The sequence below is a fragment of the Fodinicola feengrottensis genome (assembly GCF_039530045.1).
Classification (GTDB): Bacteria; Actinomycetota; Actinomycetes; order Mycobacteriales; family HKI-0501; genus Fodinicola; species Fodinicola feengrottensis.
Genome location: NZ_BAAANY010000022.1, coordinates 1 through 57,470, shown reverse-complemented (window position 1 = coordinate 57,470; position 57,470 = coordinate 1). Strand labels below are relative to the sequence as shown.

General features: G+C 67.7%; 53 protein-coding genes and 1 tRNA gene. 24 read left to right on the top strand and 30 right to left on the bottom strand.

From position 1 onward, the window contains the following. Positions 1-12: 12 nt before the first annotated feature. Together ABD301_RS27980 and eccCa are read right to left on the bottom strand one after the other, a co-directional pair. Complete coding sequence (locus tag ABD301_RS27980) at positions 13-330, bottom strand: WXG100 family type VII secretion target (RefSeq protein WP_163572070.1); 318 nt, start codon at positions 328-330, stop codon at positions 13-15. A gap of 131 nt (positions 331-461) precedes the next feature. Beyond that, a complete protein-coding gene (gene eccCa, locus ABD301_RS27975; protein WP_344313380.1) occupies positions 462-4,364 on the bottom strand; it encodes a type VII secretion protein EccCa in 3,903 nt (1,300 codons plus the stop codon). Between the two features lie 146 nt (positions 4,365-4,510). On the opposite strand from eccCa, the gene eccD reads away from it, so the two are divergent. Then, positions 4,511-5,902 carry a type VII secretion integral membrane protein EccD gene (gene eccD, locus ABD301_RS27970; RefSeq protein WP_344313379.1) on the top strand — a complete coding sequence of 464 codons (1,392 nt, stop codon included), beginning with the start codon at positions 4,511-4,513 and terminating at the stop codon, positions 5,900-5,902. 9 nt (positions 5,903-5,911) lie between these two features. On the opposite strand, the gene ABD301_RS27965 is transcribed toward eccD, so the two are convergent. The 4 genes from ABD301_RS27965 to eccE form a co-directional block, all read right to left on the bottom strand. Continuing rightward, a complete protein-coding gene (locus ABD301_RS27965; RefSeq protein ID WP_344313378.1) occupies positions 5,912-7,384 on the bottom strand; it encodes an MFS transporter in 1,473 nt (490 codons plus the stop codon). Positions 7,385-7,424: 40 nt separating this feature from the next. Then, entirely contained in the window at positions 7,425-8,150 is a 726-nt protein-coding gene (locus ABD301_RS27960; RefSeq protein ID WP_344313377.1) for an SDR family NAD(P)-dependent oxidoreductase, read from the bottom strand. A 733-nt stretch (positions 8,151-8,883) separates the two neighbouring features. Next, positions 8,884-9,846: a hypothetical protein gene (locus ABD301_RS27955; protein WP_344313376.1), complete on the bottom strand. Its 963-nt coding sequence runs from the start codon at positions 9,844-9,846 to the stop codon at positions 8,884-8,886. 497 nt (positions 9,847-10,343) lie between these two features. Beyond that, complete coding sequence (gene eccE / locus ABD301_RS27950) at positions 10,344-11,597, bottom strand: type VII secretion protein EccE (RefSeq protein ID WP_344313375.1); 1,254 nt, start codon at positions 11,595-11,597, stop codon at positions 10,344-10,346. A 92-nt stretch (positions 11,598-11,689) separates the two neighbouring features. Between eccE and eccB the strand changes: the two genes are divergently transcribed. The 4 genes from eccB to nhaA all read left to right on the top strand — a co-directional run bounded on the left by eccB (position 11,690) and on the right by nhaA (position 16,061). Further along, positions 11,690-13,123, top strand: coding sequence for a type VII secretion protein EccB (gene eccB / locus ABD301_RS27945; RefSeq protein WP_279582213.1), 1,434 nt, complete (start codon positions 11,690-11,692; stop codon positions 13,121-13,123). 121 nt (positions 13,124-13,244) lie between these two features. Next, positions 13,245-13,601 carry a hypothetical protein gene (locus ABD301_RS27940; RefSeq protein ID WP_163572076.1) on the top strand — a complete coding sequence of 119 codons (357 nt, stop codon included), beginning with the start codon at positions 13,245-13,247 and terminating at the stop codon, positions 13,599-13,601. Position 13,602: 1 nt separating this feature from the next. Continuing rightward, a complete protein-coding gene (locus ABD301_RS27935) occupies positions 13,603-14,721 on the top strand; it encodes a hypothetical protein (RefSeq protein WP_344313374.1) in 1,119 nt (372 codons plus the stop codon). Between the two features lie 77 nt (positions 14,722-14,798). Further along, the gene (gene nhaA, locus ABD301_RS27930) at positions 14,799-16,061 is read left to right on the top strand and encodes a Na+/H+ antiporter NhaA (protein ID WP_344313373.1); all 1,263 of its coding nucleotides are present in this window, start codon (positions 14,799-14,801) and stop codon (positions 16,059-16,061) included. Between the two features lie 42 nt (positions 16,062-16,103). Here nhaA and ABD301_RS27925 read toward each other — a convergent pair whose 3' ends face one another. After that, positions 16,104-16,502: a universal stress protein gene (locus tag ABD301_RS27925; protein WP_344313372.1), complete on the bottom strand. Its 399-nt coding sequence runs from the start codon at positions 16,500-16,502 to the stop codon at positions 16,104-16,106. 106 nt (positions 16,503-16,608) lie between these two features. Further along, positions 16,609-17,160 (bottom strand): MarR family winged helix-turn-helix transcriptional regulator, encoded by a 552-nt coding sequence (locus ABD301_RS27920; RefSeq protein WP_344313371.1) that lies wholly within the window; start codon positions 17,158-17,160, stop codon positions 16,609-16,611. 77 nt (positions 17,161-17,237) lie between these two features. Here ABD301_RS27920 and ABD301_RS27915 point away from each other — a divergent pair, with 77 nt between their 5' ends. Continuing rightward, positions 17,238-18,155, top strand: coding sequence for an alpha/beta fold hydrolase (locus ABD301_RS27915; RefSeq protein ID WP_344313370.1), 918 nt, complete (start codon positions 17,238-17,240; stop codon positions 18,153-18,155). On the opposite strand, the gene ABD301_RS27910 is transcribed toward ABD301_RS27915, so the two are convergent. Genes ABD301_RS27910 through nth form a run of 4 tightly spaced genes read right to left on the bottom strand, consistent with a single transcriptional unit; the run spans position 18,156 to position 21,332 of the window. Continuing rightward, positions 18,156-19,349 carry a MarP family serine protease gene (locus ABD301_RS27910; RefSeq protein WP_344313368.1) on the bottom strand — a complete coding sequence of 398 codons (1,194 nt, stop codon included), beginning with the start codon at positions 19,347-19,349 and terminating at the stop codon, positions 18,156-18,158. It abuts the gene before it with no gap. Beyond that, positions 19,346-20,035: an NUDIX hydrolase gene (locus ABD301_RS27905; protein WP_344313399.1), complete on the bottom strand. Its 690-nt coding sequence runs from the start codon at positions 20,033-20,035 to the stop codon at positions 19,346-19,348. Before ABD301_RS27905 ends, ABD301_RS27910 begins: the two co-directional genes overlap by 4 nt. Positions 20,036-20,037: 2 nt before the next feature. Next, positions 20,038-20,655 carry a TlpA family protein disulfide reductase gene (locus ABD301_RS27900; RefSeq protein ID WP_344313367.1) on the bottom strand — a complete coding sequence of 206 codons (618 nt, stop codon included), beginning with the start codon at positions 20,653-20,655 and terminating at the stop codon, positions 20,038-20,040. Beyond that, a complete protein-coding gene (nth, locus tag ABD301_RS27895; protein WP_163572106.1) occupies positions 20,652-21,332 on the bottom strand; it encodes an endonuclease III in 681 nt (226 codons plus the stop codon). Before nth ends, ABD301_RS27900 begins: the two co-directional genes overlap by 4 nt. 345 nt (positions 21,333-21,677) lie before the next feature. Here nth and ABD301_RS27890 point away from each other — a divergent pair, with 345 nt between their 5' ends. Further along, complete coding sequence (locus ABD301_RS27890) at positions 21,678-22,352, top strand: Crp/Fnr family transcriptional regulator (protein ID WP_163572085.1); 675 nt, start codon at positions 21,678-21,680, stop codon at positions 22,350-22,352. 109 nt (positions 22,353-22,461) lie between these two features. Here the strand turns inward: ABD301_RS27890 and ABD301_RS27885 are convergent, their stop codons facing one another. Both ABD301_RS27885 and ABD301_RS27880 read right to left on the bottom strand, forming a co-directional pair. Beyond that, positions 22,462-24,033, bottom strand: a complete 1,572-nt coding sequence (locus ABD301_RS27885; RefSeq protein WP_344313366.1) for a serine/threonine-protein kinase — start codon at positions 24,031-24,033, stop codon at positions 22,462-22,464. After that, on the bottom strand, positions 24,030-24,734 hold the full coding sequence (locus ABD301_RS27880; RefSeq protein WP_163572087.1) for a TetR/AcrR family transcriptional regulator: 705 nt from the start codon (positions 24,732-24,734) through the stop codon (positions 24,030-24,032). The genes ABD301_RS27885 and ABD301_RS27880 overlap by 4 nt, the downstream gene beginning before the upstream one ends. Positions 24,735-24,808: 74 nt before the next feature. On the opposite strand from ABD301_RS27880, the gene ABD301_RS27875 reads away from it, so the two are divergent. From ABD301_RS27875 to ABD301_RS27845, 7 genes are all read left to right on the top strand, one after another. Next, entirely contained in the window at positions 24,809-26,401 is a 1,593-nt protein-coding gene (locus ABD301_RS27875; RefSeq protein WP_344313365.1) for a glycoside hydrolase family 3 protein, read from the top strand. Continuing rightward, positions 26,401-27,558, top strand: coding sequence for an exo-beta-N-acetylmuramidase NamZ family protein (locus ABD301_RS27870; RefSeq protein ID WP_344313364.1), 1,158 nt, complete (start codon positions 26,401-26,403; stop codon positions 27,556-27,558). The genes ABD301_RS27875 and ABD301_RS27870 overlap by 1 nt, the downstream gene beginning before the upstream one ends. A 353-nt stretch (positions 27,559-27,911) precedes the next feature. Further along, complete coding sequence (locus ABD301_RS27865) at positions 27,912-28,892, top strand: GNAT family N-acetyltransferase (protein WP_344313363.1); 981 nt, start codon at positions 27,912-27,914, stop codon at positions 28,890-28,892. Positions 28,893-28,902: 10 nt separating this feature from the next. Further along, positions 28,903-30,549 carry an ABC transporter substrate-binding protein gene (locus ABD301_RS27860; RefSeq protein WP_344313362.1) on the top strand — a complete coding sequence of 549 codons (1,647 nt, stop codon included), beginning with the start codon at positions 28,903-28,905 and terminating at the stop codon, positions 30,547-30,549. After that, the gene (locus ABD301_RS27855; protein WP_344313361.1) at positions 30,546-31,535 is read left to right on the top strand and encodes an ABC transporter permease; all 990 of its coding nucleotides are present in this window, start codon (positions 30,546-30,548) and stop codon (positions 31,533-31,535) included. Before ABD301_RS27860 ends, ABD301_RS27855 begins: the two co-directional genes overlap by 4 nt. Then, positions 31,532-33,247: a dipeptide/oligopeptide/nickel ABC transporter permease/ATP-binding protein gene (locus ABD301_RS27850; RefSeq protein WP_344313360.1), complete on the top strand. Its 1,716-nt coding sequence runs from the start codon at positions 31,532-31,534 to the stop codon at positions 33,245-33,247. Before ABD301_RS27855 ends, ABD301_RS27850 begins: the two co-directional genes overlap by 4 nt. A 1-nt stretch (position 33,248) precedes the next feature. After that, positions 33,249-34,049: an ABC transporter ATP-binding protein gene (locus ABD301_RS27845; RefSeq protein ID WP_344313359.1), complete on the top strand. Its 801-nt coding sequence runs from the start codon at positions 33,249-33,251 to the stop codon at positions 34,047-34,049. 25 nt (positions 34,050-34,074) lie between these two features. Here ABD301_RS27845 and ABD301_RS27840 read toward each other — a convergent pair whose 3' ends face one another. Together ABD301_RS27840 and ABD301_RS27835 are read right to left on the bottom strand one after the other, a co-directional pair. Then, the gene (locus ABD301_RS27840; RefSeq protein ID WP_344313358.1) at positions 34,075-34,887 is read right to left on the bottom strand and encodes an alpha/beta fold hydrolase; all 813 of its coding nucleotides are present in this window, start codon (positions 34,885-34,887) and stop codon (positions 34,075-34,077) included. 35 nt (positions 34,888-34,922) lie between these two features. Next, positions 34,923-35,822 carry an AurF N-oxygenase family protein gene (locus tag ABD301_RS27835; RefSeq protein WP_344313357.1) on the bottom strand — a complete coding sequence of 300 codons (900 nt, stop codon included), beginning with the start codon at positions 35,820-35,822 and terminating at the stop codon, positions 34,923-34,925. 116 nt (positions 35,823-35,938) lie between these two features. On the opposite strand from ABD301_RS27835, the gene ABD301_RS27830 reads away from it, so the two are divergent. Both ABD301_RS27830 and ABD301_RS27825 read left to right on the top strand, forming a co-directional pair. Continuing rightward, the gene (locus ABD301_RS27830; RefSeq protein ID WP_344313356.1) at positions 35,939-36,250 is read left to right on the top strand and encodes a DUF4873 domain-containing protein; all 312 of its coding nucleotides are present in this window, start codon (positions 35,939-35,941) and stop codon (positions 36,248-36,250) included. Between the two features lie 165 nt (positions 36,251-36,415). Continuing rightward, a complete protein-coding gene (locus ABD301_RS27825) occupies positions 36,416-37,372 on the top strand; it encodes a small ribosomal subunit Rsm22 family protein (RefSeq protein WP_344313355.1) in 957 nt (318 codons plus the stop codon). Positions 37,373-37,379: 7 nt separating this feature from the next. On the opposite strand, the gene ABD301_RS27820 is transcribed toward ABD301_RS27825, so the two are convergent. The 5 genes from ABD301_RS27820 to sp36 all read right to left on the bottom strand — a co-directional run bounded on the left by ABD301_RS27820 (position 37,380) and on the right by sp36 (position 43,416). Then, on the bottom strand, positions 37,380-40,916 hold the full coding sequence (locus ABD301_RS27820) for an AAA family ATPase (RefSeq protein ID WP_344313354.1): 3,537 nt from the start codon (positions 40,914-40,916) through the stop codon (positions 37,380-37,382). Next, positions 40,913-41,602 carry an MBL fold metallo-hydrolase gene (locus ABD301_RS27815; RefSeq protein ID WP_344313353.1) on the bottom strand — a complete coding sequence of 230 codons (690 nt, stop codon included), beginning with the start codon at positions 41,600-41,602 and terminating at the stop codon, positions 40,913-40,915. The genes ABD301_RS27820 and ABD301_RS27815 overlap by 4 nt, the downstream gene beginning before the upstream one ends. After that, positions 41,602-42,471, bottom strand: coding sequence for an NUDIX hydrolase (locus tag ABD301_RS27810; RefSeq protein WP_344313352.1), 870 nt, complete (start codon positions 42,469-42,471; stop codon positions 41,602-41,604). The genes ABD301_RS27815 and ABD301_RS27810 overlap by 1 nt, the downstream gene beginning before the upstream one ends. Positions 42,472-42,801: 330 nt before the next feature. Beyond that, entirely contained in the window at positions 42,802-43,257 is a 456-nt protein-coding gene (locus tag ABD301_RS27805) for a RidA family protein (RefSeq protein ID WP_163572096.1), read from the bottom strand. Positions 43,258-43,260: 3 nt separating this feature from the next. Next, positions 43,261-43,416, bottom strand: coding sequence for a Sp36 family protein (gene sp36 / locus ABD301_RS27800; RefSeq protein WP_344313351.1), 156 nt, complete (start codon positions 43,414-43,416; stop codon positions 43,261-43,263). A gap of 102 nt (positions 43,417-43,518) precedes the next feature. Between sp36 and ABD301_RS27795 the strand changes: the two genes are divergently transcribed. The 5 genes from ABD301_RS27795 (at position 43,519) to ABD301_RS27775 (ending at position 47,763) form a co-directional block, all read left to right on the top strand. Then, a complete protein-coding gene (locus tag ABD301_RS27795; RefSeq protein WP_163572057.1) occupies positions 43,519-44,175 on the top strand; it encodes a hypothetical protein in 657 nt (218 codons plus the stop codon). Between the two features lie 96 nt (positions 44,176-44,271). Beyond that, a complete protein-coding gene (locus ABD301_RS27790) occupies positions 44,272-44,979 on the top strand; it encodes an Rv0361 family membrane protein (RefSeq protein WP_344313350.1) in 708 nt (235 codons plus the stop codon). 122 nt (positions 44,980-45,101) lie between these two features. Further along, positions 45,102-46,076 carry an ATPase BagA gene (gene bagA, locus ABD301_RS27785; RefSeq protein ID WP_163572097.1) on the top strand — a complete coding sequence of 325 codons (975 nt, stop codon included), beginning with the start codon at positions 45,102-45,104 and terminating at the stop codon, positions 46,074-46,076. Positions 46,077-46,085: 9 nt separating this feature from the next. Then, entirely contained in the window at positions 46,086-47,237 is a 1,152-nt protein-coding gene (gene bagB, locus ABD301_RS27780; RefSeq protein WP_344313349.1) for an ArsA family ATPase, read from the top strand. A 49-nt stretch (positions 47,238-47,286) separates the two neighbouring features. Next, positions 47,287-47,763 carry a MarR family transcriptional regulator gene (locus ABD301_RS27775; RefSeq protein WP_163572108.1) on the top strand — a complete coding sequence of 159 codons (477 nt, stop codon included), beginning with the start codon at positions 47,287-47,289 and terminating at the stop codon, positions 47,761-47,763. A 26-nt stretch (positions 47,764-47,789) separates the two neighbouring features. Here the strand turns inward: ABD301_RS27775 and ABD301_RS27770 are convergent, their stop codons facing one another. Then, complete coding sequence (locus ABD301_RS27770; RefSeq protein WP_163572098.1) at positions 47,790-48,083, bottom strand: WhiB family transcriptional regulator; 294 nt, start codon at positions 48,081-48,083, stop codon at positions 47,790-47,792. A gap of 244 nt (positions 48,084-48,327) precedes the next feature. Here ABD301_RS27770 and ABD301_RS27765 point away from each other — a divergent pair, with 244 nt between their 5' ends. Beyond that, complete coding sequence (locus ABD301_RS27765; protein WP_344313348.1) at positions 48,328-50,676, top strand: transglycosylase domain-containing protein; 2,349 nt, start codon at positions 48,328-48,330, stop codon at positions 50,674-50,676. Positions 50,677-50,723: 47 nt separating this feature from the next. Here ABD301_RS27765 and ABD301_RS27760 read toward each other — a convergent pair whose 3' ends face one another. Further along, the gene (locus ABD301_RS27760; RefSeq protein WP_163572101.1) at positions 50,724-51,170 is read right to left on the bottom strand and encodes a GNAT family N-acetyltransferase; all 447 of its coding nucleotides are present in this window, start codon (positions 51,168-51,170) and stop codon (positions 50,724-50,726) included. Positions 51,171-51,175: 5 nt separating this feature from the next. Further along, positions 51,176-51,631 carry a GatB/YqeY domain-containing protein gene (locus ABD301_RS27755; protein WP_344313347.1) on the bottom strand — a complete coding sequence of 152 codons (456 nt, stop codon included), beginning with the start codon at positions 51,629-51,631 and terminating at the stop codon, positions 51,176-51,178. 25 nt (positions 51,632-51,656) lie between these two features. Between ABD301_RS27755 and ABD301_RS27750 the strand changes: the two genes are divergently transcribed. Further along, positions 51,657-52,544 (top strand): metallophosphoesterase, encoded by an 888-nt coding sequence (locus ABD301_RS27750; protein WP_344313346.1) that lies wholly within the window; start codon positions 51,657-51,659, stop codon positions 52,542-52,544. 52 nt (positions 52,545-52,596) lie between these two features. Continuing rightward, a tRNA-Pro gene (locus tag ABD301_RS27745) sits at positions 52,597-52,670 on the top strand. Between the two features lie 90 nt (positions 52,671-52,760). Here ABD301_RS27745 and ABD301_RS27740 read toward each other — a convergent pair. From ABD301_RS27740 to ABD301_RS27715, 6 genes are all read right to left on the bottom strand, one after another. Further along, entirely contained in the window at positions 52,761-53,939 is a 1,179-nt protein-coding gene (locus tag ABD301_RS27740) for a site-specific integrase (RefSeq protein WP_279582228.1), read from the bottom strand. Between the two features lies 1 nt (position 53,940). Beyond that, a complete protein-coding gene (locus tag ABD301_RS27735) occupies positions 53,941-54,141 on the bottom strand; it encodes a helix-turn-helix domain-containing protein (protein WP_163572104.1) in 201 nt (66 codons plus the stop codon). A gap of 150 nt (positions 54,142-54,291) precedes the next feature. Continuing rightward, complete coding sequence (locus tag ABD301_RS27730; RefSeq protein ID WP_344313345.1) at positions 54,292-55,467, bottom strand: DUF3631 domain-containing protein; 1,176 nt, start codon at positions 55,465-55,467, stop codon at positions 54,292-54,294. Between the two features lie 181 nt (positions 55,468-55,648). After that, positions 55,649-56,521, bottom strand: coding sequence for a bifunctional DNA primase/polymerase (locus ABD301_RS27725; protein WP_344313344.1), 873 nt, complete (start codon positions 56,519-56,521; stop codon positions 55,649-55,651). Positions 56,522-56,627: 106 nt separating this feature from the next. Then, positions 56,628-57,095 (bottom strand): single-stranded DNA-binding protein, encoded by a 468-nt coding sequence (locus ABD301_RS27720; RefSeq protein ID WP_163572105.1) that lies wholly within the window; start codon positions 57,093-57,095, stop codon positions 56,628-56,630. 47 nt (positions 57,096-57,142) lie between these two features. Then, on the bottom strand, positions 57,143-57,470 hold a 328-nt coding region (locus ABD301_RS27715), incomplete at its 5' end, for a hypothetical protein (protein WP_344313343.1).

Genomic DNA, 57,470 nt, shown 5'->3' with positions numbered 1-57,470 from the left:
GGGAATCAGGGGTCAGGACGCGCCCAGCGAGCCCATGATCTTGTTGAAGGTCGAGTGCTCCTGGTCTTCGGCCGCGTTGTACGTCGAACCGGCCTGGTCCAGCAGTTGGGCGATGTTTTCCAGCGCGGTGTTCAGCTTCTGCTGATCGGCGGTCCAGGTGGCGTGCAGGTTGTGGAACGCTGCCGCCGCCTTTCCGGCCCACTGGCCCTGCAGGCCCTCGAGCTTGTTCCCCAATGTGGTGATCTCGGTTTGCAGGTCTTGCGACACCTGCCGGACGTGGGCTGACGCTTGTGCGTGGGCGCCCTCGGTATAACCGTAGCCACCTGACATCTTTCACCCCGTTCTGAGTTCCTGACTGGCCGGGCATATGCCGGCCCGAACGCGGATAACCTTACACGAGGTGGACAACCGATTGCAGTCGTTTGTCCACACCAAGCGGCCTCATCAGCGGATTCATGCGGCTAACTCGGCGGTGTGTACGCGAGCTGAACCAACTGAACACCGTCTTTACGGCGCACCATCGTGCCGCGACCCGGCGGTTGCTGCGAAGGCCGTACGTTGCCTAGAAGAGCGCCTTCGTCGCGTTGTCCGGCCATCACGATTCCAGGGCTGCCAATCTCCTTTATTCGCTGCATCACTGGCTCGTAGATCGATCTGCCGGCACCGCCGCTGCGGCGCGCGATGATCAGGTGCAGGCCGATGTCCTGCGCCTGCGGAATGAACTCCAGCAATGCCGAGATCGGGTTTCCGGACGGGGTGACCACCAGGTCGTAATCGTCGACAACGACGTAAAGATCTGGTCCAGACCACCAACTCCGGTTCCGCAACTGCTCGGCGGTGAGATCTGGCCCCGGAAGCCGCTGGGTCATGGCCGCTTTTACGTCTTTGATCATCGATTGCAGTGACGTGCTTGAGGCCGCGTAGCCGATCACGTGATCGGTTTCGACCGTGCCCAGCAGACTGCGACGATAGTCGGCTATCAGAATGCGGGCCTCGTCTGGCCTGTGCCGCGCGACCAATCCGGTCAGCACGTGGCGTAGGAAAGACGATTTCCCGCATTCGGAGTCGCCGAACACCACGAAATGCGAATCGCTCCTGAAATCCAGGAAAACCGGCCGCAGCTGCGACTCGTTGATCCCGATGGGCAACCCACCGGGGTCGGTGAGCGGTGGCAGTTCCGCGGCCGAAAGCAGGGTGGGAAGCAGTCGTACGCGCGGTGCGGCCTCGTGTTTCCATGCCTGGCGTACGCGTGCGACCAGGTCAGTGACGCCCTCGCTGAGATCGTCGGCCGAACGGCTGCTGTCGATACGCGGCAGCGCGGCGAGGAAATGCAGTTTCTCGCGGGAAAGTCCACGGCCCGGGTTACCGGCCGGTACGTTCACCGCGACCCGCCGGTCGATCGCCGAATCGGACGGATCGCCGAGCCGCAGCTCCAATCGAGTCCCCAGCAGGTCGCTCAGCGCCGGACGCATCTCCATCCAGCGCGCCACCGAAATGACCACGTGTACGCCGTACCCGAGACCACGTGCGGCGATTTGAGTAATGGCCTGCTCAAGATCCTCGTACTCCTGCCGAACCGTGCCCCATCCGTCCACGATCAGGAAAACATCACCGAACGGATCATCGGTGATTTCGCCAGCGGCTCGCCGCCGGCGGTACGTGGACATCGAGTCCACACCCAGTTCGGCGAACCGCTTTTCCCGATCGTCCAGAACGGTGCTCACCTCGGCGACAACCCGCCGGATCACCTCAGCGTCGGTACGACTCGCCACCCCGCCAACATGCGGGAGGTCGCGCAGGCCGGCGAAAGTGCCGCCACCGAAGTCGAGGACGAAGAACTGCGCCTCGCGCGGCGTGTGGCTGAGCGCCAGCGAGCAGAGCAGCGAGCGAAGCAGGGTGCTCTTGCCACTGCGCGGGCCGCCGGCCACCACCACGTGTCCCTCAGCGCCTTCCAGCCGCGCCCAGAGCACGTCACGGCGCTGCTCGAACGGCCGGTCAATGATGCCAACCGGCACGGTGAGCCGGCCGAGCCCCGCCCAACCGGCCGGACACAGCCCGCGGTCCGGATCCTCCTGCAGGTCCGGCATCAGCTGGTCCAGCGCGGGAGGTTCGCCGAGCGGCGGGAGCCAGACCTGGTGGGCCGGCGGGCCCTGGCCGGCCAGCCGACGGACGATGACATCGAGCAGGCTGTCGCCGATGGCGTCCTCGTCGCGGGTCGGCATCGGCATCGGTGTGCTGTCGTCGGCGCTGCCCTGCACCGGTGCCAGCGTGTACGGGACAACCTGACGCGCGGCGGCGGCCACCCGGCCAGCCGACGGCGCCTCGCCGGGATCGCGATAGAGCCCGGAAACGTATGCGGCCCGGAACCGGATCATCGTCTGGGTGTCGATTTTCAGATAACCGTGCCCAGGCGCGGACGGCAGTTCGTACGCGTCCGGAACACCCAGGACGATCCGCGACTCGACCGCAGAAAAGGTGCGCAGCCCGATCCGGTACGACAAATGGGTGTCCAGACCTCGGAGTTTCCCTTCCTCCAACCGCTGGGATGCCAGCAACAAATGCACGGCCAGCGATCGACCCAACCGTCCGATCTGCACGAACAGGTCGATGAAATCGGGTTTTGCCGACAACAGCTCAGAAAATTCGTCGCACACGATCAGCAGGCTGGGCAGCGGGGCGAGGTCGGCACCGGCGAGGCGGGCACGTTCATAGTCGCGTACGGACGAATAGTTCCCGGCGGACCGCAGAAGTTCCTGGCGGCGGACCAACTCGCCATTCAACGCGTCCTGCATCCGGTCAACCAGGTGCAACTCCTCGGCGAGGTTGGTGATGACCGCGGAAGTGTGCGGCAGGTTCACCAAAGGCGCGAAGGTCGCGCCGCCTTTGAAGTCGACAAGGACAAAATTCAGGGTCTCGGACGAATGGGTGATGGCCAGTCCGGAAACGAGCGTACGCAGCAGTTCGGACTTCCCGGAACCGGTGGCGCCGATCAGCAGGCCGTGCGGGCCCATGCCCTCCTGCGCCGACTCCTTGAAATCCAGGTCGACCGCGATGCCGTCCGGGTTCAGGCCGATCGGGATCCGCAACCGGTCCCGGTTCGGCCGCGGCCGCCAGGTGAGGGTCGGATCGATGGCGCCGGCGTCACCGATGGCCAGCAGGTCGGGCAGCTCGGTGGCGACCGACAGCGGCTCGTCGGCGTTCGCGGTCTGGCTGATCCGGTACGGCGCGAGTTGTCGCGCCAGGCCGTCCGCCTGCGATTTCGACAGCAGGTCGGGAGCCCCGATGGAGGAGGAGCCGTTTCGGCTGACGATCGAGATGGCGTCGTCGTCGATGCGCAGCACCAAAGTGGAGCGGGTGACATCGCGCGGGACGACGCCGGAGAGGTCGATGACCGTACTGCCCTGCAATCCCGCGCCCAGCAGCTGACAGTCGCCGCTCACCTCGCCACCGTCGAGGATGACCAGCAGATGCGGCTGGTCCTTGACCGGCGGGTTGTTTGGCGAGTGCCGCGACCGGCCGGCGAGCAGTTCGTCGAACTCGGTCTCCAGCTCCTCCAACGTCTCGGCGACCCGGCGGCTCGGGCCGGCGTTGTCCGGCCGGCCGGACCGCAACGCGTGCGGCAGCCACTTGATCCAGTCCCAGTCGCCCCACCGGTCGTACGGCGCGCAGACCGAAACCCACAGGTCGTCCGGCGAGTGGAACGAGGCCGCCTGGCCGAGCAGCGAGCGTACGAGCGCCAACGCCCGCGCGCGATCACCTTGTACGACAATGCGGCCGAACGCGCGCAGGGACAGCGCGACCGGCAGTTCTGGAACCGTCGTATAGCTGCGAACAAAACGCCTCAGCGCAATCGCCGCCATCGGCTCCAAGTCCTCGACCGGCTTGGTTTCCGGCGTGACCAACTGGATCGCGAGGCGCTGCGGCCCGACCGCGATCCGAAGCTCGCCGAAGTCGTCGTCACCGACCCGGCGCTCCCAAAGCCGCCGGCCGGCGACCACCGACCACAGCGCATCCGGCGACGGATGGCGCCAGGTCAGCGACTCGCGCTGCTGCTTGGCGGCACGGCGTACCTGCCGGCGAATTTGGGCCAGATAACGCATGTAGTCGCGGCGCTCGGCATTCAACTCCGCCTTTTCCTGCGCGCCACCGCCGCCGGCGCCGCCGAGGAAGGCACCGATCATCGACACGCCCAGCAACCCGCCGGCGATGTACGTGACTGGACCACCTCCGCGGCCGGCGTAGAGAAACGCCACCGCGCCGACCCCGGCGATCGCCGGCAGGATCATCAGCAGCCGGCCGAGCCCCTTGGGCAACACCTCCGGCAGCTCCGGCGGTGATTCCAACAGGATTTCACCGCGCGGCATCGGTGGACCGTGCCGGCGCGGAGGGCGCCGAAACAGAACAGTCGCCACTGCAAAGCCTCCCCGTGTGCGGCCGTGGACTCAACCGCAATCCGCGCCATCGTATGTAGTCTGCCTACGATTCGGGAGACACGGGGAGGAACCAAATCATGGCGGTGGCGGCTTCCGGGCTCTGCAGGGTGACTGTGGTGGCCCCTCGTACCCGCATCGACCTGGCACTTCCCGAGGAAGTGCCGCTGGCCGAGCTGGTGCCCACCTTGCTGCGATATGCCGGCGAGGACATGATCGACGCCGGCTCGGCACACGGCGGGTGGGCGCTGTCCCGGCTCGGCGCGCCGCCGTTGGACACCGGGCGCAGTTGCGTGCAACTGGAAATTCGGGACGGCGAGCAGCTGCATTTCACCCCGCGGTCGGCGGCACCGCCGGAGGCGGTTTTCGACGACGTGGTGGACGCGATCGCCACCGCCACGAACAGTCGCAGCGGCCGCTGGAATGCCCGCGCGAGCCGTGTCGTCGGGTTGGTCGCTGGTACGGCCGGATTGCTGCTCGCCGCCGCGGTGATCGCCACCGCCGGTCCGCCGGAATTCCTCGGCGCGTCCGTGGCGGGGTTAATCGCACTCGTGCTTTTTGGTGCGGGCGCAGCGTTTTCCCGCGCACTTTCAGACGCTCGTACGGGCGCGATTCTGGGCGGGCTGGCCATTGTTTACGCATTCCTGGCCGGTCTGCTGGCCCTGGGCGGCGGCCGTACGATCAGCCAACTCGGGGCGCCCCACGCGCTGGTCGGCTTCACGCTGATGACAGTGATGACCGTGCTGGTCGCGCTCACGGTGGCCGACCATGTACCAACCTTCGTGACGCTGGCGATCGCCGGCCTCTTTGGCGTGGTCGGGTCCACGATGGTGGTGCTGACGCCGGCCACCGGAGCCGGGGTGGCGGCGGTCGCCGCCGCCGTGGCGTTGGCCGCCGCGCCCGCGCTGCCGTTGCTCTCGTTCCGGCTGGCCCGGCTGCCGATGCCGGCGATTCCGACCGGTCCGGAAGACCTGAAAACGGACACCGACTCGGTGCCCGGCCAGCAGGTGCTGCGCCGCAGCGAACTGGCCGACCGCTATTTCGTCGGCCTCCTGGTCGCCACCGCGTTGATCACCGGGCTCGCCGAGATTTTGCTGGTGCTGGAAGGAAGTGTCTTCGGCTGGTCTCTTTGTGCGGTGATGGCGCTGGTGTTGCTGATGCGTACGCGCGTGCTTATGAGCGTTCGTCAACGACTCCCGCTGCTGATCGCCAGCCTCGGCGGACTCGTGCTGCTGGCCGTCGGCTTCGCGGCCGCCGGCGGCCTGGTCATCCGGCTGGCGGCCGTTGTCGGCGGAGTTCTCGCCGTCGTCGTGATCGCGCTGCTGTCCGGCCTGGTGATCCCGGGCCGCCGATTCTCGCCGTTCTGGGGACGCGCCCTGGACATCATCGAGGTGCTGCTGGTGGTCGCGATCGTGCCGCTCGCGATCGGAGTTCTGGGCCTCTATTCGTACGTCCGCGGCCTCACCGGCTAACAATCACCGTCACAGCGCGACAGGGACAGCGGGATGCGGGTCGGGGTCGGCGGTTTCGGGTTTGCCGGCCGGCAGAATGACACCGCAAATGAGGGCTCCGACGGCGAAGATCGCGCTGCAGCACCAAAACGCGAAGGTGTAGCTGTGGATCGCGCCAGCGGTTTGGACGAGCGGACTGCTGGTGTCCTTGCCGGCCAAATAGCGGGTGAGGGCGGAGGCGGCCAGGGAGTTGAGCAGGGCGATGCCGATGGAACCGCCGATCTGCTGCGCGGTGTTGAGGGTCGCTGAGGCAATGCCAGAATCGGTTTCGGCCAGGCCGGTGGTTCCGGCGTTCATCGCCGGAGCCATGGTGGCGCCGACCCCGAAACCGAAGAGCATCAGCGGGCCGAGGAGGCCTCCGACGTACGAGCTGCCCGGGCCGATGCCGGTGAGCCAGGCCATGCCGGCAGCCGCGATGAGCATGCCCGCCGGCACCGGGACCTTCGCGCCAAAGCGTGGGTAGAGCTGGGTGGTGCAGAGGCCGCCGGCGAGGACCAGGGTGGCGACCATCGGCAGGAACGCGACACCGGTCATGACCGGCGAAAACCGCAGGATCTCCTGCATGTAGTAGTTCAGGAACAGGAAGGCGCCGAACAGACCGATCCCGCCGATGAAGATCGCCAGGTTGGAGCCGCCGCGGGCGCGGTCCAGGAGTACGCGCAGCGGCAACAGTGGCTGCTTTGCGCGGGTCTGCCACCAGGCAAACAGGGCGAGCAGTAGTACGCCCGCGGCCAGGAATCCCCAGGTGTTCGGGTCGCTCCAGGAGTGGGATTCGACGTTGGCGAAGCCGTACACGATGCCGAACATGCCCGCCGAGGCGATGAGTGCTCCGGGGATGTCGAGCGTGGGCCGGTCGGTGATCTTGGCCTGGCGGGGCACCAGAATGGCGACGCCGACCAGCGCCACGGCACTGATGCCGACGTTGACGTAGAGCGTGAAGCGCCAGTTGAGGAACTGGGTGAGCAGGCCGCCGAGCAGCATGCCAACGGCCGCGCCAGAACCCGCGACACCGCCGAACACGGCGAAGGCGGTGGCGCGTTCCTTGGCCTCGGTGAAGGTCGTCGAGAGCAGCGAGAGCGCGGCGGGAGCGAGCATCGCGCCGGCCAGTCCCTGCAGCGCGCGGGCGGTGACTAGAACCCCGAAAGAGGGCGCGGCGCCACCGAGAGCGGACGCCGCGGCGAAGCCCACCAGTCCGATCAAGAGCATCGTCCGGCGCCCGACCAGGTCGCTGACCCGGCCGAACAGCAGCAGCATGCTGCCGAAGGCGAGCGAGTACGCGGTGACGATCCACTGCCGGTCGCCGAGCGAGAAGCCAAGATCGTGTTGGGCGTTGGGCAGGGCGATGTTGACGATGGTGACGTCGAGTACGTCCATCAACTGAGCCAGGCAGATGACCACCAGGATCCACCAGCGTACAGAGCTTGTCGTTCGCACTTCAGTCATTTCTTTCTCACTTTGTTTACGCGAGGGCAGTGTGAGCTGGTCAGAGCACCGGCTTGCGGTCGACGAAGAGCTGTCCGGTCGGTCCGTCGGCACCGAGAGTCGCGGCCCAGACGATGTCGTTGGCGCTGTCCACGGCCGGCCGATCAGTCTCGTCGACGCGTTCGGGGTGAGTGGCGGTGTTGCCCGGGTCGACGGCATTGACCAGGATCGGAGTGTCTTTCAACGCGCGGCCGAGCACGCCGGTCAGGGCGTTGAGCAGGTATTTGGCCATCGCGTACGCCGGGGAGCGCATCGGCTCGCCGAGGTCGAGGCCGACAGCGACCTGCTGCGCGGCCAGGCTGGAGACGTTCACGATCCGGGCCGCCGGGGCCGCGGTCAGCAGCGGGAGCAGCGCCTGGGTCAGGGCCCACGGGCCGATCACCGAAACTTCCAGCGCGGAGCGTACGACGTCCATGTCGGCGTCCAGCGCGGAAAGGACCCGGTAGTCGGGCATCCCGCTGGCGTTGTTGACCAGTGCGTCGAGGTGGCCGAAGGTCTGAGTGACGTAACTGCCGGCCTCGTCCATGCTGGCCTGGTCGGCCAGGTCCAGGCGCAGGGCGGTCGCCGCGTACCCGTCTTCGCGCAGCCGCTCGGCCAGCGGTTCGGCCGCTGCGAGGTCGCGTGCGGCGAGGATGACATGAAAATCGAGTTCAGCGAATCGCCGGGCGACAGCGAAGCCTAGTCCGGCCTCGCGGCTAACTCCGGTGATCAGAGCGGTCTTGGTCATGGGGGTCCTTCTACGGTTGCGAACATCGTTACGAACTAAGTTCTACTCAACGAACTAAGTTCGTGTCAATGTGTAGTGAGCCAGCTGACCTTTACTCTCCAGCAACACTGGGCGTTGTACGCGACCGCACGTTCGTAGACTGTTGACCGTTCGTAGAATTAACAGCCCGACAGTTTTCGTGCCATTGGACAGCCCCTCGGCTCATCGACCGCGGAACAATGTCCCGCACTCGACACCGAGTGCGGGGTTTTGTGCCGCACTCAACGACCAAGACCACAGCAAACCCAGGTGCGGCGCAAAACTGTCGTACCCACCCCCAAAAATCACCCCCACCCAGTGACGGGTGGGGGGCGGGTTCGAGGACCAATGTTCAACCAAAAATTAAGGTCCACCTCTCAACCCACCCCCCGCCCGTTCAAAGGGAGGGGGAAAGAAAAACAGACACCTACGACAATTTCGCGCCGCTACGGCTTGTCGCGGCTAAACCAGCCACACAGGTTTCCATCCACACCCCGCCCGCGCGGCGCACGTAGGCCGCCCACGTTCGCGCGGCGACCGGAGGTCGCCCAGGTTCGTGGCGGTGGGGTGCCCGGTTTTTGGGCGCACCGGCGACGCTAACCGGACGCGCCGCCGCAGGAACTGCGGCCAGAGCCACTGCGGTGGGGTGCCCGCCCTTTGGGCACCCCGGCGACGCGAACACCTTCGCGCCGCGGCAGGAACTGCCGCCATAAACTCAACCGCGGCGGGGTGGGCCGAAGGCTTCGCGTTCGATGGGGGTCGCGTTGACCCAGAGGTAGCGGTCGGCGCCGCCGCCGAGCAGGGCCAGCATGTCGTCGTGCATGGCCTGCATCAGGCCGGCGGTTTGGCTGGTCAGGCGCAGGACAGCGCCGGCGGCGGATGACTCGGCCGGCGAGAGGCGTTGCATCAGGACCAGGTCCGAGTCGGCGACCGCGCCGAAGCCGAAGGCGGACAGTTCTGGCAGCACGGTCAGCCGGGTCTGCCAGGGGCCGAGGCCGGAGGCGAGGGGGGCCGGCGACGGGCCGGAGTCGTTGACGACGAGTACGGGGGCCGAGGCCGAGCCAGGTGCGACGGCCATTGGCGCGGTCTGGACCACCTCGACGCGGTCGTCGAAGCCGGTGGCCCATTTTCCCCAGCCCTGCCACGCGCCGGGGCGCTGAGTCTGGATGACGATCCGGGCGCCGACGCCGAGTGCGCGCAGCAGCATCAGGCGAGTCACCCACAGGCCACCGATCAGCGTGAGCCGGGTGGACTGCTCCCGGAACAACCGGATGGCCACCGGCCGCGACTCGACATCAGCACCGAGGATCACCCCGGACGGGTCGACGGGCAGTTCAAGACGATCCAGCTCAGCGGTGGCCAGCCCGTGAGCAGGCAGATCGGCACCGGCTGGTGGTCCGAGGTCGACGCTCGGCTCGGTCTCCGGGCCGCCGACGGGCCGCACACCCCGCCCATAGACCGTCCCGCGAGAGGACGGCACGCCCGAGACGACACCAGCCGAGACCGGGCCGGTCGAGACCAGCGTCCCCGAGCCCGGCCGGTTGCTGACCCCGAGGCCGGACGCTGGACCAAAGCCGCCGGACACCGACCCGACACCGGAAACTGGCGCCGCGCCTGACGAAACCGCACCAGACGCGGACGTACGCACCGGACCTGAGGTCGGTGCCGTGCCTGACACTGGAGCCAGCGCAGGGCCACGGCTGGAAGAGACCGGGGCGACAGCAGGCGGCGCTCCAGGACCTACGGCACCAGAACGTGCCGGACCTGGGGGTACCGGCGGCCGACCGGACTGCGGCCCGGAAGCGGGACCAGCCGGCTGACCAGAGTGCGGGCCGGCCGGTGGGAGCGGAGGTGGACCGGAAGCGGGACCAGACGCCCCTGAGGGGACCGGGGGCGGACCCGCCGCGGCGGACGGCGGCGGCGCGCCCCACCGACTCGGGTGACCAGGCGGAGCAGTTGACGGCCACGGCGGTGACCCCGGCGCCGAACCGGTCGGTCCCAACGGACTGGACGTACCCGACTGCGGCCCAGCAGAACCGACTGGCTCGTACGGACCGCCAACACCGGACGAACCAGTCGGCCGGTACGGACCGACAGGACGGCCAGGGCCCGCAGGGATGGGAGGGACCGGCGGTGGCCCCACGGCCCCCTGATCGGCTCCCCCGTGTGGTCCGGTCATCGCACTCCACCCCCGGTTGGTGCGGCCGCGTACATGGCGGCCGCTTGTTGCCCTTGCAGCAGCCGGAGCCGGCAACCGGCCTGCCCGGCGGCACTCTTCGCGGCCGCGACAGCGGCCGGCAAGGCAGCCGGCAGCGCAGCCACCCGCAACAGCGTACGAAGCGACACCGTGCCGTCGTCGGAGTCGTCCAACGACACCGACAGCGTGGTCATCGCCGCTGGTACGCGCGCTAGTACGGACAACAGGCCGGGCACCCCGGGGCGCTGCTCGGGCCACCGGGTGACGGCCAGTGACGCGTACGCCACGCCGTCCGCCAACAACCGGTCCCAGCCTTCGTCGATCCTTGCGTCCTGGGTGGTCGGCGCGGCGTCCAGGCCGGTGCAGCGGGCCAACGCCTCGGTCAGCCCCACGGTGTCCAGGATCCGGTACTCGATGCCGGCGCTGGCCAGCACCTTCGCGACCCGCCCGACGATGGCGGCCAGTGCCTTGCCGACGCCGTTCGGGCCGCCGCCACGGCTCGCGGCGGCGTCCGCGGCGGCCGGCGCGGGCAGCCGGACGGCGACCCAGGTGTGCCGCTGGGCGGCGACCGCGGCGGCGCCGGGCAAGTCCTGATACGACACGAAAGCCGGGCAACCAGCGGGCAGTGACGTGGTCGGCGCTGGTACGGCATGAGTGACGACCTGCAGGCGGGCGCCGCGCAGGCCGCCTTCCGAGAGCACCGCGGTCAGCTCGGCGATCGGCAGCATCCCGGCACCCAGCCCGTTGAGGCCGCCGGTGTTGACGACCGCGACCGCGGCGAACCAGCCGTCCGCATCCGACGCGATGCCAACCCGCTGCATCCGGTCGGCCACATCTCGTACGACCAGCGCCGGGGCCAGCTCGGTCAACGCCCGCAGCCGGTGGTCGGCGATGTTCGGCCGGGACCGGCGCCGGCGGCGGGTGGCCAGCCGCCAACGCAGCACCACGGTCTCGAACAGCCAACGGCCACCGACCGGGGTGAAGGTGGCAACCAGCACCAGCAGCGCGACCACCGCACCGACGGCCAGTCCGATGAGCCCGAAGCCCATCCCGACCAGGACTGCGGCGGCGGCGATCTGGAGCGCGACGACCTGGCCAACCAGGACCGCGCCGAGGCGGCCGCGGCGGGCTCGTACGACCGGGCGCATCGCAGCGCCGGCGACCGGCCCCGGCGGTGCTCCCACCCGGGCCGCGCCCCGGGCCGCCGGCTGCGGGGTGGGAATGAGTGACATGAGGCCGTATTGTAGGGGCGCTCGCTCGGCTGATGGAGCGGGAAGACACCGGAAGACATAATTCAACTGCCGGCACGGGGGTGCGGGAAAACGTGCGTTCACGCCGAGAACAGCTGCAGGCGTACAGGTTCGTCACCCGGCGGATTGGCTCCGCCCTGCTTTGCGGTGAACCGGAAAGCAATGACCTGCCGATGCGCCGGTTGGGATTGTCCGTCTTCGGCTCGGTGATGATCGCGGTGTTGGCGGTGGCCGCCGTTGGCGTCATCGGTTTCCTCAACCCGTCCGGCAACACCAGCTGGAAGAACGAACAGTCGATCACCATCGAGAAGGAAACCGGCAGCCGGCTCGTCTACCAGCAGGGCAAACTCCATCCAGCGCTGAATTTCACCTCCGCGCTGTTGGCCGTCGGCCAGCCGAATCCGACGATCAACACGGTTTCCCGCAATTCCCTCGCCGGCGTACCGCGCGGCGATTCTTTCGGCATCCCGGGCGCGCCGGATTCGCTGCCCAGCAGCGAACAACTCGTCAACGCGCCATGGACAGTCTGCACCGGCAACGACGTGTCTGACGTCGACTCGCAGTTGTACGTCGGAGTGGCGATTGGCCTGTCGGCCGGCGGCAAGCCGCTGGGCGACTCCGGGGTGTTGGTCTCACCGCAGGGCAGTCAGGAGCTTTACCTGCTCTGGCACGGCGAACGGTTGCGGGTGCCAAACGCATATGGCGAGCGCGCCGCGCTGGGCTGGGCGAGCGCCGAAGTCGTGCAGGTCGGCGCAGCTTTCCTGAATGCCGTGCCAGCCGGCCCCGACCTGGTGGAACCGACCATCGCGAACAACGGCCAGCCGGGACCGGCGATTGAGGGGACACCGACCAAGATCGGTCAGGTCTTTCAGATCGGTACGACCGCCCAGTATTTGACGGTCCTCCCGGACGGCCTCGCGCCGCTCGGGGAAACCGCGGCCAAACTCCTGCTCGGCGGCCGAACCCCGACTTCCCTTGATCCCAGTACGTACGCGCAACACCATTCCAGCACCGCCGAGCAGGTCCCCACCGGCTATCCGGACGCCGTGCCGCGGCTGGAAGCGATGATGAACGGCCCGACCGCGAGCGTTTGCGCGATGCTGCCAAAATCCGGGCTGCCAAAATCCGGACTGTCCACCTCCGGCGGCAATACCGTTCAGTTGTTCGCTGTCAGCTCCACACCGGCCGGCTTCAGCAGCCAGAATTCGACCGCATCGGCGACAAACTCGGCCGAGCCGACCGCGAATCGGATCGTTGTCCCAGGCGGTCGCGGCGCGATCGTACGCGACTTGCCCGCCACTGGTGTCACCACCGGCACGCTTTATTTGATCACCGACACCGGAATGCGCTTTCCGATCGGTTCGCCGGCGGATCTGGCCGCGCTGGGATACACCGGGGTGGATCCGCAACTGGTACCGACCAATGTGCTCAGCCTGTTGCCGACCGGTCCGACGCTGTCCGCCGCGGCCGCCCGGAATCCCGCTACCACCAGTGCGAATAACCGGTAGCCGTTGTTTTTCCGCTGGTTGACCAGCGAATGTGGATAACCACGGCCACAAACTCGGGCAGAACGGCTAAGCTGTGTGCAGGCGGGTGGACTCACTGCCAGATCTACACGGGGAGTAAGACATGGATGTCGAGTTCGATATCGACTCGTTGCAGGATTTCCGGAAAGCGCTCGAGACGCGACTTTCCCAGGCCCAGACGATTCTGTCCGCGGTGCGGAAAATCCCGCCCAGCGGGCCACCGGTGGGAAACATGGCGGACGGTGAGGTTTACACGTCCGCCGTGCGGACCCGCAACAATGCGTATGTCGAGCGGCTGACCCGGTTGCACGAGTCGATCAAGGTGGCGATTGCCGGCACCGACCAGATCATTCACAACTATTCCACGGTCGAGGCGCTCAACCACGCCAACGCCCAGGACGTGGCCGGCCGGATCGCCCCGGTTGGCGCCACCTTGGCCCAGCCCGGCGAGGTGGTCTGACATGTCCGCCGACCTCTACCTCACCACCGACTACAGCCAGTTCAGCCATGACCAGCTTTACCAGCAGTTGATGTCCGGTGAGCCAGACGCTGTGAACGAGTTGGCGGATACGTACGATGTCCAGCGTTATAGCGTCCACACCCTGGCGCACGACATCGGTTCAGACCTGCGCAAACTGGCCGGCGTCTGGCACGGTGACGCCTTCGAGGCGTACGGCACCGCGGTGACCGCAATCTCGACCTTCGCGGACGCATTGGGCAATGACCTGAGCGCCAGCTACGACTCGATGAGCGCGGTTCGACCGGCGCTGCTCAACGCCAAGCGGGAAATGCCCAACCCGAAGGACACCGCCGACGCGCCCACCCAGGACGCCGGCGCGGGCCTGCTGATCAGTCCGGCCGCGGCTGCCGCTGGTCTCATTCATGGCAAACAGCAGCAAAGTCAGGCGCGGGACAAGGCCGTCGACGTGATGAACAGCTACGCCGACGCGCTCGCCACGCATGGCACTGCGATCGCCGGCCCACCGACGGCAGCGCCAGCTCACCTCCCGTCGCAGTACAACAGCGCCGGCCCAGCGCTTTCCACCGCCAACGGCGGTGCCGCGGTGTCCGCCGGCCCAGCGGTACGAGCGGCCAGCACCGCGCACTTGTCCCATTCCGACGGCAGCGCACCTGGCCAGGTCACCACCGGCGTGAACGGGTTGCCAGGCACCAGCCATGGCACTCCGATCGGCGTCACCACCCCGGCCGGCACCGGACTGGCCGGCAGTGCGCTCTCGGGCTTGTCCGGAGCCAGTGGTACGACCGGCGCCGGACTCACCAGCCCGGGCCTCGCCGGCGCTGGTTCGGGCGCGGCGGCGGGCCTCGGTACGGGTGGCGCGGCCGCGTTTCCCAGTGGCGCCGGGCTCGCCAACTCCGGCCCCGCCACCAGCGGTCCAGCACCCGCTGCGCCGTCATCGGCGACAACCGCCGGCCAAGGCGGCGGTGGGATGGCTGCCACTGGCCGACGGGCCACCGACGAGCACGACGAGGAATACCAGACCTGGCTGACCGAGGACGAGATGGTGTGGGGCAACGACACCGACGCCCCACCGCCGGTGCTGGGCGAGACTTCTCGCTGACAGCTCAACAAAAACGGCCGGAGCGCGACAGCGTCCCGGCCGTTTTTGCGCGGTCAACCGGCGAGACGTCAGGATCTGTGCTGTATTGGAGAAACGTACCGAGTCCTGGAGCCGCCGTTATCGCCGCCCGTCACAAAGCCGGCAAAGCCGCCGCACTGGCCGCCGTCGAGGTGGCGAGACTGCTGCGTACCGAAACGGTCGGCGGCATGCTGTTGCTGATCGCGGCGGCGCTGGCCGTGCTGATCGCGAACACGCCATTAGCCGGTGCGTACGAGACAATAAAGGCATTCACCGTTGGGCCGGACGTGCTGCATCTGCGGCTGAGCCTGGACAGTTGGGCAAAGGACGGGTTGCTCGCGGTTTTCTTTTTCGTGGCTGGATGTGAACTCAAACGTGAGTTGGTGGTCGGCGAGCTGTCGTCCGTACGCCGGGCGGCGCTGCCGGCGATCGCCGCGATAGCCGGCATGGTGGTGCCGGCGGTGGTTTGTCTGGCGGTCGGATTCGGGGCTCACGGAATTTCGTCGGCTTGGCCGGTGCCAGTGGCCACCGACATCGCTTTCGCTTTGGCGGTGTTGGCGATCAGCGCTCCTGGACTGCCCAGCGGCGTACGCATTTTCCTGCTTTCCCTCGCGGTTGTGGACGATCTCGGCGCGATCCTGTTGATTGCCGTGCTGTTCAGCGAAAAGTTGTCGCTCATCGCGTTGGGGGTGTCCATTGTCCTGCTGGCGGTTTACTGGCTGCTGCAGTACGGCCGGATTCGTACGCCATGGATTTACGTGCCACTCGCGATCGCGGTCTGGGTGGCCGTGCATGCCGCCGGCCTGCACCCGACGCTGGCCGGTATCGCGCTCGGATTGCTCACCAGGGTAAAGAAAGACGAGGTGGAGGAACTGCCGCCGGCGGTCCGGATGGAACATTTACTGAGCCCGGTGTCGGCCGGTGTCTGCGTGCCGCTCTTCGCGTTCTTTGCCGCCGGCGTGCCGGTAAATGCTGGCGCGTTGGCTGGCGTGTTCACCGATCGCGTCGCGATCGCGGTCATTTTCGGTCTGGTGGTAGGGAAACTCGTGGGCGTAGCGGGCGGGGCACTGGCCGCCGTACGGCTGCGCCTCGGCCAGTTGCCGGACGGAATGCAAGTCCCGGACTTGATCGCGGTGGCCCTGCTGGCGGGCTGCGGATTCACCGTGAGCCTACTGATTACCGAACTGTCTTTCACGGACAGCGCACACAGTCAACGCATCACGTTGGCGGTCATGATCGGATCGGTGCTGGCCGCGGTGCTCGCCAGCATTTTACTCCGCGTACGAACAAAAGCTCGCCAGAAAGATTCTGCAACGATGTAAAGGAAATCGCTGCTACCAGAGCGTCTGTCGTTACAACAACGACTAGGGAACGACGACGACTGGTTGGTCGCAGCGCCGGACGATCCGGCCGGCCACCGAGCCCACCAGCCGATGCAGCCGGGAGGCCGAGCGACCGACCACCACCGCGTCCGCGCGCAGCTCGTCGGCGACCGCGAGCAGCTCCCGGTCCGGCGATCCCATCCGCTCCACCAGCTCCCACTGCACCACGCAACACGACAGCACGTCCCCGACCTGATGGATCAGATCGGAGTCGGCGATGTCGTCGGGCAGCACGTCCAGGGCGCCGAAGCCGGTCGGCATCACGGTGCCGGTCGAACGTACGTAGACGACCACCAGCCGGGTGCCGAGCCGCCGCGCCAGGCCGGCCGCATATGCCAGTGCGTGTTCACTCGACGGCGAGCCGTCGAAGCCGGCAATCACCGGTTGAGGAGAGGGGGAAAACGATTCCTGGCCTTCTGATGATCCAGCGGGGTCCCGTACTGGTTCATATCCCACCGCTGTCGCCTCCTCGGCTGTGTGTGTCGAGTCAGGCGCCCGGCACCGGGCCGGACACGTGCTTTGTATCACTTCTCGGGTCCACCGGCCGACCGGAAAGCCCTAAAAGTGTCTGAATTTCGGTCACAGCCTCGCCGAGTCTGCGCTGTTCGTCTGCCGATAAGTCATCGAAGATCATCATAATTCGGGCACTGAGCGCACGCCGAGACTCCGCCAGTCGCGCCAGCCCGAAATCGGTGATGGAGACCAGCACCGCTCGCCGGTCCGACTCGTCCGCGTCTCGGCGCACCAACCCCTGCACTTCCAAGCGGGCGACCAGCGCGGTGATCGCCGGCTGCGAACAGTGCTCGTACTCGGCCAGCCGGGTGATCCGGGTCGAGCCGAGATCGTCCAACAGCGCGAGCAACAGGACCTGCGAACTGGGCAACGTGCCAGCGCCGGCCCGCTCTCGGGCCACCATCCGGATCAGCCGACTGGTGGTGTCCACCAGGCTGTCGGCGATCGCGCGCAGCGGCTCGTCCGCCACCGGGAGCAACTCCGGCGAGCGGTCAACACGGCCCATGGCATGGACGTCCGCGGTCACGTGACCCAGAATACATAGCACTGTTATATATTGGCAACCGTACGAGCCGTCGAATCGCGGTGTGACACGCTGGATCGATGCGGAGGGCGGACGAGTCGGTGGTCCTCATCGACGGCCCGTGGAGACACCGCGGGGTGTACGCCAACGGCAGCCGCTTCCACGTCGTCGAGGCCGGCCAGGGTCCGCTCGTGCTGCTATTGCACGGCTTCCCGGAGTTCTGGTGGACCTGGCGACACCAGATCGAACCGCTGGTGGCGGCCGGCTACCGGGCCGTCGCGGTGGACCTGCGCGGATACGGCGCCAGTGACAAACCGCCGCGCGGCTACGACGGCTACACGCTCGCCAGCGATGTGGCGGGGCTGGTCCGCGCACTGGGCGAGCGGGACGCCGCGTTGGTGGGCCACGACCTCGGCGGCTACCTGGCGTGGACGACCGCCTGTTTGTACCCGCGTACGGTCCGGCGGGTCGCGATGATCGGCAGCGCGCACCCGCGCCGGCTGCGGTCCGCGCTCGCCGCGGACCCGGCGCAGCAGCGCGCCAGCCGCCGGCTCGGGCTCTACCAACTGCCCCGGTACGAGCACCGGCTCACCCGCGACGACAGTGCGCAGGTCGGCCGGATGCTCCGCGAGTGGTCCGCTCCACAGTGGACGACGACCGCGGATTTCGCCGACTACGAAACGGTTTGCCGGCAGGCCTTCGCGATCAGCCAGGCGGCTTTCTGCGCGTTGGAGTATTTCCGCTGGGCGGTCCGGTCACTGACCAGACCGAGCGGCTGGCGGTTCGCCGAGTTGCTCGCGCAGCCGATCGACGGCCCGGTGCTGCAGGTGCATGGCGCTCTGGACACCAACATCCTCGCGTCCACCGCGCACGGCTCGGGGCGCTACGCCACCGGCCCGTACGACTGGCGGCTGCTTCCCCAGATCGGTCACTTCCCGCACGCCGAAGCAGCCGACGAGGTCAACGACCTCCTGCTGCACTGGTTGAAGCAGGGGTAGTTATTCGGGGTTGCAGGTGCCGGTGCTGACCGGGTTCGACAGGTTGCGGCCGGCGGACACGTCCGGCGCGACCTCCTTGGCGGTCAGCGCGTAACCGGTGTCCGCGTCGTCCAGCGACGCGGCGAACACCACCCCGTAGACCTGGCCGTCGGTGCTCAGCAGCGGGCCGCCGGAGTTGCCGCTGTGCACCTGCGTACGCAGCGAGAAAATCTCCCGGTGCACCGTTTGCTGCTTGTAGATGTCCGGGCCGATCAGCTCCCGGGTGTCCCGGATCCGAGCCGGGGTGGCCGTGTACGGACCGTCGCCCGGATAGCCGAGCACAATCGCGTCCGCGTCGTTGTTCGCGGACGAGTCAAATGACAGCACTGGAGCATTCAGGCCCGGCACGTCCAGAATGGCAACGTCGTGCTCGGGGTTGTAGAGGACGACCGTCGCCGGCAACGTGGTGCCGTCGTTCATCACGATATGCAGGTCCTCGGTGACGCCCGCGACGACGTGCGCGTTGGTGAGCACGTGGTGCGGCGAGATCACGAAGCTAGACCCCTCCAGCCGCCGACTGCAGCTGGGCGCGTCGCCGATGACCTTCAGGATCGACGGGTGCGCCGCCCGCACGACGGCGGAGTTCGCCAGCGCCGAGTTCGGCGCGGCCACCGACGGCACCTTGGTCGGCGTCAGCGGGTCGAAGATGTCCGGGAAGTCACCGGTGTCGATGGTGCTGGCAAAGGACGCGTACAGCCGCTGCACAGGCGTCGGCACGACCCTGTTGATCGCCGGGATGATCGCCGAGTGGTTCACCTGGTACGACAGCGCCGGGAACGGTGCCCGGGCCAGCGGCACCGCGACCATCCAGCCCACCAGCAGCACGGCGATGATGGACAGGCCCGAGCCGCCCAGGCTGTCGACCGTACGCGCGCCGCGGTTCTTCAGGCGGTCCCGGACGGCCGAACCGAGGATCACCGCCAGCGCCTGCCCGGCGCTGGCCACCAGGAACACGATCACCAGCGCGACCACCAGCCGCCACAGCGGGTCCTCGATCCGCTCGGCGATCAACGGAGCCAGCTGCAGACCGAGCAGGGCGCCGCCAATGAAGCCCACGAAGGACAGCAGGCCGACCACGAACCCCTGCCGGTATCCGTTGATGGCGAACAGGATCACCACGACGACCAGCACGATGTCGACAACGCTGCCGGTCACCGCTCCTCCTCCGATAGGCCAAGATCACTGCTCGTAGAAGGAACGTCCAAAACGCGCTCAGGGTGCCAGGGCACCGTCCAGCCGCCGATATCCAGCAACCCGGACACCAGCGCGGCGGTGAACCCCCACACCACCATGCCCCGGACGGCGAAACCCGGGCTCGCATAACCGGCCGGGTGTCTGACTGTCACCCTGTTCGCCGGGTCGACCAGCTCGGACACCGGCACCCGGGTGACCGAGGCCACTTCCTCGCGGTGCAACGGGGCGACCGGGTGCGGCCGCTCCCACCAGGCCAGCACCGGCGTGACCAGGAAACGGGAAACCGGCACCGGCAGCGGCGGGAGGCTCGCGACGACACGTACGGACGACGGGTCAAGCCCGGTCTCCTCGTTCGCCTCCCGCAGCGCGGTCTGCTCCACGCCGGTGTCCTCCGGATCGACCGCACCGCCAGGAAAGGCCGGCTGGCCAGCGTGATTGCGCAGGGTGGCGGCCCGTTCCAGCAACAGGATGTCCGGTCCGGGCACGACCCCGTCACCGGTCACGTTCGGCGCGTTCTGGCCGAAAAGCATCAGCACCGCGGCCGGCCGCCCGATCGGCTCGATGTCCCGCCGGTAGCGGTCCAGCGGCGACTCGAAGCCGCCGCTGACCGCGTCGACGAGCTTGTCCATCCAGTCCGGCAGCGGCATCGTCACCGGACCGGCACCCCCAGATACTGCTGGACCAGCTGTGCCAGCGCCGCGTCGGTCAGCACCGGCCCCGCGTACACGTGCCGGATGACACCGTCCGGGCCGATCAGCAGGGTGATGGGCAGGTTGGTACGACCGAGGCTGCGCTCGACCGCCACGTCAGGGTCGAACACGTTGGCGAACCGGACACCGACATCGCGGCCGGCGGCCACCGCACGGCCCGGATCGTCTTTGGTCGACACGCCCAGCACAACCAGAGTCTGCCCCGCCGAAGCGGCCAGCCGGGCGAAGGCCGGCAACTCCTGACCGCACGGCTGACACCAGGAAGCCCACAGGTTGACCACCATCGGCCTCCCGGTCAGCTGGTCCAGTCGCACGCTCCGACCGGAGCCGTCCATGCAGGTCAGCGGCACTGCCGGCAGCCGTTGCCCGGCGCTCTTGGCAGCGTTACCAGCGGCGGTCCGAGCGGCCGGTGGGCACGCGGCGAAGCCGGACCCGTGGAACTGTCCAGCGTTGCTCGTCTGGGCAGCCTCGGTGCCCCCGCTGGGCGTCCCAGCGCAGCTCACCAGCGCGATCGCGGCCGCCACGGCGAGCACCAGGATCGCCCACCGCCTCCTCATGGCTTGACCATCGCCGCCAGTTCGTCGACTCGCGGGCCCTTGAGCAGCTTGACCGCGTCGGCATAGTCAGTGGGACCTGTCCCGTACGACGGGCAGAGCGAGGCCAACGTGCAGGCACCGCAGGCCGGCTTGCGGGCGTGACACACCCGGCGGCCATGGAAGATCACCCGGTGCGACAGCATCGTCCAGTCCTTCTTCGGGATCAGGTCCCCGACAATGAACTCGACCTTGACCGGGTCCTCCTCGGCGGTCCAGCCGAACCGCCGGACCAACCGACCGAAATGCGTGTCCACGGTGATGCCCGGCACGTCGAAAGCGTTGCCGAGCACCACGTTCGCGGTCTTGCGACCGATGCCCGGCAGGGTGACCAGGTCCTCCAACCGGCCCGGCACCTCGCCGTCGTACTTCTCCACCAACATCTGCCCGAGCTTGATCAGCGAGGACGTCTTGTTCCGGTAGAAGCCGGTGGACCGGATCATCTCCTCCAGCTCGATCCGGTCGGCGCCGGCGTAGTCGGCGGCGGACCGATAGCGCTGGAACAGCGCCGGGGTCGTCTCGTTCACCCGCTTGTCGGTGCACTGCGCGGACAGGATGGTGGCCACCGCCAGCTCCAGCGGACTGCGGAAATCCAGCTCGCAATGCGCGTCCGGGTGGGTGTCGGCGAGGATCTTGTGCATCTTGCGGGCCCGCCTGGTCAGCGACAGCGGCGACTCGGCCGCTTTCGGCTTGGCAGAAGAGGCTGCAGGACTCACCGCGGCGGCACCGGTCACCTCGCAAAGACTACGGCGGCAAGACGACACAAACGCGCTCCGGGTGCCGCCGCATTGCCGCGGCGGGCAGGTGCCGGCGTACGGTCACAGTGGGCTGATCAGGGGTGGATCACCGTTCGCAACCCGATGATCACCGCCGAAAAGGCAGTTTCTGCACCGCAGGCCGTGCCTAACCGCACATCCGACGGCAAAGAGCCCTAGACTCACGGCGCGGTCCTGATGATCGTGTTCTCAGTACGCGGAGGTGCGGACATGGATGAAGTGCTCGCGCGGGCAGGTCTGTTCCAAGGAGTGGACCCGGACGCCGCCGAGTCGCTGGCTGCCCAGTTGGAGCATCTCGACGCCCCACGCGGCCAGGTCATCTTCTCCGAGGGCGACCCCGGCGACAGTCTCTACATCGTCGAGGCCGGCAAGGTGAAGATTGGCCGCCGGGCCGCCGACGGTCGGGAGAACATGATCGCGGTGTTCGGCCCCAGCGACATGTTCGGCGAGTTGTCGCTGTTCGACCCGGGGCCGCGGACCGGCACCGCGGTCGCGGTGACCGACGCGCGGATCGCCCGACTGCGCCAACAGGCGTTGCGGCCGTGGATCACCAATCGCCCGGAGATCGCTGAGCAGCTGCTCCGCGTGCTGGCGAGGCGACTGCGTCGTACCAACGACGCCCTCGCCGACCTGATCTTCACCGACGTGCCCGGACGAGTGGCCAAGAACCTGCTCCAGATGGCCGCCCGCTTCGGCTCTCGCGAAGGCAACACCCTGCGGGTCACCCACGACCTGACGCAGGAGGAGCTGGCCCAACTGGTCGGCGCCTCCCGCGAGACGGTCAACAAGGCCCTCGCTGACTTCGCTTCCCGCGGCTGGCTCCGCCTGGAGGGCAAGAGCGTCGTCCTCCTGGACCACGAGCGCCTGGCCCGCCGCGCCCGCTAGCAGAACCCGTCGCGAGCTTGACGTTTCGGTCGTCGACACGCCCGATGGTGGCGACCAAACGTCAAGCTCGTGGTGGCGCCAGCGACTCGGGATTCAGTAACCCAGCAGTTCAGTGGTTCAGGATGAGGACCACCGCGACCACGGCCGCGATGACGATGCCGGCGGCGACCACCACGCCAGCGGTGATCAGGACGAGCTGGCCGTTGGAGAAGCGCGACAGGAACGTGGTCTCGGCCTGGCCGGCCGGTTGCTGCCCAGCGGACGGCCGCGCGGTCACCACGTACGGCCCAGTGGGGCGTCCGACCTGAGGCGGCGGCACCGGATACCCCTGTCCACCGCCGTACGGACCACCGCCCGAGACACCCGGCTGGACAATGCCCGGCTGAGCGATCCCGGGCTGGCCACTGTACGAACCGCCGCCTGGTGGCAGTGGCACCGGCGGTACGGCTGGCGGACGGGCAGGTGGCTGTCCCGGTCCGGGCGATGGGACAAAAAGTCCAGGCTGGCCTGACTGTCCACCGGGCCGAAAAGACGGCGCCTGCCCCGCTGGCGGCGGATAGCCGGGCGAGCGTACGAGCGGCCCCGGGATCGGCATCCGGCCGGTCGCCGCCGACTGCGGTACCGGACCTGCCGCAGGCGAAGGAGGGCCGCTGGACGGCGGACCGCTGGAGGGGGAACCACCGGTCGGCGGACCGGAAGGACTGCCCCAACTCGGGGAACCGGACGTGTGACCAGGCGAAAGAGACGGCGACCCGGTGGACGAGAGACCGGCCGGGTGCCCGCCTTCCGGCAGATATTCGCCTTCCGGGATGTACTTGTGCAGCGAGGTGGTCGAGCCAGGCGGTGGCAGGGACAGCGACTCCAACGCGTACTGGAAGGCGTCCGCGGTGTCGTAGCGCTCGTCGACGTCGCTCGCCATCGAATGCCGGAGCACCTCGACGAACTCGGCGGACACCTCCGCGATGTCCGGGATCGGGCGTTCCTGCAGCATGACGACGGTCGCCAGGGACGGCGTCCCGCTGGCCGGCCAGCGCGGCGGCCGACCGGTCAGCAGCGCGTAGAGGGTGGCGCCAAGCGAGTAGACGTCCGCGGCCGTGGTCGGGCGCCGCTCGGCCTTGAAGACCTCCGGCGCCGAGTACGCCGGAGTCAGCGCGTCCAACGCCAGCGAGGTGTAACGCTGCGAGTGCAGCATCGACGCCAGCCCGAAGTCGGCCAGCCCTGGCTCACCGAAGGCCCTGATCAGGATGTTGCCGGGCTTCACGTCCCGGTGCAGGATGCCGGCGCTGTGCGCGGCCGACAGCGCGCCGGCGATCTTCACCCCGATGTCCCGGACCCGGCGCTCCTCCAGCGGCCCGTTGCGCTTCAGCAGCGCCGCGTACGAGCCGCCGGTGCAGAGCTCCATGATCAGGTACGGGTGGCTGTCGCCGGTCACGCCGGCGTCGTACACCGGCACGATGTTCGGGTGCGCGGACAGCCGGCCGGCCGCCTGCGCCTCCCGCAGGAATCGCCGCCGGTCACGCTCGTCCTCCACGGACCGCGTGTCGATCTTGAGCGCGACTTCACGCCCAATCGAGGTCTGGGTGGCCACGTACACAGTGGCGTAGCCGCCGCGAGCCAGCACCCGGAGGTTGCTGTAGCCGGGAACCGGCGAGATGGGCACCCGCCCGGTCGGTCCGGTCACTCCTGCAACCAGGGCAACGGCTCGTCCGGGTCCAGATCCAGGCCACGGTCCTTCAGCGCGCCGCGAATGCTGCGCAGGATGCTGCCGCAGAGCATCTCCGACACCGGCGCGCGGTCCATCGCGGACCGGTTCTCCAGCCACCAGTTGCCGACCGACTCGACGAAGCCGATCACCCCGAAGGCCATCGCGTCGACCAGCACGTCGTCCTTGCCCGAGCGCTGCAGGAAGCGGTGGAACAGCGTGCCGACATGCGCGGCGAGGGCGCCTTTCACGTCCGCCACCACATCGGCGCCGGTACGGGTGAAGGCCGCGTACTGCACAACGAAACGATACAGATGCGGGTGTTTTTCCAGGAACTGCAGGTATGTGTCGACGGTCTGGGTGATCAGCTCGCGGGCCGACCCGACCTCGCTGAGCCGCCCGGTGAGCTGCTCGACCAGCATCGCGACGGCCCGCTGGGCGATCGCCCGGTGCAGGTCGTCCTTATCCTTGAAGTGCCGGTAGAGGATCGGCCGGGCGACGCCGGCCAGATCGGCGATCTGCGCCGTCGACGTACTCGGCCCATATTCCTCCACCGCGCTGGTCGCCACCTCGACGAACTCCGCGCGGCGCTGAGCCCGGTGGTTGTCCCACCGGGACCGGCGGCCATCCACAGCTGCGCCGGTGCCGCCACCGGCCTTGCGTCCGACCGCACCTGCCATCAGCCCACCTTAACGAAGCCGCACGATGTGTCGTACGGCAATCTCGCACCGCAATGGCGACTAGTCTCAAACCGATGTCATCTTCGACTTCCGGGCGCCGCGAGCTGTCCCAAATGACTGTCTCCGACAAGGTCGGCCAACTCTTCGTCATCCCGGTGGGAAGGCATTCGCCGAACGCGCTGCGGCTGCCGCCCGACCAGCGTGCCGGCGCTGTTCAGCTGGATTCGGTGGCCCAGACCTGTGAGCTGGTGGACCGCTATCGGGTCGGCGGAGTGTGCTACTTCCCTGGTCAGGCAGGTGGCGACGACCCGGCGACGGTGGCCGAGCTGACCGCGGCCGTGCAACGCGCCACCCATTCCTCTGGAGTGCCACTCCTGGTCGCTACCGACCAGGAAGGCGGCACCGTCGCGCGGCTGCGTACGCCCGCGTTCGCGGTGCCCGGCGCGATGGCGTTGGCGGCGACCGGCGACCCGGGCGCGGCCCGCGAGGCGGCCCGGATCATCGGCGCCGAATTGCGCGCGCTCGGCATCAACCAGAACTACGCGCCGGTCGCGGACGTCAACGTCAACCCGGCGAACCCGGTGATCGGCGTACGGTCCTTCGGCTCCGACCCGGCGCAGGTCGCCGAGTATGTGACCGCGCAGGTCCAGGGCATGCAGGACAGCGGAGTCGCGGCCACGGTGAAGCACTTTCCCGGCCATGGCGACACCGCCACCGACAGCCACCTCGGCCTGCCGGTCATCGAGCATGACCAGCAGACCTGGCGCAAGATCGACGCGCCGCCGTTCCGGGCCGCCATCGCGGCCGGTGTGGATGCGGTCATGAGCGCCCACCTCGCGATGCCCGCGCTGGATCCGTCCGGCGAGCCGGCCACCATGTCCGAGCCGATCCTGACCGGCCTGCTGCGCACCGAACTGGGCTTCGACGGTGTCGTCGTCACGGACGCGCTGGACATGGCCGGCGCGCGGGAGCGGCACGGGGCCGAGGAGGCGGCCGTACGAGCCCTGCTCGCCGGCGCCGACCAGCTGCTGATGCCGGCCGACGTGGAGGCCGCGATCGCCGCTGTCGTACGCGCGGTGGATTCCGGCCGGGTGCCGATGGAACGCCTCGACCAAGCCGTGGGGCGAGTGCTGCGGCTCAAGCGCCGGCTCGGCTTGTTCGACGGCCTGCACCTGGAGGTCGACAACCCGTCGCATCCAGGGGGCGCCCTTGCGCTGGCGCTCGCCGGCATCACCGTGCTCGGCTCGCCGCTGCGCCCGGTGACCAGCGGATCGGTGGCCCTGGTCGGCTGCCTCGCGACCGGCGCGGACGCGCTGGCCGCCGCCTTGAGCGCGGCCGGTGCGCAGGTGATCGCCGTCGACACCGGCAGCGATCCGGACCAGGCCGCGGTCGTACGAGCCGCCGAAGTCGCCGGGGCGGCCGACCGGACCGTTCTGGTCACCCGGTCGGCCTGGCGCTGGCCTGGCCAGCAGGCGCTGCTCGACGCTGTCGACACCGGATTCACCGCAGTAGCGATTCGCGAGCCGTACGACGCGGGCCTTGGTGCCGGCGACACCTGGGTGCTCAGCTACGGCGACGACGCACTCGCCCTCGAGGCTGTCGGCCAGGTGCTGACTGGCCGCAGCCGGGCCGGTGGCCGGCTGCCGGTGGACGTGCCGGGGCGGTGATGACCGTACGGATCGGGATCCAGCGGCTGTGCTCGGATCCGTCGTTGCTGGACGGCCCGGTCGGGCTGCTGACCAACCACACTGGCGTACTGGCCGATCTGCGGCCGTCCGCTCTCGCCGCTGTGGACGCGGGCGTAAGGCTGACGGCGCTTTTCGGTCCGGAGCATGGATTGACCGGCACCGCGCAGGCCGGCGAAAGCGAGGCGGCGGACCGCGATCCGGTCACCGGACTGCCGGTTTTTGACACGTACAAACACAAAGGCGCCGAGCTGGACGCCATGTTGATGGCGTCCCGCATCAAAACGCTCGCCGTCGACCTGCAGGACGTGGGCACGCGGTTCTACACGTACGTCTGGTCCATGTACGACCTGATGGCGGCGGCCGCTCGTACCGGCATCACCCTCGCCGTGCTGGATCGCCCCAATCCCCTCGGGGGTCTACGTGCCGAGGGCCCGATCCGGCAGCCCGGATTCAGCAGTTTCGTGGGCAGGGCCGCGATTCCGATCCGGCATGGGCTCACGTACGGTGAATTGGCCCGTTGGCTGAACACCGACGCGATCCCTGCCGACGCCGGCCGTCCCGCGGACTTGCGGGTCATCGAGATGACCGGTTGGGATCGGCGGATGCTGGCGGCCGACACCGGCCAGCCGTGGGTTTTCCCGTCCCCGAACATGCCGACCGCGGACACCGCGCTGGTCTATCCGGGTACCGGTTTGTTTGAGGGCACCAATCTTTCCGAGGGCCGCGGCACCACCCGGCCGTTCGAGATCATCGGCGCGCCTTACGTCGACAACCGGTTGGCGCCGGCGCTGAACGATCGGGAGCTTCCTGGCGTACGTTTTCGGGCGCTGTCGTACGTTCCGACTTTCGGGAAATTCGCTGGGGAACTGGTGCACGGCGTGCAGTTGCACCTCACCGACCCGGCGCAATTGCGGCCAGTACGCACCGCGATCGCGATGCTGACCGAGATCCGCCAGCGTTATCCGGCCGACTTTGACTGGCGGCCGGCCGCATCCGGCCGTCGGTTCATGATCGATCTGCTCTGGGGCAGTTCCGCTCTTCGGGAGTCGGCACCGACCGACGAGGTGCTGGGGGCGATCGACTCGCCGCTTTCCTGGGTGGATCCGGGGATCTTGTCGTACCCGTATCCAGCCTGAGCTGACATTCGGTCCAGTCAGTTTTTCCTCAGGCAGCCGAGCCGACACGTACGGCTTCCACTCCACCAACTACCTCGGCATCAACCCCACCTCGATCGATGGCGCGGTGTTACTGCCGAATTTCTTTACAACGATTACCCCGCAGCTCAACCGCGATTCGACTCACCGTCGCGAACGGTTCCTGGCCGGCTCTGACGACCGTTGGACACCGTCCCATTCGGTGGACATTTACGAACCTGTCGCAGCGTACGGGCCCGCTGCGGCCCGCCGGCGTACTCGTTAATCATTGACATTGATCTTGCCTCCTCCGTAACCTGCCCACAGCCACGCACTCTGTCCGGAAAGGCCGCGGAATGACCGAGATCTGTTACCGGCCTTTTCGGTCCACCGACGTGGACCGGATCGTCGCGGGCTGGAACGACAGCATCCGGTTCGACCCGGTCGATCGGGACTGGTTCTTCGAATACGTTCTGCTGGACCAGAATTTCGACCCGGCCGGGTTGTTGGTGGCCGAGGCGGACGGCGAGTTGGTGGGTTGTGCGTACGCCGTTCGGCGGCTCACCCCCGCCAGCGGCACCGACCTGCAGCCCGACCTCGGCTGGATTCCGTTTCTGTTCGTCACGCCGGCCGCGAGGCACAGTGGGGTCGGGCAACAGTTGTTGCGGTCCACTGTGGACTTTCTACTGGATGCGGGTCGTACGATCGTGGACTTCGGTTGCTACACCCCGAACTATTTCGTCCCCGGCCTGGAGGCCGCCGCCTATCCGGACGGCGACCTGTTCCTGCGCAGGGCCGGATTCGAGGTGCGCGGCGAGCCAGTGGCGATGGACCGAACGCTGGTCGGGTATGCGATGCCCGCCGATGTCGTCCACCTGCGAGATCGCCGTACGACCGAGGGCTACCGCTTCGACATCCCCACCGAGGGCGAAATCCCGGCACTGCTTTCCTTCGCTGCCAACGGTTTCGCGCCGGACTGGGCGGACGCTATCCGGGAATCCCTGCGACACGGCCATGGGCTGGGCCGGATTCGAGTGGCCTGGCGGCACGACCAGGTGGTCGGCTTCGCGATGTACGCGGCCTACCGCGGCATTGCGGAGCGCTTTGGTCCGTTCGGCGTGGACGGCGAGTTGCGCGGAGCGGGGCTGGGAAAAATACTGCTGCACCAGACGCTGTCCGCGATGCGGGCCGAGGGACTGCACACCGCGTGGTTCCTCTGGACCGGTGAGGTCAGTCCCGCCGGCCACCTTTACCGACAGGCCGGCTTCTCGGTCACCCGGCGGTTCCAGCTGATGCGCGCCGACCTCGCCGCGATCACGACTTCCCTTTCGCAATAAGGAGCATCCCATGCGACGCCCGCTCATCGCGGCTCTCTCGGCGACTGTGCTGGCCACCGCCGGCCTCGCAGGATGTGGTGCCGGCGCCGGTCAGGCGGCCGCAGCGAAGGACACTTTGGTGGTGATGGCCGACTCCGCGGCCAGCTACCAGCGCAATTTCAACCCCTTCTCGACCGCGGTGAACGCCGGCGCGCGCGGCCTGATCTACGAGCCGCTGACCATTTACACGCCGATGAAACCCGACCAGGCGACGCCGTGGCTGGCCACTTCGTCGCAGTGGTCCGACGGCGGCCACAAACTCACCATCGACATCCGCACCGGAGTTCGCTGGTCGGACGGCAAACCCTTCTCCAGCAAGGATGTCGCCTTCACCTTCGACCTGCTGCGCAAGAATCCCGCACTGAACATCACGAACGTCACCGACACGTCAGCCACCGCGCCGGACGCCAAAACCGTCGTGCTCAGCTTCGACCAGCCCGGCTATGCCCAGACGCTCAAGATCGGCGCCATCACCCCGGTGCCCGAACATGTTTACACCGGCAAGGATCCGATGACGTTCACCGATCCGAACCCGATCGGCACCGGACCGTACACATTGGACACCTTCAGCCCTCAGGTCTATACGTACAAGGCCAATCCGACCTATTGGCAGGCCGGCAAGATCAGCGTGAAGAAGATCCAGTTCCCGACCGTGTCCGCGAACAGTTTCGACAGCCTGCTCGGCCAGGGCCGGCTAGACTGGTCCGGCGGTTTCGTGGCGCACGTCGACCAGATTTTCGTCAACAAAGACAAGGCGCACAACCAGTACTGGTATCCGGCCGACGGGCTGGTCAACCTGGTCTCCAATCTCAAACGCGCACCGCTGGACAGTGTGCCCGTACGCAAGGCCATCAGCACCGCCATCGACCGCGCGGCACTGTCCAAAGTGGCCGCACTCGGCTATGAGACCGCCGCGTCACCCACTGGGCTGGTACGGCCGGCGTACGACTCTTATCTTGATCCGCAATACAAAGATCTTCAGTTCAAGACCGACGCGGCGGCCGCGAACACGCTGCTTGACAAGGCCGGGCTACGCAAGGGCGCGGACGGGATCCGGGTCGGTCCCGGCGGCAAGAAACTGGCCTTCACCCTTCTCGTACCGAGCGGATTCAGTGACTGGGTCACGATGGCCCGGCTGATCCAGAGTCAGCTGAAGGGGGTCGGCATCGAGGTCGACCCGCAGGGCAAGTCGACGCAGGCGTGGAAAGCGGCCCTGAAAACCGGAAACTACGACATGGCGATCGCCGGCTCGGTCGGCGGCTCGTCCCCCTACGATCTCTATCGGCCATTTCTGTCCAGCAAACTCACCGCACCCATCGGCCAGCAGGCGCTGTCCAACTATTCCCGCTGGTCCGACCCTGCCACGGACGGCTATCTCAGCACTTTCGACCAGACCGAGGACGCCACCCAGCTGCGCAATGCCGTCTACGGCCTGGAAAAGGTGATGGTCGAGCAGCTGCCGGTCATTCCACTGCTGGGCAGCGCGAACTGGTCGCAGACCCGGACCACCAAGTTCACCGGCTGGCCGTCCGCCACCGACCCGTACGCACTGCCCGCGCCCTACCAGTTCCCGGACAACCTGCTGGTCATCACCCACCTCAAGCGGGCAACTGGATGAGGTTCGTCGCCCGCCGGCTGGCGCTCTATGTGGTGATCGCCTGGGCCGCTATCACCATCAACTTCCTGATCCCACGGATGATGCCCGGCGACCCGGTCGACCTTTTGGTGGACCGCCTCAAAGGACAGGTCGATCCGGCCGCGATCACGTCGCTGCGGCAGGCATTCGGCCTCAGCGACGCGAGTTTGCTCAACCAGTACTGGGACTATCTCGGCAACCTGTTTCACGGCGACCTCGGCCGCTCGATCAGCTTCTATCCCACCGCGGTGTCGGACGTTATTGCCACCACCCTGCCGTGGACGCTGGGGCTGATTGGCGTTTGTACGGTCATCAGTTTCGTGTTGGGCACGTCCGCTGGCATCATCGCGGCCTGGAAACGCGGCGGCTGGACGGACATGTTGGTGCCCTCGACCACCTTCCTGCACTCCATCCCGTACTTCTGGATGGCTTTGTTGCTGGTGTTCATCTTCGGCGTGGTCCTCGGGTGGCTGCCGATCAGCGGAGCGTACGACACCGACCTCCCGCCAGTGCTGAGCGGCGAATTCATCGGCAGCGTGCTTTATCACGCGCTGCTGCCGGCGATCACCATCGTGGTCAGCTCGATCGCCGGTTGGCTGCTGGGCATGCGGAACATGATGATCACCACCCTCGGCGAGGACTACGTGACTTTGGCGCAGGCCAAGGGACTTTCCCGGATGCGGGTGATGACGGCGTACGCGGCCCGGAACGCGATCCTGCCGAGCTTCACTGGTTTCGCGCTGTCGCTGGGATTCGTGGTCGGCGGCTCGATGCTGACCGAGGTCATCTTCTCGTATCCAGGCGTCGGCTACACGCTCTACCAGGCCGTCCAGAACGAGGACTTTCCGCTGATGCAGGGGCTTTTCCTGGTGATCTCGCTGTCCGTGCTCGCGGCGAACCTGCTGGCGGACCTCGCGTACGTGCTGCTCGACCCACGGATCCGGGCGAACGCGAGCGGTGCCTCATGAAGTCGCTGCTGACTTTCCTGTTGCGGTCCCGAAAAATCACCGTCGGGGTAGCCATCATCTTGTTCTTTGTGTTGCTGGCGACGATCGGCCCGGTAATGATCGGCATCGACCCGTCGGCCACCGGTGCCGACTCGATGCAGCCACCGTCCGCGGCGCACTGGCTGGGCACCACCCAGGCCGGCGAGGACGTGCTGGCCCAACTCCTCTATGGCAGCCGGATTTCGTTGGCGGTCGGCCTTCTCGCGGCTGTCGTGGCCACCGTGGTGTCGTCCGTGGTGGGGCTTGTCGGTGGCTACCTACGTGGCATAGTCGATGAGGTGCTGTCGCTGGTCACCAGTGTTTTCCTGGTCATTCCGGCGATGCCGCTGCTGATCGTGCTGGCCGGCTACTTGCCGAGCAAGGGCATCGAGTCAGTGGCGATCATCATCAGCATCACCGCGTGGGCCTCGGGTGCCCGGTCAATCCGGGCGCAGACGCTGTCCATCCGCAATCGCGACTACATCCAGGCAGCCCGAGCCTCCGGCGAAACGCTGCCCCGGATCATCTTCTTCGAAGTGCTGCCCAACGAGATCCCGCTGTTGGCCAGCAGTTTCCTGTTCACCATCTTGGTGGGCATCCTGGCCGAGGCAGGACTTTCCTTCCTGGGCCTGGGAAGCCTGACCACGGTCAGCTGGGGCTCGATGCTTTTCTACGCCCAGCAATCGCAGGCGCTGCTCGCCGGCGCCTGGTGGTGGTTCCTGCCGCCGGGCTTGTGCATCGCCCTGATCGGCACCGGGTTGTCGCTGGTCAACTTCGGCATTGACGAGTACGCGAATCCGCGGCTGCGGACCGTACGAGCCGCCAAGGTGCCAGTCCAGCAACCACCATCGCCCCAGATGCCATCCGGGCCGGGCTTCGACACTCCACCACTGCTGGAAATTCGGCACCTCAGCGTGGATTATCTCAGCGCCGACGGGCCCGTACACGCGGTCAAGGACGTGAGTCTGACGCTGCATCGCGGTGAACTGCTGGGATTGGCTGGCGAAAGCGGCAGCGGAAAATCCACCCTCACCGGCGCGGTGGCCCGACTGCTCGGCAAATCCGCACAGGTCACCGGCGGTTCGGCTGTCTATTTCAGGGAAAACGACCCCGAGGGCGCGGACATTCTGAAGATGGGACCGGCCCAGCTCGGGAGCTTTCGCTGGAACGAGCTGTCGATCGTGCTGCAGAGCTCGATGAACGCGCTCAATCCCGTCCTCACCATCGGCGCCCAGTTCGACGACGTGATCAGCAGGCATCGCCCTGGCATGGCGAAAAAGAAGCGCCGCGAGCTGGCTGGCAGCCTGCTGGAAAGCGTCGGCATCCCGGCACACCGGCTGCGCGGCTATCCGCACGAGCTGTCCGGCGGCATGAAACAGCGAACCGGCATCGCGATGGCGCTCGCGCTCGACCCGGCGATCGTGATCCTGGACGAGCCGACAACCGCACTGGATGTGCTGGTCCAACGGCAAATCCTGACGCTGCTGCTGGAACTCCGGGAACGGTACGGCTTTTCGGTGATCTTCACGACTCACGATTTGTCGCTGTTGCTGGAAATCTGCGACACCATCGCCATCATGCGGCACGGCGAGCTGGTCGAATACGCGGCGGCCGATGACGTACATCTGCGGCCGAAACACGAATACACCAGGGAATTGCTGGATTCCCTGCGGGCCCTCGGGGTGGCGGTCTGACGTGACGGACAACGTGGTCCTGGAAGCCCGCGGCCTGGTCAAGGACTTCGGCCGCCGAGCCGACCGGTGGTTCGGCCGTACCGGCACCTTCCGGGCTGTCGACGACGTGAGTTTCCAGCTACAGCGCGGCCAGATGACGGCGTTGGTGGGTCAGAGCGGCAGTGGCAAGAGCACGGTCGCGCAGTTGTTGGCGGGTTTGCAGCGCCCCACCGCCGGCGACATTCTGCTGGACGGCTCGCCCGTACGCATTCGCCGCGGCCAGGACTTTCGGGCGTACACCGGCGATGTGCAAATGGTCCTGCAGGACCCGTTCTCGTCGCTCAATCCAGCGCACACCGTCCGCTATCACCTGACGCGAGCGCTGCGCATCCACGGCGCCACCGGCCGGCAGGAAGCGATCGACACCGAGATCGAGCGGCTGCTGGCCACCGTCCACCTAAAGCCGGAAGGCCGTTTTATCGGCCGTTTTCCTCATGAACTCTCCGGCGGCGAGCGTCAACGCATCTCGCTGGCCCGCGCTTTGGCCGCGAAGCCGCGGGTGTTACTCGCCGACGAGCCGGTGTCCATGTTGGACGTGACCATCAGGCTCGGAGTTTTGAAGCTGATCAACCAACTCAAGGACGAGCGCGACCTCGCGGTCCTCTACATCACCCACGACCTGGCTACCGCTCGGCAGTTCACCAGCGAACTAATGGTCATGTACGAAGGGAAAATCGTCGAGCGCGGGACCAGCGCCGAGGTCATCGACACTCCCACCCACCCGTACACCCAACAGCTACTGGCAGCCATTCCGCATCCTTAGGTCCTGTCTGGCTATTGCGGCGGGCCTACGCGCGGACGCCTACCTCACTTCGGCGACAGGTGGCGAGGATCGTACGAGCTACCAACCCAGGGTCGTCCTGCATCGGGATGTGGCCACAACCCGGGAGCGGCACGTGCCGGGCGTCAGGCAGCAGGCGGGCCGCTACTTTTGCCTGTCGGGGCCACAAAATGCGGTCCCGAGTGCCCCAGGCGACGGTGGTCGGCACGGTCGGCGGGGTGGCCCGGAACCGGTACGAGCGACCCGCCTGCGCCACCGCGTCGAAGGCCGGCGCGTTGGCCATCGCCTGCAGGTCGCCCAGCATGTTTTCGGGTTGCAGCAGGGACGGGCGCCCGTACAGCAGGCTGCCGCCGGCCAACCGCAGCGGCTTGCGCCGCACCATCAGCTGCCGGTTGCGCTCGGAGGTCATCGCGCTGCGCCGCATGCTGGAGAGCACGCCGATCGCCCAGGCCCGACCAACCGGCCCGAAGAACCCAGCCGGCGACAGGGCGGTCACCGAAGACGCGAGACCGCGAGAGCCGACCTCCAGAGCCAGTGCACCGCCGAGCGAGTTGCCAGCGAGGTGCGGGCGGTCGAGCTTGTACGCGGCCATGATCTCGCAGAAGGTGTCGACCGCCGCGAGCATGTCGTACGGGCGATCGTCCGGCAGCGTCGGCGAGCCGCCGAAGCCGGGCAGGTCGATGGCGATCACGTCGTGCCGCTCGGCGAGCAGGTTCAACACCGGCTGCCACGCCTGCCAGCGGTGCCCGATGCCATGCAACAGGACCAGCGGCGAGCCCGTACCGCGCCGCTCAACCACCACATCTTCGACTCTGAACATCGCAACCCCCTCCGCACGAATGTAACCGCCGTTGGTCAGCCGAGCAGCCCGGAACGCTTCCACAGGAACCGGCCCGGCCCCTTGGTCAGCCCGACCTCGTCGAGGAAGCCGACCAGCCGCTCACCAGCCCAGCGCAGGGTTTCCTGGAACTGCGGGCTGTGGCGAGCCTCCCGGCGCGCTTGCACCGGGTCCAAGCCGACCGCCTGGTAGCACTGCGGACGTACCAACGTCCTGGCGATGACCTGCGCGGACGCGCCGCTGATGAACTGGTGCCAGGCCCGCGCCGGCGCCTTCGCCCGCTGCATTTGGCGGGCGATCTCCTCACGCGCGAAGGTGACGTGTCGGGCCTCTTCCAGCACGTGGATTCGGCTGACCATCCGGACCAGCGGCTGCACGCTCTCGTCCTTCATGCCCTCGCGCTGGAAACGGTCCAGGATCTCTTCCGCGACCAGGATCGCCGCGTAGTTGCTCGGCCCGAACCCGACCGTCTTGATCACCCGGCCGAGCTCGTGGGTGAGCCGCGGTGCCGGGTACGCCGGCACGCCGATCCGCTCAATCAGCCGGGCGAACATCACCGAGTGCCGGCATTCGTCGCCGATCTCGGTGAGCGCCCACTGCGGGTGCTTGCGGGTCGGGTCGACGCTGTACGTGTCGCGCAGCAGCATCTGCATCAGGATCATCTCGAACCAGATGCCGGCACTGGCGATGCTCGCGACCTCCTGCCGGGACAGCTCGATCCGCTGCTCGGGCGTCATCCGGTCCCACATTGGGGTGCCGTAGAGCGAGATCCGCTGTTCGGGCAGGAAATACATGCCGTCTACCAGCGGCGCTTCCCAGTCAATGTCGATTTCCGGGTCGTACGAGTTCTTCGCCGACGAGTTGAGCAGGCGGGCGGCGGTCTTCTCCCGAGTGGAGGTCGCCAACGCTCCGGTCATCGCGAACATCCCTTCCAGCTGAGTGCTACCAAATGTAAGCGATACATCTGGTAGCATGTTCTCGTACGCTGGTGGTTGTCAAGCTGTGAGTGGGACCTACTCGTACAGGAGCCTCGATGTCTGACCACGATGAAGAGGGCTACCAGGGCCCTGCCACGATTTACACCGCGGACGCCGAAGTCGCGGTGAAAATCGAGCTGCGCGGGTATTTCCAGCCGATCGACGGCCGCTACCACTGGTACGGCCGAGTCGCCGCCGATCCCGCTGTCACCGAACTGGTCGGCAAGGGCAAGAAAGACGTGGTGATCCGTACGCCAGAGGGCGAAGCGGCCGCCACCCTGTCCGATGTGGACCCGTGGGGCCGCTTCCGGGTGACCGGCACCAGCCGGCCGCCCTTCGCCATCGAAACCTCACCGGCCCAGGGCTGAGCTGGCTAGTGGTCTGTCGCCGCTGAATCTGGCGATATTTGCTTGGCGGGTTGTCAATTTACGCCCGCTGACCGCAGGGGCTGGCCCGCGCTTGTCGGCTGACCTGGATCAGGTTCGCGACCTGTGCGATCGGGCATCCAGGTAGCGCCGGATACGCTGCTCGGCGTGCCCGTACCACCGCCGAAACTGATGGCCGCGCTCGACGATCTGGCCGCTGGTGTCAGTGCCCAGCGGCTGGCCGCCGAGGTGGACCGCTGGCAGGCGCGGTATCACGACCCCGCCGCCGATCTGTCCCATGCAGCCCAGCTACGCCCTGAACAGGCGATCGCTTACGCCGTTTACCGGATGCCTGCCACGTACGCGGCGACCGCCACCGCCCTTTCCGCGCTGGCCGCCGCGATCCCGAACCTGGCGCCCGCCACCCTGCTGGATCTCGGCTCCGGCGCCGGCGCGGCGACCTGGGCCGCCGCCGAAACTTTCGCTTCCCTGCAGGAAAGCATCGCCCTGGAACGCGATCCGGAGATGACCGCGGTAGCCCGCCGACTGCCACCCGCGCTGGACCGGGTTTCCGGCCAGCTCGCGGATCTTTCCGCCATCAAGGAATTCCCGACCATTGATCTGGCCATCGCCGGCTACAGCCTGAACGAGCTTTCACCATCCACTGTGGACACAGTGCTGTCCCGTCTCGCCTTGTCGGCGAACACTGTTCTTATCGTCGAACCCGGCACCCCTCGCGGTTTCGCCGTCGTACGCCAAGCTCGCGAGCGCCTCGTCAGCCTCGGCATGAGCGTCGCCGCGCCTTGCCCACACGACGACACCTGCCCGATTGTGGACCCAGACTGGTGCCATTTTTCGGTACGGCTGCCCCGATCCGCCCTCCACCGCAGAGTGAAGAAGGCCGACCTCGGCTATGAAGACGAAAAGTTCAGTTACGTCGCCGCCACGCGGTTGCCCGTACACCCAGCGAATGCCCGCGTTTTGCGGCATCCCCAAGTGCGTTCGGGTCACATTTTATTGCGCCTGTGCACCGATTCGGACGGCCTGACCGACGTCACCGTCTCCAAACGCCAGGGCGACACGTACAAACGCGCCCGCCGCATTTCGTGGGGCGAGCCCTGGTAAACCCGCACTAGCGGCAGAGGAGGCGGTCGGCCAGGCCGTCGGTGGCGGCACGTTCGCTGACTTGTTCGGTGGAATACGCGAGGGCGCACGCCTCCCGCATCGCTTCGCAGGCCAACTGGGTGGCACCGGTGGCGGCCAGCGCCTTGGCGAGGGCGCGGGCGGCGACAACGCGGCTTCGTACGTCTTCGGCTGGCACGTCACCTGCCCGTTGCGCCCAGGACAGGGCTTCCTCGGCGCGGCCGGCGTCGACGAGCATCGCCGCGTAGTGCGCGAGGGCCTGCCGGCGCGGGAAGACCAGGGAGGGGCTGGCTGCCGCCTTGGCCACGTCAGTAAGCAGGCTGATCGCCTCGTCCAGGTCGCCCTGGGCGCGGCGAGCCCTGGCCAGCAGGACCACCGGGCCGACGGCGGCAGCTTCGGTGACCTGCAGCGGGGTGATCAGATCCAGGGTGGCGCGGGCGTCCGCCTCGGCGGCAGCGGCGTCGCCGGCGTCCAGCTTGCAGTAGCCCAGCAGCGTACGGGCGACGCCGAAGGTGAGCGGGTGCGCGGCCTGCTCGGCGATCCGCACGGCTTCGACGAAAATCGGGATCGCGGTGCCAGCCAGCGCGGCCGGGTCGGCGCACCGGTCGCGGGCGACCACCCCCCGGACGACCAGCGCGAGCGAGCGGCCCCAGGCGTCGTCGAGCTGCTCGAACGACCGCAGTGCGACCCGGGCCTGCCGGTCCGCGCGAGCGAGCTCGCCGAGCTCGGCGGCCGCGTACGCGTCGACCATCTGGACGGCGGCAAGGCCCCATTCGTCGCCGAGGCGTTCGGCATACGGCAGGAACTCCGCGGCCAGCGCGCCGGCCTGCCGCAGCCGGCCCTGCAGCAGCCGCACGAAGGCCTCGGTGCCGGTCACCCACGACTGGCCAGCAACGTCCCGCAGGTCGACGAACAGGGTGGCGGCCCGGTCCAGCGCCATCTCGGCTCGGTCGAAGTCGCCCCGCGAGGTCGCTGACCAGGCAATGTTCTGCAGCGCCCAGCCCTGGCCGGGACGGTCGTGCTGGGACAGGGAGAGTTGGTACGCCTGCACGAAACGCTCGTCGGCGTCGGCGAGATGGCCGGTCAGGTAGTCGAGCATGCCGAGCCGGCGCAGCGCTTCCGTCTCGTACTCAGGCGGCCCGCCACACGCGTTGGCAACCGTCCGCCACGCGTGCGCGGCCTCTTCCAGATGGCCGACCGCGCGCTCCGCGTCGCCGATCACCAGCAGCGCGCCCATCCGGATCGCCTGCCCATCCGCGTCGTCCGCGGTGGTGTCCTGGCGGAGCCGCTCGGCCAGCGCGAGAGCCTCGGCATAGCGGCTCGTACGCACCCACGCACGTGCTCTGGCCAGCGTCAACTCCGCTGGCATCTCGTCACGGGCCAGCGCGGCCGCGCGATCCAGCAGCGCGGCGGCCTGCGCCGGCTGCGAGTCGGCGAAAGCGGCGGTGGCCAACCGGCCGAGCGCGGCGACGCCGATCGAGACGACCGTCCGCGGGTCGGAGCTCGCGGCGAGCCGCATGGCGTCCGCCAGGCTGAGCGCCTCCTCCGCGTGCCGGGCGACGAACGTGTCCCGCTCGATGCCGGCCAGCTCCGGATCGTCCGGCGCGAGCGCGTCGGCCCAGCGAGCCAGCCGGGCGTGCCGCGCGGCCAGCTCGGTCTTGCCAACGCCGGCGTACGCGGCCTGGCGCATGAACGCGGTCACGAACGTGTAGCCACCGCGATTGGACGGCCGGAGCATCCGGCGAGCGACCAGCTCGGCGATGTCCTTCGGCAGCCTGTCCAGCTGCAATGGCACGCCAATCGACTGCTCCGCCCGCAACACCGCCAACGCTCGTACCGGGATCCGCTCGCCCACCACCGCGGCGTCCCGCAGGATGGCGCGGGCGCCGGCCGGCAGCGAGTCGATGCGGGCGGTCAGTACCGCTGCGAGGTCCACCGACAGCAGCCGTCCGGCCAGGCTGCCCGGCTTGAGCTGCCAGCCCCCGCTGCCGCCCGTCAGCGCACCCTGCTCGACCAGCAGCGCCACCAGCTCAGCCAGGTAGAACGGATTGCCCTGGGCGATCGCGAGCAGCCGGTCCTGATCCGCCGACGGCAGCTGGCCGCCGCCCAGGTAGGCCCGAAGGAGCCGGGCCGAAGCCGCCCCGGACAGCGGCGCGAGCGCGGTCACCTCGGCGTCCGGGAAGCGGCCGGGCAGCTCGCTGCCGCGGCTCAGCTCGGCCCGGCCAAGCAACAGCGTCAGCACCGATCCATCCAGCCGGCTGATCACGTCCGCCAGCGCGGCCGCGGTCGGCGGCGGCGCGTTGTGCGCGTCGTCGATCACGATCACCAGCGGGCAGGTCTCCTCGGACATCGCCCGCAGCAGGTTGGCCACCGCGGCCGGCATGATGTCCCGCGCCTCGGTGCCCGGCGGCCGGCTGCCGGCGCTCATCCCGGTCGGCCGCGGCGGGCTTTCGGCCGCTCCGACCAGCGCCAGCAACGGCTCCAGCGCCGACTGCAGATCGGTCCCATCCTTACGGCTGTCGGCGTGAGCGCGCAGCCGGTCGACGGTCCGTCGGATCCGGTCGGCCATCTCGGCCCGGGTGTCGTCCGGCTCCACCCCACAGGCCTGCCGGACCAGCCGCAGCAGCGGACCGAGCCGGCCATCGCCGTACGCGGCACAGCGAACCCGCAGCGTGCAGCCGCTCATGGTGGTCTCGGCGTACCGGCCGAACTCGGTGCCGAGCCTGGTCTTGCCGATGCCGGCATCGCCGGTGATGACCACCACGTGGCTCGACTCTCGGTCGGAAACCTCCAGGTAGCGGCCGGCCAGCCGGCCCATCTCGGCCTCCCGGCCAATGAACGGCGCCTCGTCGCCCAGGCCCGGCCGGGCGCCCGGCGCGTCCCGCAGGCCGAGCAGCTCGTACGCCTCGACCGCCTCGCGTTTTCCCTTCAGCCGCAACGGCGGCAGCCGCCGCCAGCCGGCCCGGTCGCGGGTCGCTCGCTGGGTCGCGGCACCCGCGTACACGCCGCCGACCCCGGCCGCGTCGGCGAGTCGCGCCGCGGTGTTGACGGTGTCGCCGATGACTGTGTACGACAGCGCGGCCTGCACGCCAGCGGCGACTTCGCCGGTGTTGAGGCCGACCCGCAGGCCGAGCCGGCGGCCGCCGCCGACCTCGTCCTCGACCATCCGGCGAACCGCCCGCTGCATCGCCAGCGCCGCTCGCACCGCTCGTTCCGGATCGTCCTCATGCGCGACCGGTGCGCCAAACACGGCCATGATCCCGTCGCCGACGAGTTTGTCAACGTTGCCGCCAAAAGCCGTGACGGCCTGGGCGCAGGCGGCCATCACTCGATCGGTCACTGCGCCGACCCGCTCCGGGTCCAGCTGTTCGGACCAGGCGGTGAATTCGGACAGGTCGCCGAACAGCACGGTGACGACCCGCCGCTCGGTGGGGACGCCGACGGTGGCGGCCGGCAGGGCCGCGCCGCACGCGTGACAGAAGTGCGCGCCGGGGACCGCGACAGTCCCGCACACGGGGCATCTCACGGCGAGCTGTCCAGGTATTCGAGCTGTGCTCGTACGGACATGGTGGCGGCCGGCCAGACCGACCGGTCCACGTCCGTGTACACGCGCTCCACGACCTGTTCCGCGGTGGTGTCACCGGCGGCCAGCGCGTCTCTGACCTGCTGCAGCCGCGCTTCGCGGTGCCGCAAATACTCGTTGGCAACGGCACCGAGATCGGCAAGGATCGGGCCGTGACCAGGCAGGACCTTCAGCGGACCGAGGTCTCTGAGGATGCGCAGGGTGGACAGATATGGGCCCAGTTTGTCGACCACGGTCGTACCGCGGCCAAGGACCGTGTCGCCGGTGAAGGCCGCGGTGTCGTGCCAGACGAAGCTGACCGAGTCGTCGGTGTGGCCCGGCGTACGCACCGCGATCAGGTCCGGCGCGACCTGCTCGCCCTCATCGAATCCACCAGGGCCGCGGCTCTGCGCGCCGGTCAGCTCCACCAGCCGGGAGACGCCTTCGGTGTGGTCGAAATGGGAGTGCGTGACCAGGATCAGCTCGATGTCGCCGAGCGCCGCGACGGTGGCCAGGTGCCCCTCGTCGGCCGGGCCGGGGTCGATCACGATCCGGCCGTCGATCACATACGTGTTCGTGCCGTCGAGGGTCATCGGGCCGGGGTTCGGCGCGAGCACCAGCTGGACGCCGTCGGCCACCTGCTCCACCATCAGGCCGTCTCCGTCCGGTAGGCCGGGTCTTCGGGCGTGACGAACCGGAGGGTGCCGTTGCCGGTCGGCTGGAACTGCGGAGTGACCCGCTGGATCTCCCGCCCGTCGGCGGCGGCCAGTGCCTGCCCAACCGTGTCGAACTCGGTGAGGTCCAACAGCGTGAGGGCCGTCGGCGGGACCATCACCCGCTCGCCGGCGTCCAACTCGGCGATCGCCTGGGCCGGCCGTACCCATGCCACATCGCTGGCCTCGGCGGCGACCGGCCCGGTCTGCTGGCCGGGCGGCAGCGCGGCGAGCAGGAACCTGGTGTCGAACCGGCGGATCTCCACCTCCGGAGTCAACCAGTGCGACCACGGCCGCAACAGATCCGCGCGAAGCCGCAGGCCGTGGGCGGCCAGCACGTCGGTGAGGCTGGTCTCATGTGCCTCCAGTGAGCGGGCCACCGCACGCCACCGCGCGGTGCCGGTGTCCGTCACCACGGTGTGGTCATCCGGCCCGGCCAGCAGCACACCGGACTCCTCGAACGTCTCCCGTACGGCCGCGCAGATCAACCCGCGAGCCAGCGGTAGCTCGGCGGACAGCGGCCGGGTCCACCGCGCCGGCTCCGGACCCGACCACGGCACGTCCACGGCCGCCACATCGGCCGGATCCACCGTGCCGCCGGGGAAGACCGTCATCCCGCCAAAAGCCTTCATCGAGCCATGCCGACGAAGCAGATAGACCTCGATGCCGGCGTCGCTGTCCCGCATCAAGATGACCGTCACGGCGTTCTTGACCGGCGGCTTCTCGACCTTCTCCGCAGCCGGCCGACGAGCCGCCGCGCTGGCCTGCGCGGCGATCGCGGCGGGGATCTCGAATTGGCGCTTCACAACAGCACATCGTATGTGCTCCGGCCGACGTTTCGATGCTCCGAAGTCCGACCAATCACCACATATGCGTTCTTTGCCGATGACACTAGCCAGCGGCACTTGTCACAATCGGAATCCGATGGTGCGGCTGTCCCCCGGGTGCGGCGCGAAACTGTCGTACGTGTCTGTTTTTCTTTCCCCCTCCCTTTGAACGGGCGGGGGGTGGGTCGAGAGGCAGACCTTAATTTTTAGTTGAACATTGGTCCTCAAACCCACCCCCCACCCGTCACTGGGTGGGGGCAAATCTGCCCGAGGGGTACGACAGTTTCGCGCCGCACCCCCACGAAAGGGCTACTGGACCTCGAAGATGGCTTCGACCTCGACTGGGGTGTCCAACGGCAGCTGGTAGACGCCGACAGCGCTACGGGCGTGTTTGCCAGCTTCGCCGAAGACCTCGCCGAGCAGTTCGCTGGCGCCATTGATGACGACCGGCTGGCCGGTGTAGCCCTCCGCGGAGGCGACGAAGCCGACCAGCTTCACCACTCGTACGACCGACTCCAGCCCGACGAGGTCGTCCACGGCGGCCATGATGTTGATCGCACACTGCCGGGCATGCTTGGCCGCGTCCTCGGTGGTCACCTCGGCGCCAACCTTGCCGGTGACCGGCAGCTTGCCGTCCACGAACGGCAGCTGGCCGGAGACGTAGACGTAGTTTCCGGTACGCAGAGCCGGCACGTAGGCGGCTGCCGGCGGCACCACCGGCGGCAGCTCGATGCCGAGTTCGGCGAGTTTGTCCTTGACGCTCATCCGCTACTCCTTCGGGCGCTTCATGTAGGCGACCAGCTGTTCGGCGTTCGGTCCGGGGACGACGGCGACCAGTTCCCAGCCGTCCTCGCCCCAGTTGTCCAGGATCTGCTTGGTGGCGTGCACCAGCAGTGGCACCGTCACGTACTCCCACTTCTGCATGGCCGCACCCTAACCACCGCCCTGTCCGGCGCTTTAAGGCAGCCCTAATCACCCGCGGTTACCGTGACGGTCCGTCAATACCGAACGTCTGCAGGGACAACTATGAGCTATCCACCTGGTCCATATACTCCTGACCCGGCTTACAACCAGCCGCCGGAAGGCGGCTTCACACCGCCGCCGAAGAAGTCCAAGAAGGGCCTGATCATCACGCTGAGTGTGATCGGCGGCCTGCTGGCAGTGCTGTGCTGCGGCGGGGTGATCGCCGGTGTGGTGATCTATCAGCCATTCGGCAAGAGCACGGCCGCGCAGCCGGTGCCGGCGCAGAACCCGAACAACCCCCCGCCAAGCGCCGGCAGCCTGCCCACCACGGGCAGTACGAGCGGCACCGGTGACACCGGCAGTGGTGGTGCGTCCTCGGCCCGGGAAGCGGCGGACAAGTACATGACCGCGGTGAAGAACAAGGACGACAACGCCGCCAACGCGGTCACCTGCCCAGCGCTGCAGAACGGCACTCCGGCCGGCGCGCCGCCCGGGCTCGACCCGTCCGATGTCCAGCTCAAGAAGTTCTCGTACACGATCGCCTCGGACACCCCGACCAGCGCCACTCACCACGACGTGGTGGCGAACGCGAACCTGACCCTGACGGTGTCCGGCGAGGACAACGACGTGAGCGGCGAGTACAAACTCGGAGTGGACAAGGGCTCGGGCGGGTGGAAGGTGTGCTCGGCCGCGTTCACGTCGCCCGAGCTCACCGGCTGACATCCTCCGGCCGCCCGAGCTGCGGGTTGCGCGGGTACGACTACCCTGAACGGCAACGAAGCCAGGTAGTGCATCCGTGCGTTAGGGGAAGTCGCGATGAGTTACCCGCCGGGGCCGTACGACCCCAACCAGGGTTATGGCCAGCAGCCCTCCGGGCCGGGCTACGGCGGCCAGCCGTCGGGTCCCGGCTACGGCGGCGACCAGGGCTCGTACGGGCAGCAGCCCGGCTACGGCCAGCCCCAGCCCGGGTACGGGCAACCGCAAGCCGGGTACGGGCAACCCGGCTTCGGCGATCCGAACGCCGGGTTCCCGGCACCACCGCCGAAGAAGTCGAACACCGGCCTGATCCTGGGCATCGTCGGCGGCGGCGCGGCGCTGCTGCTCTGCTGTGGCGGCCTCGTACTAGTGCTGTTCCTGACCGGTGTGCTCGGCGGTGGCGGTGGCGCCTCGTCGGCCCGGGATGCCGCCGACACGTTCTTCACGGCGATCAAGAACCAGGACAACTCCAAGGCGACCGGCATCCTCTGCGACTCCCTGAAGAGCCAGTACGGCAGCGGCGGGATGCCCGCCAACCCGATGTCCGGCAGCAGTGGTGGCAGCTTCACGCTGACCAGCTTCACGTATTCGATCAGCAGCGACGATCCGGTCAGCAGCACCGAGCACACCGTGGGCGCCAACGTCACGCTGTCCGCGTCGGTGAGCGGCACGCCGCAGACTGTCAGCGGCACCTGGAACCTGACCGTCGACAACCAGAGCGGCGGCTGGAAGGTGTGCAAGTTCAGCGACTTCAAGCCCACTCCCTGATCGACCCAGCCATACTCGACCCGGGCCGGCCTCGCCGACCCGGGTCGTTCGCTGTCCAGGCACGGGTGCGTTAGGGCACTTGTACGAGCGTGTCGGGCGGCGGCCGACTAGCGTGTCAACCCGTGTCCCGACGTAGCAACTGGCCGACCGCCCGGCTGCACGTGGTGACCGGCAAGGGCGGTACCGGCAAGACCACCGTCGCGGCCGCCATCGCGTTGGCGCTGGCCGCCGACGGCAAGCGCACGCTGCTGGTCGAGGTGGAGGGTCGGCAGGGCATCGCACAGCTCTTCGACGTGCCCCCGCTGCCGTACGGCGAGCGCAAGATCGGCTCCGCACCTCGCCGCGGCGAGGTCTGGGCGCTCGCGGTGGACGCCGAGGAAGCGCTGCTGGATTACCTGGAGATGTTCTACCGGCTCGGCCGGGCCGGGAAGATGCTGCAGCGGTTCGGCGCCATCGACTTCGCCACCACCATCGCGCCGGGCGTCCGAGACGTGCTGCTCACCGGCAAGGTCAAGGAGTCGGTGACCCGGATGGAACGCGGGCACCGGCGGTACGACGCGGTCGTCCTGGACGCCCCGCCGACCGGCCGGATCGGCCGCTTCCTGAACGTCACCTCGGAGGTCGCGGGCCTGGCCAAGGTCGGCCCGATCAAGACCCAGAGCGACGGTGTCGCGGCCGTCCTGCATTCGCCGCTCACGGCCGTCCACGTGGTCACCGTGCTGGAGGAGATGCCCGTGCAGGAGACCGCGGATGCGATCGCGGAGCTCGGCGAGCTGTCGCTGCCGGTCGGTACGGTCGTGGTCAACTCGGTCCGGTCGCCCCGGCTGGCCGGCACCAAGGTCAGCCAGGCCGAGCTGAAGCGTGGTCTGGCCGCCGCCGGCTTGCCGGTGGACAAGGCCACCCTCGCCGGGTTGGCCAGCGAGGCGGCCGACTACCGCCTGCGGGTCGAGCTGGAGCAGCGACTGCGAGCTGAGCTTGAGGAGCTGGGGCCACCGCTGTTGCAGCTGCCGTTCCTGCCCGACGGCATCGACATGGGCGGCCTGTACGAGCTGGCCGACACCCTCATCGCGCAGGGGGTCAGCCGTGTCTCGTCCTGAGGACGTCTCATGACTCCGACCACCGCGAAACCTCCCGTCCTGGACGTGGACGCGCTGCTGGCCGACCCGCACACCCGGATCGTGGTCTGCTGCGGCTCCGGCGGAGTAGGCAAGACGACAACCGCGGCCGCGCTTGGCCTGCGGGCCGCCGAGGCCGGCCGCCGTACGGTCGTGCTGACCATCGACCCGGCCCGCCGGCTGGCCCAGTCGCTCGGCCTGACCGAACTCGACAACACCCCTCGAAGAGTGTCTGATGTGGACGGTGAAGACGCCGTCAAGGGCGAGCTGCACGCCATGATGCTGGACATGAAACGCACCTTCGACGAGGTGGTTCTTGCCCATTCGGACGGCAAAAAAGCCGAGGAGATCTTCGCGAATCCGTTCTACCAGGCGATGTCCTCCACCTTTTCCGGTACGCAGGAATACATGGCGATGGAAAAGCTCGGCCAGCTTCGCGAGGCGAACGAGTGGGACCTCATCATCGTGGACACTCCGCCGTCCCGGTCGGCGCTGGATTTCCTTGACGCGCCTCAACATCTGGCGAAGTTCCTGGATGGCCGGATGCTCCGGATCCTGCTCGCCCCGGCCCGCGTCGGCGGCCGCGGCGTCTTCCGGATAGCCACCGGCGCGCTGTCGTTCTTTTCCCGCGCGATGAGCAAAATTCTCGGCGGCGAACTACTCGGCGAGTTGTCCACTTTCGTCTCCGCGCTGGACTCGATGTTCGGCGGTTTTCGTCAGCGGGCCGACGAAACGTACCGGCTGCTGCAGACCCCGGGCACCGCTTTTCTGGTGGTGGCCGCACCACAGCCGGACGCGGTACGAGAAGCGGCTTATTTCGCCGACCGGCTGGTCGAGGAGAACATGCCGCTGGCCGGGCTGGTGCTGAACCGAGTCGACCAGGTCGCCGCCGGCGATCTCACCGCCGAGCAGGCGATCGCGGCCGCCCAGCAGCTGGAAGCCGCCGGCGAGTCACCGACCACAGCCGAGGTCCTGCGCGTACACGCCGACCTCGTCGCCTTGGTGAACGCTCAGTCCCGGGTCGCCGAACGGTTTACCGCCAGCCACCCGAACGTGCCGGTGGCGACCGTACGAACACAGCCCGAGGACGTCCACGACCTGGCCGGTCTGCGCCGGGTGGGTGCCGCTCTGGCTGGCGAATAACGGCGGTTCGGCTGGGCCGGTGGCGGCCACCGCCCGCCATAATGCCGAGGTGACCGAACCGCGCTGGCTGGATCCGCAGGAACAACAGGCGTGGCAGGGCTTCGTCAAGATCACTCGGTTGCTGTTCGCCCGGCTCGACCACGAGTTGACCAACCGCAGCGGCCTCTCGCACAGTGACTACGTCGTGCTGGTCGTGCTGTCCACTCGGAGCGATCGCAAGATGCGGATGGGGACGCTGGCCGAGCTCACCGGCGAGTCACGGAGCCGGCTGTCCCATCACATCGCCCGGATGGAGGAGTCCGGCTGGGTACGCCGCGAGGACGACCGGACGGACCGGCGCGGCTCGGTGGCCGTACTGACCGATGCCGGGTTCGCCACGTTGGAAGAAGCGGCGCCAGGGCACGTCGAGGACGTGCGGCATCACTTGTTCGACCACCTGAGTCGGGCCGAAGTGCAGATGCTGGCCACGTTGACGACGAAGGTGAACACGGCTCTAGAGCAGTCGCCCGGCGGTCGCCGGGCGTAGCGGAGACCAGTTCCAGTTCGCGTTGGTTACGCGGTCGGCTGGAGCAGGTGTAGGCGGCGTGCGGTGTCGAGCAGCTTGGACCAGGACAACACATCAGGGCGACGGCGCAGCAACGCCCGCCGTTCCCGCTCGGTCATCCCACCCCAAACCCCGAATTCCACCCGGTTGTCCAAAGCGTCGGCAAGGCACTCGGTTCGCACCGGGCATCCCATGCACACCATTTTGGCCTTGTTCTGCGCAGCCCCCTGAACGAATAGCTCATCCGGATTGCGCGTGCGGCAAGCCGCCCTGGAAGCCCAGCCTTCGACCCGATCGGTCACGTCCGGGACCCCCCTCAGTCTTGTAGGTCTTAAACCCCTGGGGAGACGGTAGGAAACCGGACACCAAGTGCCACACCGGCTGATCGGCCCGATCTGACATCAGCCGTTCGGTTGAGTTGGTGTGCTCAGCGCCACCTTGACAAGGCCCTTACGCACCGGAAACAGGCGTGTAACCTGCGACTACTCCGCGCGCATGACTGGCGCGGGCTCAACGCTGTCAGCATCGCCGCGTACTCTCGTCCGGGTGACGAGTACCCGGACCCGCAATCCGCTTACCAATCTGATATCGCTGTTTCTGTGCGGCCTGCTGGCCGGCATAGTGGTCGCCGCGGCAGCGCTCCCGGCCGCAGCGGTGGCCGGCCTGACCGCGAAAGCGGGCGCTGACACCTTCGAGAACCTGCCCAGCGAGCTGCAGACACCACCTTTGCCGCTGACGACAAAGGTGTTGAACGACAAGGGGCAGTACGTCACGTCCCTGCACGGCGACCAGAACCGCGTCAACGTCACGCTCAGCCAGGTGCCCGAGTCCCTGCAGCACGCCGTGATCGCGATTGAGGACAGCCGGTTCTACGAGCACCACGGCGTCGACCTGAAGGGCATCCTGCGAGCGTTCGTCAGCAGCGGCAGCGGCAGCACCCAGGGCGCGTCCACGCTCACCCAGCAGTACGTTCGGCAGGACCTGGCACTGACCGCCACCTCGGACGCCGCCCGGGCCGCGGCCGTCCAGCAGACCCTCGGGCGCAAGCTGCGGGAAATCCGGTATGCCGTCGCGCTGGAGAAGAAGTTCAACAAGCAGCAGATCCTGGAAAAATACCTCAACACGGTCTACTTCGGCCGAGGAGCGTACGGCGTGGCCGTCGCCGCTCAGCGGTATTTCAACAAGTCGGTCGACCAGCTCACGCTCGGCGAGTCCGCGCTGTTGGCCAGCTTCATCCAGAGCCCCGGCTACTACCCGCTGCACCTGGACAAGGCCGAGGTTCGCCGGAACTACGTGCTCACCCGCATGCAGCAGCTTGGATACATCACGTCAGCGCAGGAGAATGACGGGAAGAAGAACAAGCCGACCCTGAACCTCACTCCGCTGCCCAGCACCTGCCTGCCCAACGGCGCGATCACCGCGCAGAACAACTGGGGCTACTTCTGCGACTACCTGCGGATCTGGGCGCAGCAGCAGCCAAGCCTCGGAGCCACCCCGGATGAGCGCTGGTCCGCCATCCGGACCGGCGGCTACACCATCAAGCTGTCGCTGGACCCGGACATGCAGGCGGCTGCTCAGCACTCGGTGGACAACGTCGGCGGCGGCCGCGGCGCCGACCTGACTCAGGGCGTGGTGTTCATCGAGCCCGGCACCGGCCGGATCCGGTCGCTGGCCGTCAACCGGACGTTCGACCAGGCTCCGAAGGGCGCGGCCGGGCGAGCCCTCAAGCAGTACAACGAGAACCCGCTGCTGACCGGCGATCCGGAGAACCAGACCACCTCCACTGGTTATCCATCCGGATCGACGTTCAAGATGTTCACCATGCTGGCCGCGCTCCGGCAGGGCATGCAGCTGGACACCGGCTTTTACTCGGGGCAGACGTACACCACCAAGGCCAAGGGTGACGACGGCGAGCCGTACACGGTGGCGAACGCCAACTCCAACGGTTCCATGAACGGCTACCGGGACATGTGGAGCGGTTTCGGCGAATCGGTGAACACGTACTTCATCCAGCTGGAGATCGCCGCCAAGGTGACCAACGTGGCCAAAGCCGCGCGCGACGCCGGCATCTCGTTCTTCCCCGGCGCGACCGGCACGAACAGCTACGACTCGATCATCAAGGGTGGAGACAACCCCGGCCGTCTCTCGCTGACGTTCGGTCAGGGTTCGGACACCTGGCCGCTCTACATGGCGAATGCGTACGCGACAGTGGCCGCCGAGGGGAAATACTGCGAGCCGACGCCCATCCAGTCGGTGCAGGGCCCGGACGGCAAGACCCTCAGCCTGGGCGCTCCGAACTGCAAGCAGGTCTTCAGCAAGGGCGTCGCCGACGCGGCCACCGACGCGGCGCGCTGCCCGGTCGCCCAGTCCGCCCAGGCCGGCCACTGCGGTTGGGCCACCGGTGGCTCTGTCGGCAACGCGGTGGGTCGCCCGATGGCCGGCAAGACCGGTTCGACGCCGGGCAACCGCCAGGTGTGGTTCGCCGGCTTCGTCCCGCAGCTGGCCGGAGCGTCGTTCTCCACCGACACTGACAACCCCTTCCACGGGGCGGACAACAACGACAGTCCCGACATCGCCAACTACATCTTCGGCCCGGCGATGGCGAACGCGGTCGACGGAATGCCGGAGAAGGGCTTCGACCCGCCACCGGACAGCCTGGCCAACGGTGGCGTGCACTCGCACGCCGGCGAGCCGGCCAACCCGACCCCGAGCCCGAAGGCCGGCGGCAGCGGCGGGACCGTACGACCCGGCACCGGCGGCGGCACCACCCAGGGCACCGGGCACGGCACCCCGACCAAAGGCCCCGGGCACGGCCCGACCGGCCTGCCACCGTTCGCGCTCTACAACCCGGGTTTCACCACGTCGAATGGCCGGCGCGCCAAACCCCAGGTCTGAGCTTGACGAAAGAACCCCCGGCCACGTGGTCGGGGGTTCTTTTTCGTCTAGAGGACTTTGCTGAAGAACACCCTGCTGAAGCCGTCGTTTCCGGCCCGATGGATCTCGACGTACCCGTGGCGCTGGTAGTACGCGATGTTCTCGGTCATCGCCGCGTTGGTGTAGAGCCGGACCTCGACGAACCCGAGCCGGACCGCCTCGCTTTCGGCTTGTACGAGCAGCAGCCGGCCGATCCCGCCACCCTGGGCATCAGCGCGTACGGCGATGTTCTCCAGCAGCAGGTGGTCCGTCTCAGGCACCAGGACGAGCATGCCGACAGCGATGCCGGCACGCTCGGCGACCCAGGTGTGGCCACGTCGTACGACCTCGGCGTAGTCGTCCGTCATCGGCGCCGGTTCGCGGCCGATCCGCGGCACATAGTGCTCGTACGCGCCGCGTACCAACGCGGTCAGCGCCGGCACGTCCGCCGGCACGGCCAGCCGCAGTGACACCACCGCGGTCAGCTCGCGAGCTGTCGCCGCACCTCGGCGGACACCCGGCCACCATCCGCACGGCCGATGACCTGCGGCTGCACCACCTTCATCACCTGGCCCATCGCCTTCGGGCCGGCCGCGCCGGTCTCGGTGATAGCGGCCGTGACCAGCTCGGTCAGCTCCTCGTCGGTGAGCTGCTGGGGCAGGTAACGCTCGATGATCGTGGTCTCGCGGCGCTCCTGGTCGGCAAGCTCGGCACGGTCGCGCGTGTCGAAGATCTCGGCGGCCTCGCGGCGCTTCTTCGCCTCGGCGGTCAGCACCGCCAGCACCTCGTCGTCGGTCAGCTCGCGAGCCGACTTTCCAGCCACCTCAGCGGTCTTGACGGCGGACAGCACCATCCGCAAGGTGCCGGTGGTCAGCTGGTCGCGGGCCTTCATGGCGGTGGTCAGGTCGGTGGACAGGCGGTCCTTGAGAGCGCTCACGAGGCACGACACTAGCCTGGTCGGTATGAAGTGGCGCACCGGATTGTCATTGGCCGTGCTCGCGGGCGGGATCGCTACCGTGGGCTACGCGGCTGGAATCGAGCGGACGAGGTGGACGCTGCGCCGCTTCGACGTACCAGTGCTGGCGCCGGACTCCGAGCCGCTGCGCATCCTGCACATCTCGGACCTGCACATGACTCCCGGCCAGCGGTCGAAGCAGGAGTGGGTACGGGAGCTGGCCGCGCTGGACCCTGACCTGGTCGTGGTGACCGGCGACAACCTCGCCCACGTGGAGGCAGTGCCGGCCGTCGTACACGCGCTCACGCCGCTCCTGGAGCGTCCTGGAGCCGTCGTCTTCGGCAGCAACGACTACTACGGACCGCTGCCGAAGAACCCGCTGCGGTATTTCGGCAAGCCGCAGGTCCGCCGGTTCGGGCCGGACCTGCCCTGGCAGGACCTGCGGGACGTGTTCACCGCCTCCGGCTGGGCCGACCTCACCAACTCCCGCGCCACCGTCACCGCCGGCGGCCGCCGGCTCGCCTTCGCCGGCGTGGACGACCCACACCTGTCCCAAGACGACTACGACCGCATCGCCGGCCCCGCCGACCCGGCCGCTGACCTGCGGATCGGACTGTCCCACTCACCCGAGCCCCGGGTCCTGGACCGGTTCGCCGAAGACGGCTACGACCTGCTGCTGTGCGGTCACACCCACGGCGGCCAACTGCGCGTGCCGGGCTACGGCGCCCTGGTCACCAACTGCGGCATCGACCGCCCGTACGCCCGCGGCCTGAACCGCTGGTCCGGCCACACCTGGCTGAACGTCTCCGCCGGCATGGGCACCTCCCCGTACGCACCAATCCGGTTCGCCTGCCCGCCGGAGGTCACCCTGCTCACCCTCATCCCAAACGGATGATCCCTGCCGTCAAAGCGCTTCCACGTCTCAGTTAGACTCATTCACGCACACCCGGGGTGTGGCGCAGCTTGGTAGCGCGCTTCGTTCGGGACGAAGAGGTCGTGGGTTCAAATCCCGCCACCCCGACGGGTATAGCAGCAGGTCAGGGCCGGTTTCCATATTCTGGAAACCGGCCCTGATTGCTATCTGCGGCGACCGGGGAGCCAAACAGGGAGCCTAAGCCGTTTGGCGCAGCAGATTGAACAGGTTGCCCATCACGTCGGCGCCTTGAGTGATGACCGGGCGCAGCTCCTTGCGGTAGACCGCCTCTGTTGTCGCCGTGCTGCTATGGCCGACCAGGCGGGCAATGTCTTCGAGCGCTACGCCGTTCGCCGACATGATCGAGACAAAGCTATGCCGCAGCTCGCGGGGAGTCCATTCCTCCGGATTTAGACCAGCCTTCTTGAGGATGCCCCGAAAGTCCCGCCGGACGTTGGCAGCATCGAGCGGCTTCCCGTACCGAGTGCAGAAGACAAGGCCATGCTCGGACCAGTCATCGCCAACCGCTCGCCGGTCGGCCTCCTGTACCGCTCGCTGCCAGCACAGCGCAGCCACACCGAGCAGTGGCAGAGCCAGGCTGCGACGACTCTTCCGAGTCTTCGTGTCGCCGTGCTCTCGTACGGATCGCCAAACCATGATGTACGGCGGTATTTGCTTGATCAGGGACACCAGCACGACGTGATCCCACCTGAGCGCTCGTGCCTCCTCTGTTCGGATTCCTGTCAGCAGTGACAGCACGACGTACGCGTAGAGGCGACTCCCCTTTGCGGCCTTGAGCAGTGCGAATGCCTGACCGAGCGTCAACGCCTTGCTCGGCCGGCCTTCCGTACCCTCTGGCGCTGTGACCAGCGATGCCACGTTCCGGCCGATCTTGTCGCGGCGCTGGGCGAATGTAATCGAGCGTCGCAGCACGGCCAGGAGGTCCCTGATCGACCGGGTAGCCAGAATCTCTGTGCGCGTCTCAAGCCAGTCGTCAACATCATCAGCCGTCAGATCCGGCAACTTAGCCTTGCCGATGAGCGGTATTAGGTGTTTCTCGGCAAGTTGGCGATTCTTAGTTACGGTCTTCTTGTTACGGCCTTTGAGGCCCCGCGCAAGCCAGTCGGTTACCGCATTGGCAACGGTGTAGTTGGCTTCCGGCTTGACACCCGTTTCCAGCTCCTTTCTTAACTCTTTCAGCTTGTCGCGTACTTCAGTCGAAGACTTGCCGTACACCTTTGGCCTACGCCGTTTCCCATTTACTGCGTAGCCCATTGAGATTGCACCGACCCAGCAATTCTTCGACTGGTCGAAATACACGCCATCATCGCCGCGACTCCGGCGCTTCTTGGTTTCGCCTGAATTCGATTCGGCCACGTCACTCCCCCATCTCAGAAAGGAGGAGACTCACAAACTCCTCAATGCACTGGACTGGAATGAGCCGAGTACGGCCCCGCTTTACGGATTTCAGGCGACCAAGGCGGATCTCCTCGAATACGGCGGTCCGACCCATGCTCAACATTTGGGCTGCCTCCTGCACGTCCAGCAGGACCTTTTGCCCAGTCGTCGCGGCGGTCATCGCGAGGTTCTCCCTCTATTCGGAGCGCCAAAGATCAGCGCATCGGATGGCGTTTAGCTGGGGGTGGTGTCCCAGCCGTCCCAGGGTTGTTTTTGCTGGTCAGCCCTGGGACGGCTGTTTTGGGCGGGACGGCTTAGCCGTCCCAATGGCTTAAGGCGTCCCGGCGTTGACCTGCACAGATGTGGCTGGGACGACCGGGACGGCTTGCCCGGTCAGGTTGGCTTTGTTGGCGCCAGATTCCGGGCCGTCAATAGCCTTGAGCGGACGCGGGCAGTACCGATTCCAGGCGTCTGTGAAATCGACGCGCTGATACCCCTTGGCTTGTACGCCGTCTGAGAATCGGATGTTTCCGGAGCGGATCTCGTACTCCCGCAGGATGTTGCCCAGCCGCATTGCGGTCAGCCCGGCAGGGCCGTATTCCGACCACGGCGCCTCCGGCTCGGACTTCAGCCGGTCCAACAGGGTCGCGGTGGAAAGTGCGGTATCGACGCCGAAAGCCTTGCGACAGTCGGCCAGCAATCGCACTCGGTCAGAGATCTGGCTGTCGCTGGCCGCCTGCTCAGTGAGCCCTTTGGCGGCATTGCGTGCCCGGTCCGGCCAGTCTCCTCCGGCGTAGTCGGCGACGATCACGAGTGGCTCCCAGGTGTCAGCGGCGCGGTCTTCGATCGGCATGTCCGGCTCGATGCGTTCAAGGGCTTTCAGGTCGACCCGCAGCCACTTGGTCAGTTTGGTCGCGAAAGCGCGCAGCGGTTGGCGGTCGCGCTTGTACCGGAAGGTGTCCACCTTTTCGCCGGGTGCGCGGCGGCGCATGCGGACGATGATGGCGCGGTCTTCGATGGTGTCCGGCATTTGACCGATGCCTGCAAGCGCGGCCATAGCGAAGGTTTCCAAGTGCTGCACGCTGTTGGTGGATGCGTCGTACCGCACGGCCGGCCGGTTGCGCTGGTGGCCAGCGTTGAGCAGCCCCCGCAGGTCTTCGTTTCCTTCAGCTTTGGGACCGAAAATCGTGTCGGCCTCGTCTACCAGGATGACCGGCGGGTCGACGGTTACCGACCGATAGACGGCGGCGGCCGATGCGTTGACGGTCAGCAGCGGGTCATGGCTGAGTGCCTCTACGACATCGAGCAGGCGTGACTTTCCGCAGCGCCGTTCCGGGCCACGGATAACCAACCGCGGGGCGTGTGCCCACGCCGGTTGCGCGTGAGTTGCGGCAATCCACAACGTGACGGCATCGGTAGTCGCCTGATTGGGCATCACCACGTATCGCGTAATTGCTGTCCGTATGGCGTCGAGCATTTCGACGCCGGTCGTGGTTTTGGTAGTCATGCGGTGATCTCCCCGCGTTCGGTGGCATCGCTGGTCATTGCTTGCTCAGCGCAGGTTTTGTGCGCCGGTTGGCCGGTGGCGTCGCGGCAGAGTGCGGGTCGGTGGCAGTGCCGGCAGGGCAGCATTCGTCCGCCTCCCCAATGGCTGCGATCGCGCCAATCCAGACCGCAAGCGCGCGCGGTCATGCCGCTGTTGTTTCGTCGCGGAATCCGCCGGCGATGGCTGCGCAGATCTCCCGTTCGCTCTGCTCCATGGCCCGCCCCACCTCGGTCAGCGCGGCGACCGCGTCGGCGTGGCTGATCGCGCCAGCGGCGACCATGCGAGCCACTCCCCGCGCGGCGCCGTAGAGGGTCGTACGGCGTCTGCCGACCGGTGCGCGGAGTACGGCGTCCAGGTGGCAGCTGAGTAGTTGGTCGGGGTAGGAGATGCCCCCCGCCGCGACGGTGCGCACTGGACCGGCTGCGGCGGCATTTGGTATGCGCTCCGGCCCTTTCTGGCTGAGGCATGCGGAAACCAGCGGCGGGGGCATCTCCTCTACGGCGCGCCCGTCCGTCACCCATTGGTACGACCGGCCGGTGCGCCGGTTTGTGGACGGTGGCGCGACGACGTATCCACCGTCGGCCTTGATATCGATGCCGGGATAGCCGGGCAGCGGCCGTGAGGGCACCGGCTGGCCGGGGTGGCGGTAGTACAGGTGGTGGCCGCCTGTTCCGGTGATCACGCGTGCGGTTGGCGCGGCTATGCCGGCATCGATCAGCCTGGCGAGGCTGGCGTTTCCGCCGTGCGCGGGGTCTACGTCGACCACGAGCAGCTGCGCACGGTCGCCGGTCCGTACGGCCAGCTGGCCGCCGGGTACGGCGCGTACGACAGCCGCAATGCGGGCCGGGTTGGTCGTGGCCGCGTAGAAGCCGTGACAGGTCAGGCAGTGGCACAGTTCCGGGTCGTGGCCACCGGCCGCGCCTGGCCGACAGTCGGGGCAGTTGGCAACGGGGCGTTTGGACCTGCCGAGCATGAAGACCGGCCAGCCACGCGCGGCCAGCTCCCAGCCAGCCATGATGAGATCGTGTGGAGTAATCACGTCGGTGTCTTCCTGGTCGTCGTAGTCAGGTGGGCAGAGCTGACGCGCCGAATGCGTCCGGCGCGCCAGCCGGAGAGCTGAGTTAGAACGGCGGTTCTTCGCTGTAGCCGCTGGCCTTTGCCGAGGCAGCGGGCGCCGTCCACGGGTCGGACTCGCCGCCGTTGCGGGTGGTGTTTGCGTTGCCGCGCTTAGCTTTGGCGACCTTGACCGTCGCCCACTTCAGGGCAGGGCCGATCTCGCGTACGTCAACCTCGACGACCGTGCGCTTTTCGCCTTCTGCGGTGTCGTAGCTGCGCTGTCGCAGCTGACCAACGACGATGACCCGCTGACCGCGAGCCAACGACTCAGAGACGTGCTCGGCGTAGTCACGCCAGATCGAGCAGCGCAAGAAGGTCGCGTCCCCGTCCTCCCACTGACCGCTTTCTTTGTTGTAGCGACGGTCATTGGACGCGACGGTGAAGTTGGCGACCGCGATTCCGCTTTTGGTGAATCGCTGTTCGGGGTCAGCGGTCAGCGTCCCGACGATCGTGATTTCGGGCAGTCCAGGCATGGCGAGTGTCCTTTCAGGAACGGTGAAACGGATGGATTGAGGTCTGTTCAGCGCTGGCGTTCGCGGCGGTCTTCATGCCTGCGCGCGGTGCGACGGTTGGCGAGTAGGTGATTGATCAGGTACCGGCCGGCGCGGAGTTTGCTGCCGCTGCCGCCGCAGCGGGGGCATTCGCGGAACGTGCGGCCGGACGGTGACAGGCGTTTGCCGAGTCCGCCGCATCTCCGGCAGTTGGCGAATGGCCATGTCCAGCAGGTCAGCAGGTAGTACGGGACCCACAGCAGCAGCGCCAGCAGCAGCCACGGCAGGGCGTGAACGGCGAGGGAGAGCAGTGGTCCGTGCAGGGTGTGACCGTCGATCGGGTGGTTACTGGGTGTA

Coding starts and splice junctions, on each gene's coding strand:
- ABD301_RS27880 (WP_163572087.1), bottom strand. CDS start 24,734: ATGGCAGGTGCGGTCGGACGCAAGGCCGGTGGCGGCACCGGCGCAGCT.
- ABD301_RS27805 (WP_163572096.1), bottom strand. CDS start 43,257: ATGAGCGTCAAGGACAAACTCGCCGAACTCGGCATCGAGCTGCCGCCG.
- ABD301_RS27905 (WP_344313399.1), bottom strand. CDS start 20,035: ATGCCGCTGCCGGACTGGATGGACAAGCTCGTCGACGCGGTCAGCGGC.
- eccCa (WP_344313380.1), bottom strand. CDS start 4,364: ATGCCGCGCGGTGAAATCCTGTTGGAATCACCGCCGGAGCTGCCGGAG.
- ABD301_RS27915 (WP_344313370.1), top strand. CDS start 17,238: ATGCGGAGGGCGGACGAGTCGGTGGTCCTCATCGACGGCCCGTGGAGA.
- ABD301_RS27875 (WP_344313365.1), top strand. CDS start 24,809: ATGTCATCTTCGACTTCCGGGCGCCGCGAGCTGTCCCAAATGACTGTC.
- ABD301_RS27980 (WP_163572070.1), bottom strand. CDS start 330: ATGTCAGGTGGCTACGGTTATACCGAGGGCGCCCACGCACAAGCGTCA.
- ABD301_RS27960 (WP_344313377.1), bottom strand. CDS start 8,150: ATGACCAAGACCGCTCTGATCACCGGAGTTAGCCGCGAGGCCGGACTA.
- eccE (WP_344313375.1), bottom strand. CDS start 11,597: ATGTCACTCATTCCCACCCCGCAGCCGGCGGCCCGGGGCGCGGCCCGG.
- ABD301_RS27890 (WP_163572085.1), top strand. CDS start 21,678: ATGGATGAAGTGCTCGCGCGGGCAGGTCTGTTCCAAGGAGTGGACCCG.
- ABD301_RS27790 (WP_344313350.1), top strand. CDS start 44,272: ATGAGTTACCCGCCGGGGCCGTACGACCCCAACCAGGGTTATGGCCAG.
- sp36 (WP_344313351.1), bottom strand. CDS start 43,416: ATGCAGAAGTGGGAGTACGTGACGGTGCCACTGCTGGTGCACGCCACC.
- ABD301_RS27870 (WP_344313364.1), top strand. CDS start 26,401: ATGACCGTACGGATCGGGATCCAGCGGCTGTGCTCGGATCCGTCGTTG.
- ABD301_RS27965 (WP_344313378.1), bottom strand. CDS start 7,384: ATGACTGAAGTGCGAACGACAAGCTCTGTACGCTGGTGGATCCTGGTG.
- ABD301_RS27900 (WP_344313367.1), bottom strand. CDS start 20,655: ATGAGGAGGCGGTGGGCGATCCTGGTGCTCGCCGTGGCGGCCGCGATC.
- ABD301_RS27720 (WP_163572105.1), bottom strand. CDS start 57,095: ATGCCTGGACTGCCCGAAATCACGATCGTCGGGACGCTGACCGCTGAC.
- ABD301_RS27815 (WP_344313353.1), bottom strand. CDS start 41,602: ATGGTGGAGCAGGTGGCCGACGGCGTCCAGCTGGTGCTCGCGCCGAAC.
- ABD301_RS27840 (WP_344313358.1), bottom strand. CDS start 34,887: ATGTTCAGAGTCGAAGATGTGGTGGTTGAGCGGCGCGGTACGGGCTCG.
- ABD301_RS27725 (WP_344313344.1), bottom strand. CDS start 56,521: ATGGCTGGCTGGGAGCTGGCCGCGCGTGGCTGGCCGGTCTTCATGCTC.
- ABD301_RS27850 (WP_344313360.1), top strand. CDS start 31,532: ATGAAGTCGCTGCTGACTTTCCTGTTGCGGTCCCGAAAAATCACCGTC.
- bagB (WP_344313349.1), top strand. CDS start 46,086: ATGACTCCGACCACCGCGAAACCTCCCGTCCTGGACGTGGACGCGCTG.
- ABD301_RS27940 (WP_163572076.1), top strand. CDS start 13,245: ATGGATGTCGAGTTCGATATCGACTCGTTGCAGGATTTCCGGAAAGCG.
- ABD301_RS27750 (WP_344313346.1), top strand. CDS start 51,657: ATGAAGTGGCGCACCGGATTGTCATTGGCCGTGCTCGCGGGCGGGATC.
- ABD301_RS27735 (WP_163572104.1), bottom strand. CDS start 54,141: ATGACCGCCGCGACGACTGGGCAAAAGGTCCTGCTGGACGTGCAGGAG.
- eccD (WP_344313379.1), top strand. CDS start 4,511: ATGGCGGTGGCGGCTTCCGGGCTCTGCAGGGTGACTGTGGTGGCCCCT.
- nth (WP_163572106.1), bottom strand. CDS start 21,332: ATGCACAAGATCCTCGCCGACACCCACCCGGACGCGCATTGCGAGCTG.
- ABD301_RS27795 (WP_163572057.1), top strand. CDS start 43,519: ATGAGCTATCCACCTGGTCCATATACTCCTGACCCGGCTTACAACCAG.
- ABD301_RS27860 (WP_344313362.1), top strand. CDS start 28,903: ATGCGACGCCCGCTCATCGCGGCTCTCTCGGCGACTGTGCTGGCCACC.
- ABD301_RS27865 (WP_344313363.1), top strand. CDS start 27,912: ATGACCGAGATCTGTTACCGGCCTTTTCGGTCCACCGACGTGGACCGG.
- ABD301_RS27935 (WP_344313374.1), top strand. CDS start 13,603: ATGTCCGCCGACCTCTACCTCACCACCGACTACAGCCAGTTCAGCCAT.
- ABD301_RS27855 (WP_344313361.1), top strand. CDS start 30,546: ATGAGGTTCGTCGCCCGCCGGCTGGCGCTCTATGTGGTGATCGCCTGG.
- ABD301_RS27730 (WP_344313345.1), bottom strand. CDS start 55,467: ATGACTACCAAAACCACGACCGGCGTCGAAATGCTCGACGCCATACGG.
- ABD301_RS27830 (WP_344313356.1), top strand. CDS start 35,939: ATGTCTGACCACGATGAAGAGGGCTACCAGGGCCCTGCCACGATTTAC.
- ABD301_RS27835 (WP_344313357.1), bottom strand. CDS start 35,822: ATGACCGGAGCGTTGGCGACCTCCACTCGGGAGAAGACCGCCGCCCGC.